General features: G+C 62.2%; 53 protein-coding genes, 4 tRNA genes and 3 pseudogenes (2 of these 60 only partly in view). 22 read left to right on the forward strand and 38 right to left on the reverse strand.

Annotated elements, in window-relative coordinates; genetic code table 11:
- A protein-coding gene (gene mksF / locus ACIPZH_RS06190; protein ID WP_400635560.1) for an Mks condensin complex protein MksF crosses the window boundary here: on the forward strand, nt 1-101 show its final stretch. It extends 2,731 nt beyond the left edge of the window; the window shows 101 of its 2,832 coding nt (coding positions 2,732-2,832); the start codon falls outside the window, past its left edge; its stop codon occupies nt 99-101.
- A 211-nt stretch (nt 102-312) separates the two neighbouring features.
- Here the strand turns inward: mksF and ACIPZH_RS06195 are convergent, their stop codons facing one another.
- From ACIPZH_RS06195 to rplU, 5 genes are all read right to left on the reverse strand, one after another.
- The gene (locus tag ACIPZH_RS06195; protein WP_267818821.1) at nt 313-774 is read right to left on the reverse strand and encodes a CreA family protein; all 462 of its coding nucleotides are present in this window, start codon (nt 772-774) and stop codon (nt 313-315) included.
- Complete coding sequence (gene proB, locus ACIPZH_RS06200) at nt 771-1,889, reverse strand: glutamate 5-kinase (RefSeq protein WP_241806291.1); 1,119 nt, start codon at nt 1,887-1,889, stop codon at nt 771-773. The genes ACIPZH_RS06195 and proB overlap by 4 nt, the downstream gene beginning before the upstream one ends.
- 87 nt (nt 1,890-1,976) lie before the next feature.
- Nucleotides 1,977-3,203 carry an Obg family GTPase CgtA gene (gene cgtA, locus ACIPZH_RS06205; RefSeq protein WP_241806290.1) on the reverse strand — a complete coding sequence of 409 codons (1,227 nt, stop codon included), beginning with the start codon at nt 3,201-3,203 and terminating at the stop codon, nt 1,977-1,979.
- A gap of 190 nt (nt 3,204-3,393) precedes the next feature.
- On the reverse strand, nt 3,394-3,651 hold the full coding sequence (rpmA, locus tag ACIPZH_RS06210; RefSeq protein ID WP_008092023.1) for a 50S ribosomal protein L27: 258 nt from the start codon (nt 3,649-3,651) through the stop codon (nt 3,394-3,396).
- 38 nt (nt 3,652-3,689) lie between these two features.
- A complete protein-coding gene (gene rplU, locus ACIPZH_RS06215; protein ID WP_008092021.1) occupies nt 3,690-4,004 on the reverse strand; it encodes a 50S ribosomal protein L21 in 315 nt (104 codons plus the stop codon).
- A gap of 245 nt (nt 4,005-4,249) precedes the next feature.
- On the opposite strand from rplU, the gene ACIPZH_RS06220 reads away from it, so the two are divergent.
- From ACIPZH_RS06220 to ACIPZH_RS06230, 3 genes are all read left to right on the forward strand, one after another.
- Complete coding sequence (locus tag ACIPZH_RS06220) at nt 4,250-5,218, forward strand: polyprenyl synthetase family protein (protein ID WP_241806289.1); 969 nt, start codon at nt 4,250-4,252, stop codon at nt 5,216-5,218.
- Nucleotides 5,219-5,378: 160 nt separating this feature from the next.
- A complete protein-coding gene (locus tag ACIPZH_RS06225) occupies nt 5,379-5,720 on the forward strand; it encodes a zinc ribbon domain-containing protein YjdM (protein WP_267818828.1) in 342 nt (113 codons plus the stop codon).
- Between the two features lie 83 nt (nt 5,721-5,803).
- Nucleotides 5,804-6,049, forward strand: coding sequence for a hypothetical protein (locus ACIPZH_RS06230; RefSeq protein WP_012316301.1), 246 nt, complete (start codon nt 5,804-5,806; stop codon nt 6,047-6,049).
- Nucleotides 6,050-6,173: 124 nt separating this feature from the next.
- Here ACIPZH_RS06230 and ACIPZH_RS06235 read toward each other — a convergent pair whose 3' ends face one another.
- The 5 genes from ACIPZH_RS06235 to ACIPZH_RS06255 form a co-directional block, all read right to left on the reverse strand.
- The gene (locus ACIPZH_RS06235; protein WP_241806287.1) at nt 6,174-6,791 is read right to left on the reverse strand and encodes an FKBP-type peptidyl-prolyl cis-trans isomerase; all 618 of its coding nucleotides are present in this window, start codon (nt 6,789-6,791) and stop codon (nt 6,174-6,176) included.
- An 85-nt stretch (nt 6,792-6,876) separates the two neighbouring features.
- Nucleotides 6,877-7,182: a DUF6482 family protein gene (locus ACIPZH_RS06240; protein ID WP_400625888.1), complete on the reverse strand. Its 306-nt coding sequence runs from the start codon at nt 7,180-7,182 to the stop codon at nt 6,877-6,879.
- A 144-nt stretch (nt 7,183-7,326) separates the two neighbouring features.
- Nucleotides 7,327-7,815 carry a TIGR00645 family protein gene (locus ACIPZH_RS06245; RefSeq protein WP_008092009.1) on the reverse strand — a complete coding sequence of 163 codons (489 nt, stop codon included), beginning with the start codon at nt 7,813-7,815 and terminating at the stop codon, nt 7,327-7,329.
- A gap of 240 nt (nt 7,816-8,055) precedes the next feature.
- On the reverse strand, nt 8,056-8,394 hold the full coding sequence (locus ACIPZH_RS06250; RefSeq protein ID WP_012316305.1) for a hypothetical protein: 339 nt from the start codon (nt 8,392-8,394) through the stop codon (nt 8,056-8,058).
- A gap of 163 nt (nt 8,395-8,557) precedes the next feature.
- The gene (locus ACIPZH_RS06255) at nt 8,558-10,996 is read right to left on the reverse strand and encodes a Lon protease family protein (protein WP_400635562.1); all 2,439 of its coding nucleotides are present in this window, start codon (nt 10,994-10,996) and stop codon (nt 8,558-8,560) included.
- 251 nt (nt 10,997-11,247) lie between these two features.
- Here ACIPZH_RS06255 and ACIPZH_RS06260 point away from each other — a divergent pair, with 251 nt between their 5' ends.
- From ACIPZH_RS06260 to ACIPZH_RS06270, 3 genes are all read left to right on the forward strand, one after another.
- Nucleotides 11,248-11,736 (forward strand): DUF3015 domain-containing protein, encoded by a 489-nt coding sequence (locus ACIPZH_RS06260; RefSeq protein WP_012316307.1) that lies wholly within the window; start codon nt 11,248-11,250, stop codon nt 11,734-11,736.
- A 75-nt stretch (nt 11,737-11,811) separates the two neighbouring features.
- Nucleotides 11,812-13,665, forward strand: coding sequence for a DUF4105 domain-containing protein (locus ACIPZH_RS06265; RefSeq protein WP_241806284.1), 1,854 nt, complete (start codon nt 11,812-11,814; stop codon nt 13,663-13,665).
- Between the two features lie 110 nt (nt 13,666-13,775).
- Nucleotides 13,776-14,273, forward strand: coding sequence for a GreA/GreB family elongation factor (locus tag ACIPZH_RS06270; protein WP_241806283.1), 498 nt, complete (start codon nt 13,776-13,778; stop codon nt 14,271-14,273).
- Between the two features lie 271 nt (nt 14,274-14,544).
- On the opposite strand, the gene gdhA is transcribed toward ACIPZH_RS06270, so the two are convergent.
- The 3 genes from gdhA to ACIPZH_RS06285 form a co-directional block, all read right to left on the reverse strand.
- Nucleotides 14,545-15,885 (reverse strand): NADP-specific glutamate dehydrogenase, encoded by a 1,341-nt coding sequence (gene gdhA, locus ACIPZH_RS06275; RefSeq protein ID WP_400625883.1) that lies wholly within the window; start codon nt 15,883-15,885, stop codon nt 14,545-14,547.
- Between the two features lie 241 nt (nt 15,886-16,126).
- A complete protein-coding gene (gene ettA, locus ACIPZH_RS06280; RefSeq protein WP_400635564.1) occupies nt 16,127-17,794 on the reverse strand; it encodes an energy-dependent translational throttle protein EttA in 1,668 nt (555 codons plus the stop codon).
- A gap of 314 nt (nt 17,795-18,108) precedes the next feature.
- The gene (locus ACIPZH_RS06285) at nt 18,109-18,525 is read right to left on the reverse strand and encodes a hypothetical protein (protein ID WP_241807181.1); all 417 of its coding nucleotides are present in this window, start codon (nt 18,523-18,525) and stop codon (nt 18,109-18,111) included.
- Nucleotides 18,526-18,783: 258 nt separating this feature from the next.
- Here ACIPZH_RS06285 and ACIPZH_RS06290 point away from each other — a divergent pair, with 258 nt between their 5' ends.
- The 3 genes from ACIPZH_RS06290 (at nt 18,784) to ACIPZH_RS06300 (ending at nt 25,178) form a co-directional block, all read left to right on the forward strand.
- Complete coding sequence (locus ACIPZH_RS06290; protein ID WP_400635566.1) at nt 18,784-22,614, forward strand: EAL domain-containing protein; 3,831 nt, start codon at nt 18,784-18,786, stop codon at nt 22,612-22,614.
- A gap of 243 nt (nt 22,615-22,857) precedes the next feature.
- Nucleotides 22,858-24,111, forward strand: coding sequence for a serine hydroxymethyltransferase (gene glyA / locus ACIPZH_RS06295; protein WP_012316314.1), 1,254 nt, complete (start codon nt 22,858-22,860; stop codon nt 24,109-24,111).
- A 113-nt stretch (nt 24,112-24,224) separates the two neighbouring features.
- Complete coding sequence (locus tag ACIPZH_RS06300; RefSeq protein ID WP_241807184.1) at nt 24,225-25,178, forward strand: arsenic resistance protein; 954 nt, start codon at nt 24,225-24,227, stop codon at nt 25,176-25,178.
- A 59-nt stretch (nt 25,179-25,237) separates the two neighbouring features.
- Here ACIPZH_RS06300 and ACIPZH_RS06305 read toward each other — a convergent pair whose 3' ends face one another.
- The 6 genes from ACIPZH_RS06305 to ACIPZH_RS06330 all read right to left on the reverse strand — a co-directional run bounded on the left by ACIPZH_RS06305 (nt 25,238) and on the right by ACIPZH_RS06330 (nt 31,103).
- Nucleotides 25,238-26,428, reverse strand: coding sequence for a multidrug effflux MFS transporter (locus ACIPZH_RS06305; RefSeq protein WP_400635569.1), 1,191 nt, complete (start codon nt 26,426-26,428; stop codon nt 25,238-25,240).
- Between the two features lie 49 nt (nt 26,429-26,477).
- The gene (locus ACIPZH_RS06310; protein WP_241807186.1) at nt 26,478-27,077 is read right to left on the reverse strand and encodes a thermostable hemolysin; all 600 of its coding nucleotides are present in this window, start codon (nt 27,075-27,077) and stop codon (nt 26,478-26,480) included.
- A gap of 16 nt (nt 27,078-27,093) precedes the next feature.
- Complete coding sequence (locus ACIPZH_RS06315; protein WP_400635571.1) at nt 27,094-28,575, reverse strand: AMP-binding protein; 1,482 nt, start codon at nt 28,573-28,575, stop codon at nt 27,094-27,096.
- Nucleotides 28,572-29,504: a TauD/TfdA family dioxygenase gene (locus tag ACIPZH_RS06320; protein ID WP_400635573.1), complete on the reverse strand. Its 933-nt coding sequence runs from the start codon at nt 29,502-29,504 to the stop codon at nt 28,572-28,574. Before ACIPZH_RS06320 ends, ACIPZH_RS06315 begins: the two co-directional genes overlap by 4 nt.
- 128 nt (nt 29,505-29,632) lie before the next feature.
- On the reverse strand, nt 29,633-30,571 hold the full coding sequence (locus ACIPZH_RS06325; RefSeq protein WP_400625860.1) for a LysR family transcriptional regulator: 939 nt from the start codon (nt 30,569-30,571) through the stop codon (nt 29,633-29,635).
- A gap of 25 nt (nt 30,572-30,596) precedes the next feature.
- Nucleotides 30,597-31,103, reverse strand: coding sequence for a MarR family winged helix-turn-helix transcriptional regulator (locus ACIPZH_RS06330; protein WP_241807190.1), 507 nt, complete (start codon nt 31,101-31,103; stop codon nt 30,597-30,599).
- Between the two features lie 125 nt (nt 31,104-31,228).
- Between ACIPZH_RS06330 and ACIPZH_RS06335 the strand changes: the two genes are divergently transcribed.
- Both ACIPZH_RS06335 and ACIPZH_RS06340 read left to right on the forward strand, forming a co-directional pair.
- Nucleotides 31,229-32,041 carry an alpha/beta fold hydrolase gene (locus ACIPZH_RS06335; protein ID WP_400635575.1) on the forward strand — a complete coding sequence of 271 codons (813 nt, stop codon included), beginning with the start codon at nt 31,229-31,231 and terminating at the stop codon, nt 32,039-32,041.
- The gene (locus ACIPZH_RS06340; protein ID WP_400635577.1) at nt 32,034-33,206 is read left to right on the forward strand and encodes an MFS transporter; all 1,173 of its coding nucleotides are present in this window, start codon (nt 32,034-32,036) and stop codon (nt 33,204-33,206) included. The genes ACIPZH_RS06335 and ACIPZH_RS06340 overlap by 8 nt, the downstream gene beginning before the upstream one ends.
- Before the next feature lie 167 nt (nt 33,207-33,373).
- Here ACIPZH_RS06340 and ACIPZH_RS06345 read toward each other — a convergent pair whose 3' ends face one another.
- Together ACIPZH_RS06345 and ACIPZH_RS06350 are read right to left on the reverse strand one after the other, a co-directional pair.
- On the reverse strand, nt 33,374-33,595 hold the full coding sequence (locus tag ACIPZH_RS06345) for a hypothetical protein (protein ID WP_241807193.1): 222 nt from the start codon (nt 33,593-33,595) through the stop codon (nt 33,374-33,376).
- A gap of 954 nt (nt 33,596-34,549) precedes the next feature.
- Nucleotides 34,550-35,128, reverse strand: coding sequence for a plasmid pRiA4b ORF-3 family protein (locus ACIPZH_RS06350; protein ID WP_400635580.1), 579 nt, complete (start codon nt 35,126-35,128; stop codon nt 34,550-34,552).
- Between the two features lie 200 nt (nt 35,129-35,328).
- Here ACIPZH_RS06350 and ACIPZH_RS06355 point away from each other — a divergent pair, with 200 nt between their 5' ends.
- Nucleotides 35,329-35,778 (forward strand): GNAT family N-acetyltransferase, encoded by a 450-nt coding sequence (locus ACIPZH_RS06355; protein ID WP_400635582.1) that lies wholly within the window; start codon nt 35,329-35,331, stop codon nt 35,776-35,778.
- A 60-nt stretch (nt 35,779-35,838) separates the two neighbouring features.
- Here ACIPZH_RS06355 and ACIPZH_RS06360 read toward each other — a convergent pair.
- From ACIPZH_RS06360 to ACIPZH_RS06385, 6 genes and pseudogenes are all read right to left on the reverse strand, one after another.
- Nucleotides 35,839-36,073: pseudogene (locus tag ACIPZH_RS06360) on the reverse strand (transposase); the annotation flags it as partial.
- Between the two features lie 125 nt (nt 36,074-36,198).
- Nucleotides 36,199-36,774, reverse strand: a pseudogene (locus ACIPZH_RS06365) (PIN domain-containing protein).
- Nucleotides 36,774-37,238, reverse strand: coding sequence for a helix-turn-helix domain-containing protein (locus ACIPZH_RS06370; protein ID WP_400635584.1), 465 nt, complete (start codon nt 37,236-37,238; stop codon nt 36,774-36,776). The pseudogene ACIPZH_RS06365 and the gene ACIPZH_RS06370 overlap by 1 nt, the downstream one beginning before the upstream one ends.
- A gap of 385 nt (nt 37,239-37,623) precedes the next feature.
- Nucleotides 37,624-37,884: pseudogene (locus ACIPZH_RS06375) on the reverse strand (phage integrase central domain-containing protein); the annotation flags it as partial.
- Between the two features lie 202 nt (nt 37,885-38,086).
- A tRNA-Thr gene (locus ACIPZH_RS06380) sits at nt 38,087-38,162 on the reverse strand.
- Nucleotides 38,163-38,232: 70 nt separating this feature from the next.
- On the reverse strand, nt 38,233-38,643 hold the full coding sequence (locus ACIPZH_RS06385) for a pilin (RefSeq protein WP_400630255.1): 411 nt from the start codon (nt 38,641-38,643) through the stop codon (nt 38,233-38,235).
- A 214-nt stretch (nt 38,644-38,857) separates the two neighbouring features.
- Between ACIPZH_RS06385 and ACIPZH_RS06390 the strand changes: the two genes are divergently transcribed.
- From ACIPZH_RS06390 to yacG, 4 genes are read left to right on the forward strand one after another with little or no spacing between them, the layout of a single operon-like run.
- Entirely contained in the window at nt 38,858-40,066 is a 1,209-nt protein-coding gene (locus ACIPZH_RS06390; protein WP_400635586.1) for a type II secretion system F family protein, read from the forward strand.
- A 2-nt stretch (nt 40,067-40,068) separates the two neighbouring features.
- Nucleotides 40,069-40,935: a prepilin peptidase gene (locus tag ACIPZH_RS06395; protein WP_400635588.1), complete on the forward strand. Its 867-nt coding sequence runs from the start codon at nt 40,069-40,071 to the stop codon at nt 40,933-40,935.
- Nucleotides 40,935-41,558: a dephospho-CoA kinase gene (gene coaE / locus ACIPZH_RS06400; protein ID WP_241807176.1), complete on the forward strand. Its 624-nt coding sequence runs from the start codon at nt 40,935-40,937 to the stop codon at nt 41,556-41,558. Before ACIPZH_RS06395 ends, coaE begins: the two co-directional genes overlap by 1 nt.
- Entirely contained in the window at nt 41,555-41,755 is a 201-nt protein-coding gene (gene yacG, locus ACIPZH_RS06405; protein WP_241807175.1) for a DNA gyrase inhibitor YacG, read from the forward strand. The genes coaE and yacG overlap by 4 nt, the downstream gene beginning before the upstream one ends.
- A gap of 36 nt (nt 41,756-41,791) precedes the next feature.
- On the opposite strand, the gene ACIPZH_RS06410 is transcribed toward yacG, so the two are convergent.
- Nucleotides 41,792-42,538, reverse strand: coding sequence for an energy-coupling factor ABC transporter permease (locus tag ACIPZH_RS06410; RefSeq protein WP_400635590.1), 747 nt, complete (start codon nt 42,536-42,538; stop codon nt 41,792-41,794).
- 34 nt (nt 42,539-42,572) lie between these two features.
- Between ACIPZH_RS06410 and ACIPZH_RS06415 the strand changes: the two genes are divergently transcribed.
- The 3 genes from ACIPZH_RS06415 to ACIPZH_RS06425 all read left to right on the forward strand — a co-directional run bounded on the left by ACIPZH_RS06415 (nt 42,573) and on the right by ACIPZH_RS06425 (nt 44,888).
- A complete protein-coding gene (locus ACIPZH_RS06415) occupies nt 42,573-43,202 on the forward strand; it encodes a DUF1780 domain-containing protein (RefSeq protein ID WP_012316343.1) in 630 nt (209 codons plus the stop codon).
- A gap of 132 nt (nt 43,203-43,334) precedes the next feature.
- Nucleotides 43,335-43,508, forward strand: coding sequence for a DUF3094 family protein (locus tag ACIPZH_RS06420; RefSeq protein ID WP_267818895.1), 174 nt, complete (start codon nt 43,335-43,337; stop codon nt 43,506-43,508).
- An 84-nt stretch (nt 43,509-43,592) separates the two neighbouring features.
- Nucleotides 43,593-44,888, forward strand: a complete 1,296-nt coding sequence (locus ACIPZH_RS06425) for an NAD(P)/FAD-dependent oxidoreductase (RefSeq protein ID WP_400635593.1) — start codon at nt 43,593-43,595, stop codon at nt 44,886-44,888.
- Between the two features lie 584 nt (nt 44,889-45,472).
- On the opposite strand, the gene ACIPZH_RS06430 is transcribed toward ACIPZH_RS06425, so the two are convergent.
- From ACIPZH_RS06430 to rluD, 6 genes are all read right to left on the reverse strand, one after another.
- Nucleotides 45,473-45,548, reverse strand: a tRNA-Lys gene (locus ACIPZH_RS06430).
- A 6-nt stretch (nt 45,549-45,554) separates the two neighbouring features.
- A tRNA-Pro gene (locus ACIPZH_RS06435) sits at nt 45,555-45,631 on the reverse strand.
- Nucleotides 45,632-45,635: 4 nt separating this feature from the next.
- A tRNA-Asn gene (locus tag ACIPZH_RS06440) sits at nt 45,636-45,711 on the reverse strand.
- A gap of 422 nt (nt 45,712-46,133) precedes the next feature.
- Entirely contained in the window at nt 46,134-48,698 is a 2,565-nt protein-coding gene (gene clpB / locus ACIPZH_RS06445) for an ATP-dependent chaperone ClpB (RefSeq protein ID WP_400635595.1), read from the reverse strand.
- 157 nt (nt 48,699-48,855) lie between these two features.
- Nucleotides 48,856-49,596 carry a peptidoglycan editing factor PgeF gene (gene pgeF / locus ACIPZH_RS06450; RefSeq protein WP_400635597.1) on the reverse strand — a complete coding sequence of 247 codons (741 nt, stop codon included), beginning with the start codon at nt 49,594-49,596 and terminating at the stop codon, nt 48,856-48,858.
- Nucleotides 49,593-50,555, reverse strand: coding sequence for a 23S rRNA pseudouridine(1911/1915/1917) synthase RluD (rluD, locus tag ACIPZH_RS06455; RefSeq protein WP_400630243.1), 963 nt, complete (start codon nt 50,553-50,555; stop codon nt 49,593-49,595). The genes pgeF and rluD overlap by 4 nt, the downstream gene beginning before the upstream one ends.
- A 147-nt stretch (nt 50,556-50,702) precedes the next feature.
- On the opposite strand from rluD, the gene ACIPZH_RS06460 reads away from it, so the two are divergent.
- Together ACIPZH_RS06460 and ACIPZH_RS06465 are read left to right on the forward strand one after the other, a co-directional pair.
- Nucleotides 50,703-51,722, forward strand: coding sequence for an outer membrane protein assembly factor BamD (locus ACIPZH_RS06460; protein WP_039602970.1), 1,020 nt, complete (start codon nt 50,703-50,705; stop codon nt 51,720-51,722).
- Nucleotides 51,723-51,815: 93 nt separating this feature from the next.
- Entirely contained in the window at nt 51,816-52,046 is a 231-nt protein-coding gene (locus ACIPZH_RS06465; protein WP_400635599.1) for a PP0621 family protein, read from the forward strand.
- Between the two features lie 99 nt (nt 52,047-52,145).
- Here the strand turns inward: ACIPZH_RS06465 and thiO are convergent, their stop codons facing one another.
- The 4 genes in view from thiO to ACIPZH_RS06485 are tightly spaced (at most 53 nt apart) and all read right to left on the reverse strand, a layout consistent with a single transcriptional unit that may run on beyond the window.
- Complete coding sequence (gene thiO / locus ACIPZH_RS06470) at nt 52,146-53,243, reverse strand: glycine oxidase ThiO (protein ID WP_400635601.1); 1,098 nt, start codon at nt 53,241-53,243, stop codon at nt 52,146-52,148.
- Between the two features lie 53 nt (nt 53,244-53,296).
- On the reverse strand, nt 53,297-53,686 hold the full coding sequence (locus tag ACIPZH_RS06475; protein WP_267818907.1) for a type IV pilin protein: 390 nt from the start codon (nt 53,684-53,686) through the stop codon (nt 53,297-53,299).
- Between the two features lies 1 nt (nt 53,687).
- Nucleotides 53,688-54,161 (reverse strand): hypothetical protein, encoded by a 474-nt coding sequence (locus ACIPZH_RS06480; RefSeq protein ID WP_241807166.1) that lies wholly within the window; start codon nt 54,159-54,161, stop codon nt 53,688-53,690.
- A protein-coding gene (locus ACIPZH_RS06485; RefSeq protein ID WP_400635604.1) for a PilW family protein crosses the window boundary here: on the reverse strand, nt 54,158-54,559 show its 3' portion. 246 nt of this gene lie beyond the right edge of the window; only the last 402 of its 648 coding nucleotides appear in the window; its start codon lies off the right edge, out of view — the gene reads right to left on this strand; the stop codon is at nt 54,158-54,160. Before ACIPZH_RS06485 ends, ACIPZH_RS06480 begins: the two co-directional genes overlap by 4 nt.

The raw sequence follows: 54,559 nt of genomic DNA on the forward strand, positions 1-54,559 counted from the left end.
CTAATGGCATCTATATCGACGAAGCGGACTGGAAGTACATCAGCCGTCGTGATGTGGAAAAGGCGATCGTGCGCGAGGATCAGGCCGAGGAGCTGGCCTGATTACTGTGTGACGGGGCCGCTTTGCGGCCCATCGCCGGCAAGCCGGCTCCCACAGGTATCGCGCCAACTGTTAGAAGTTGAGCAAGACAGTTGCTCCAACAGGGGTGTGGACTGCCACCAGGAAGCTGGATACCAGCTCAATGCCCGGGCCACTCCACCCTGTGGGAGCCGGCTTGCCGGCGATTGGAGGCCGAAGGCCTCCGCTGTTGCCTCAATGGGCCCAAGGCAGAATCGGAATCGCCGTCACCGCATTCTGCGGGCTGCCTTCGATCATGCGGTCGCTGTACACCAGGTACACCAGTGTATTGCGCTTCTTGTCCAGGAAGCGCACCACCTGCATGGTCTTGAACACCAGCGAGGTGCGTTCCTTGAACACCTCCTCGCCATCTTTCAACTCACCCTTGAAGTTGATCGGCCCCACCTGGCGGCAGGCAATCGACGCCTCGGCACGGTCCTCGGCCAAGCCCAGGCCACCCTTCACTCCACCCGTCTTGGCGCGCGACAGGTAGCAGGTCACACCTTCGACCTTGGGGTCATCGAAGGCCTCGACCACGATGCGATCGTTGGGCCCGACGAACTTGAACACCGTAGATACCTGGCCGATTTCCTCGGCCCCTGCCAGCACCGGCAGCGCCAGGGCCGCCACGGCAATCACGCGTTTGAGCATGTTCATACCAGCACCAGGTTGTCACGGTGGACCAGCTCCGGCTCGGCGCTGTAGCCAAGCAGGGACTCGATGGCATCGGACGATTGGCCGATGATTTTCTGTGCTTCCAGCGCGCTGTAGTTGGCAAGGCCACGGGCCACTTCCAGGCCGTCGGGGCCCACGCACACCACCATTTCGCCACGGCGGAAGCTGCCTTGGACGGTCTTCACACCTACCGGCAGCAAACTCTTGTTGGCCTGGCGCAGCGCCTGCACGGCACCGGCGTCCAGCACCAGAGTGCCGCGGGTTTGCAAGTGGCCAGCCAGCCACTGCTTGCGCGCAGCCAGCATGCCGCGCTCAGGCGACAGCAGGGTACCGAGGCGCTCGCCAGCCTTGAGCCGGTCAAGTACCCGTTCGATACGGCCACCGATGATGATGGTGTGGGCACCAGAACGGGCTGCCAGGCGTGCGGCGCGCAGCTTGGTCTGCATGCCGCCCCGGCCCAGGGCACCGCCGGTACCGCCGGCTACGGCGTCGAGCGCTGGGTCATCGGCACGGGCTTCGTAGATCAGCTGCGCCTCTGGATTGTTACGCGGGTCGGCGTCGAACATGCCGTCACGGTCAGTGAGGATCACCAGCAGGTCGGCTTCGACCAGGTTCGCCACCAACGCGGCCAAGGTATCGTTGTCGCCGAAGCGGATTTCGTCGGTAACCACGGTGTCGTTTTCGTTGATCACCGGCACCACGCCCAAGTCGACCAAGGTGCGCAAGGTGCTGCGGGCGTTGAGGTAACGCTTGCGGTCGGACAGGTCGTCGTGAGTCAGAAGGATCTGCGCGGTGTGCTTGCCGTGCTCGCCAAAGCTCGACTCCCACGCCTGCACCAGGCGCATCTGGCCGATCGAAGCGGCAGCCTGCAGCTCGTTCATCGCGCTCGGTCGTGCGGTCCAGCCCAGCTGGCTCATGCCGGCAGCCACGGCCCCAGAGGACACCAGCACCAACTCAACACCCGCCTCACGCAGGGCAACCATCTGCTCGACCCATACGGCCATGGCACCGCGGTCGAGGCCCTTGCCATCGGCCGTGAGCAATGCACTACCGATCTTCACGACCCAGCGCTTGGCGCCAGTCACCTTGCTTCGCATCTTCTCTTCCAACCTATGTCGAATCTGTAGATACCGTGGATACAAAAACGCCGCTCCAGAGAGCGGCGTTTAGTGTACTGCAACCGGTCAGTCGCGCACGTAAATGATTTCCGGGCCGTCTTCGTCGTCCTCGAAATCATCGTCCCACGCGTCATCGTCGCCGATGTCGTGCACGCTCTTGACGCCGGTACGACGCAAGGTACGGGCGTCGTCCAGGGCCTGCAGCTGGGCGCGGGCTTCGTCTTCGATGCGCTGGTCCAGGTCGGCCAGTTCCTCGGCGTAGGCCGGGTCGTTGGCCAGGCGATCGGCGCGGTCTTCGATGTAGCGCATCAGGTCGTGAGAGAGCTGCTCGGTGCCCTGCTTGGCGATGGCCGAGATCACGTAGACCGGGCCTTCCCACTGCAGACGCTCGACCACTTCCTTGACGCGCTCGTCGCGCTCGTCGTCCATCAGCATGTCGGCCTTGTTCAGCACCAACCAACGCTCACGGTCGGTGAGCGACGGGCTGAAGCGGGTCAGCTCGTTGATGATCACTTCGGCGGCGTCGGCCGGGCTGCTGCCGTCCAGCGGCGCCAGGTCGACCAGGTGCAGCAGCACGCGGGTACGCGCCAGGTGCTTGAGGAAGCGGATACCCAGGCCGGCACCGTCGGATGCGCCTTCGATCAGGCCGGGGATGTCGGCGATGACGAAGCTCTTCCAGCGGTCGACGCTGACCACGCCCAGGTTCGGTACCAGGGTGGTGAACGGGTAGTCGGCGACCTTCGGCTTGGCGGCCGACACCGAACGGATGAAGGTGCTCTTGCCGGCATTCGGCAGGCCCAGCAGGCCCACATCGGCCAGGACTTTCAGCTCCATCTTCAGGTCGCGCTGGTCGCCCGGCTTGCCTGGGGTGGTCTGGCGCGGCGCACGGTTGGTGCTGGATTTGAAACGGGTGTTGCCCAGGCCGTGCCAGCCGCCTTGGGCGACCATCAGCTTCTGGCCAGGGGTGACCAGGTCACCGATCACTTCCTGCGTGGAGGCGTCGATCACGGTGGTACCGACCGGCACACGCAGGAACAGGTCCTCGCCCTTCTTGCCGGTGCAATCGGTGCTGCCACCATTGGCGCCGCGCTGGGCTTCGTGGTGACGGGTATAGCGGTAGTCAACCAGGGTGTTGAGGTTTTCGTCGGCCACCATGTACACCGAGCCGCCATCGCCACCGTCACCCCCGTTGGGGCCACCGTTCTCGATGAACTTCTCGCGACGGAAGCTCATGCAACCGTTACCACCATCACCGGCCTTGACCCGGATGGATACTTCGTCAACAAACTTCATTCAAAAACCGCCTCTCGCCTTCCGACGAGCTGAATACTTAAAAAACCTGAGGCTCTTGCAAAAATGAGCGCGGCGGCCCCGTACGACCGAAGAAACCCACGCCGGCAGCCCATACAAACAGCTTTGCAAGAGGCTCACCACAAACGAAAAAGCCCCGTCGCATGACGGGGCTTCTGGAGCGACGTCGCGATTAAGCGGCGACGATGCTCACGTAACGGCGGTTGAACTCGCCTTTCTTCTCGAACTTGATCACGCCTTCGATCTTGGCGAACAGGGTGTGATCCTTGCCCATGCCAACGCCGTAGCCGGCGTGGAACTGGGTGCCGCGCTGACGGACGATGATGTTGCCGGCCTTGACGACCTGGCTGCCATACATCTTCACGCCAAGGCGTTTCGATTCTGAGTCGCGACCGTTACGAGTACTACCACCAGCCTTCTTGTGAGCCATGGTTCAATTCTCCAAATAAATTCAGGGGATCTGAGCGATTAAGCCTGGATACCGGTGATTTTGATCTCGGTGAACCACTGGCGGTGGCCCATACGCTTCATGTGGTGCTTACGGCGACGGAACTTGATGATGCGTACTTTATCGTGACGGCCTTGCGAAACGACTTCGGCAACAACTTTAGCGCCAGCGACGACTGGAGCGCCGATGGTGACTTCTTCACCGTTGGCAACCAGCAGAACGCGATCGAAAGTCACGGATTCGCCAGTGGCGATTTCCAGCTTTTCGATTTTGAGGAATTCACCTTCAGCGACTTTGTACTGCTTGCCGCCGGTAACGATTACTGCGTAAGACATGGGTATTTCTCCGATAATCCTGCTCACCCAGCGCTTTATATGATGAGTATTGGCTGGCATGGCTGCACAGGGCTGGAACGGCCCGGCGCAATTGCGTAAGGCAGGTGCTGCCCAGGAAGTTAGGGTGCGCGATTGTACGCAACCGTGGTTTTGCTTGCAAGTACCGGCCCCGCTCACCGGGCGGCGCGCCTTGACACACCGGGACCCGCGACCTAGCATGCCGCGCAACCTCACTGGAGCAGCCGATGCAACCCCAAACCTTCTACCGCGCGGTAGCTGACGATTTCAGCGCCGTCGACGAGATCATCAAGAAGCAGCTGACCTCGCGCGTGCCGCTGGTATCGAAGATCGGCGATTATATCACGTCGGCCGGTGGCAAGCGCTTGCGCCCGCTGCTGGTGCTGCTGTGCGGCAAGGCTCTGGGCCGCGAGGGCGACGACCTGCGCCTGCTCGCCGCAACCATCGAATTCCTGCACACAGCCACCCTGCTGCACGACGATGTAGTCGACATGTCCGGCATGCGCCGCGGCCGTTCCACCGCCAATGCCCTGTGGGGCAACGCACCGAGCGTGCTGGTGGGCGACTTCCTTTATTCGCGCTCGTTCGAAATGATGGTCGAGCTGGGCTCCATGCAGGTCATGCAGATCCTCTCCAAGTCCACCCGGGTGATCGCCGAAGGCGAAGTGCTGCAGCTGTCGCGCGTGCGCGATGCCAGCACCACCGAAGAAGTGTACATGGAGGTCATCCGGGGCAAGACCGCGATGCTGTTCGAGGCCTCGACCCACAGCGCCGCCGCGCTGGCCGGTGCCACCGACGAGCAGCGCGAGGCCCTGCGTACCTTCGGCGACCACCTGGGCGTGGCTTTCCAGCTGGTCGACGACCTGCTCGACTACAAAGGCGATTCGCAGACCCTGGGCAAGAACGTGGGCGACGACCTGGCCGAGGGCAAGCCAACCCTGCCGCTGATCTACACCATGCGCGAAGGCACGCCTGAGCAGGCTGCACTGGTGCGCAAGGCGATCCAGAAGGGTGGCCTGGAAGACCTGGAGCAGATCCGCGTGGCGGTCGAGGCTTCGGGCGCGCTGGACTACACCGCGCAGCTGGCTCGTGATTACGTGAAGCGGGCCATTGAGTGCCTGGAAGTGCTGCCGGCCAGCCAATACCGGGATGCACTGGTGGAGCTGAGTGAGTTTGCCGTAGCGCGCACGCACTAAGGTCGCGCCACCCTCTTCGCGGGCAAGCCCGCTCCGCAGGATCCACAGGGTTCTGCAGGAGCAGGCTTGCCCGCGAAGCATTTGTGCGGACAAAAACATTTCCCTGTTAAAACCTTATACAATATGGGCCTTTAACCGTCTGTCTGTTTAAGGAACCGAAGTGAGCACTTTGCCGCCCTGCCCTAAATGCAATTCCGAGTACACCTACGAGGATGGCACCCAGCTGATCTGCCCTGAATGCGCCCACGAGTGGTCGGCCACCGGCGAAGCCGATGCCGGCAGCGATGACGTGGTGAAAAAGGATGCAGTGGGCAATGTGCTGCAGGACGGCGACACCGTCACCGTGATCAAGGACCTCAAGGTCAAGGGTTCTTCCCTGGTGGTCAAGGTCGGTACCAAGGTCAAGAATATCCGCCTGTGCGACGGCGACCACGACATCGACTGCAAGATCGACGGCATTGGCGCCATGAAGCTGAAGTCGGAATTCGTGCGCAAGGTCTGATTACCTGAAAAACAGCCAATAGTCTCTTGCTATTTTGATAATAAGAATTATTCTCATTGGACCGTTACCCAAGGAGAATAGCCATGACTTATCTGATCGACGCTTGGCTGGACCGCCCCCACCCTTACCTGCGCATCCTGCATCGCGAAACCGGTGAAGTGTGCGCCGTGCTCGAAGAAGAGGCGCTCGACGAACTGCGTGACCAGGGTGACCTGGACATGAGCGGGTTGAATTCGAGTGAACCGGTGGTGCTCAAGGAGCTGGTGCGCAATTTGTTCCTGTTCTGTTATGCGCGGGCGTTGCGCCCGGTGGGAACAGACTGGAATTGAAGCCGGGAGCACCGGCCTCATCCCCGGCAAGCCGGCGCCAGGCGCAGTGCAAACCTCAGGCTCTGCGCGGCCCTGGTGGGAGCCGGCTTGCCGGCGAAAGGGCCGCGAAGCGGCCCCAGAGGCATTACAGAACGTCGAGCAGCTCGACGTCGAATACCAGCACGCTGTGCGGCGGGATGCTGCCGACGCCTTGGGCGCCGTAGGCCAGCTCGCTCGGCACATACAGGCGCCATTTGCTGCCTGCATTCATCAGTTGCAGGGCCTCGGTCCAGCCAGCGATCACGCCACCGACCGGGAATTCAGCCGGCTGGCCACGCTCGTAAGAGCTGTCGAACACAGTGCCGTCGATCAGCGTGCCGTGGTAGTGCGTACGCACGTTGCTTTCGCGGGTCGGCTTGGCGCCTTCGCCTGCGGTCAGCACTTCGAACTGAAGGCCCGAGGCAAGGGTGGTGATGCCTTCGCGCTTGGCGTTCTCGGCCAGGAATTCCTTACCGGAGGCAGCAGCAGCTTCCGCCTTGGCAGCAGCTTCTGCCTGCATCACTTCACGGATAACCTTGAAGCTGGCCGACAGGTCGGCTTCGCTGACGCGGCTGTCGGCACCGTTGAAGGCGTCGGTCAGGCCGGCCACGATGGCTTCCAGGTTGACGCCTGGTGGCGGATTGTCGCGCAGCTGGCCGCCCAGCTGACGGCCGATGCCGTAGCTGACGCGGGTTTCGTCGGTGGACAGGTTGAGTTCGGACATTGTCGTGCTCCACTGCAGGGCGCAGTGCAGCCGCGCCCTTGATGAAAAGGGCGAGCAGCCTAGCACACTGGGACGCTGCGAGCAGCTACCAGGCCGAACGCTGGGAAATGGGTACCTTGAGGTCTTCTTCGGGGTGCGAACCCATGCCGCACATTTCGTCCTGCACGGACCAGTGCACCAGGTTCATCGAGACCATCGGGATGGTTTGCAGCAACGTGCGGGCGTCTTCCACCGAGTGCACGCGCAGGCGTTCACCGCGGGTATCAGCCAAGGGGTGGGCATGGCCCTTGATACGGGCCTCGATCAGGTAATCACCACCTTCGATGGCAATCAGGTTCAATTCATCGACATGGCCGGCCCTGGCCTCGGTATTGAGCTGATGCAGGTTCATGGGAGCACCTCGCTGCTGCAACCCGGCATGAGTGCTCATTTTTTGTACAGGACCTGGGAATACACAAGGCATTACTGACGCCGCTCGTCAGTTGGGCCGCGCCGGCCCCAGCCCCGGCTAGCCGGCGCCGGGGCCTGCAAAGGTTCAGTGCTTGGTGAGTTTATCCAGGTAACCCATGCAGAAGGCGGACACCACGAAGGTCATGTGGATGATCACGTACCACATCAGGTAGTCGGTAGAGATGTTCTGCGCGTCCATGAACACCCGCAGCAGGTGGATGGAGGAAATGGCCACGATCGAGGCAGCGACCTTCATCTTCAGCGACGAAGAGTCCATCTTGCCCAGCCAGTTGAGCTTCTCCTTGCTGTCGTCGATGTCCAGTTGCGAGACGAAGTTCTCGTAGCCAGAGATCATCACCATGACCAGCAGGCCGCCCACCAGCGACATGTCGATCAGCGACAGGATCACCAGGATCAGGTCGGCTTCGCTCAAGGCGAATACGTTGGGCAGGACGTGAATGACTTCCTGGAAAAACTTCAGCGCCAAGGCCAACAGGCCAAGGGAAAGGCCGAAGTAGATAGGTGCGAGCAGCCAGCGCGAGGCATACATCGCGTTTTCGAGAATACGTTCCATGGAGGGTTGGGACTCGTCAGGTGACTGAAAAAGCGACGCCGAGTATAGCCAGCCGCCTGTTACAGCAAAAGCCCGGGGTCAAGCGGGCTGGGTGTAGGGCAAACGCAGCGGTGCATGGCACCGGCTTCACCGGTGATCGCCGGCAAGCCGGCTCCTACAACAGGGGCGTCAGTTGCTGGATAAGGCCGGCGCCATAGCTGTAGGCGCCGGCAAGCCGGCGATTGCCCCAGGAACAAGCGCTCAGGTTTCAGGGTGGAACTGATAGTCCCCCAGGTTGCGACAACGTTCACCGTTGATCCGGCGCAATTGCGCCTGCAAATGCAGGCACCAGATCTGAGGATCTTCGGCCACCTGGTACCCATGCAAGGTAAGGCTGTCGACAATGGCGTTGAGCACGGACTCGGCGACCAACGGCCCATGGAACGGTCCTTGGGCCTTGATGGCTGAGGGTTGCTCACCGGCCATGCCGGCAGCGAACAGCAAGGTCCACATGCCGTTATCACCGGCCAACGGGCGAATGCTGCATTCGATACGCGTCACCAGGCCCAGGCACTGGCGAGTAAGGCAGAGGTTGCGCATGGCCGCGTCCCCCTCCAATAAGCCGTGTTCAGCTCGAAACGTTCGGGCTGTTTCCATCCTGAACCCTGACGCCGTCCTAAGTTCCAGCATAGAAGAGCAACGCAAAAAGATGGAAAACCGGCGCTGAACGGTAGCACATGGCCGCCAGCGCCGATTTATTGACTCAGGCTGGCTTGGCCTGGGCAATCACCTCTTCCAGGCGTTCCTTTTCCGCCTTCTCGATATCCTCCTCACTGACCATCTCGGCGATCTCGCGCAAGCGCTCGACCACCCGAGCGTTGACGCTGCCTTCGGTGAACTGCCCCTGCTCGTCCAGCTCCCCGGCGTCCTCACCCACCAGCAGGCTCAGCGCCTCGTCAGCCTGGCTGACCGCATAGACGTGGAACACGCCATTCTCGACCGCCTGCAGCACACGCTCATCGAGCATCAGCGTGGCAACGTTGGCACGCGGGATGATCACCCCCTGCTCGCCCGTCAGGCCACGGGCCTCACACAGGCGGAAGAAGCCTTCGATCTTCTCGTTGACCCCACCCACTGCCTGCACTTCACCGAACTGGTTGATCGAGCCGGTGATCGCGAAGCACTGCTTGAGCGGGGTGCGCGACAATGCAGAGATCAGCGTGCACGCCTCGCCCAACGAGGCGCTGTCACCGTCCACATAACCGTAGGACTGCTCCAGGGCAATGCTCGCGGAAATCGCCAAGGGGAATTCCTGGGCGTAGCGGCTGCCCAGGTAACCGGTGAGGATCATGACCCCCTTGGAGTGGATCGGCTGGCCCAGGTTGACCTCGCGCTCGATGTCGACGATGCCGCTGCCGCCCGGGTAGACAGTGGCGGAAATGCGCGCCGGCATGCCGAAGGCCGAATCACCCACCTCCAGCACGGTCAGGCCGTTGCACTTGCCGATAGCGGCGCCTTCGGTGTCGATCAGGATGATGCCTGCCAGCATGTCGTCGAGCACCCGCTGCGAAACGCGCCCGGTGCGGGTGGCCTTGGCCTTGAGCGCACGCTCGATGTGCCCGGCATCGGTCATGTCGTCACTGGCCAGTTGGCGGATGAAGTCGGCCTCGCTGACCAACTGGAACAGGTCACCGATACGCGCCGACAGGCGCGACTGGTTTTCCGCCAGGCGCGCGCTGTAGGTGGCCAGGCGAGCCACCGCATCGCTGGTCAGCGGCGCCATGCCCTCCTCGTTGGTACGGGTGCGCAACAGCTGGGCGAACTGCTCGAGGTTTTCGTCGACCATCGGCATGTCTTCGTCGAAGTCCACCAGTACCCGGAACATCTCCTGGAAGTCCGGGTCATGGTCCTGCAAGGCGTAGTACAGCTGACGCGAACCGATGATCACCAGCTTGACGTTGAGCGGGATCATCTGCGGCTGCAGGCTGACGCTGGCGACGCGGCCCAGTTCACCGATCGGCGACTCCATCTTCAACTTGCGCGACTGCAGGGCGCGCTTGAGCGCATCCCAAACGAACGGCTCGCCGAGCATCTTCTCCGCTTCGAGAATCAGGAACCCACCGTTGGCGCGGTGCAGCGCGCCCGGGCGCAGCTGACGGTAGGAGGTGTACAGCGCCCCCTGGTCGGTGCTGTATTCGATCCGCCCGAACAGGTTGTCATAGGTCGGGTGCGGCTCGAACACCACCGGCGCACCACCGACGGCGTGATGGCCGACCACCAGGCTTGGGGCGTACTGCTCTTCGAGCAGCTTGCGCGCGACCGCGTCGGTCTTGCTGTCATCGACCAGTTGCTCGACCACGGTACGCAGCAGGTTCAGCTGCACCGATTGCAGGTAGGCGCACACCGCGGCGTTCTCGGCGTACTTTTCCGACAGCGGCGCCAGCAAAGGCTGCAAAGCCAAGGTAATGGTTTCTTCGTTGAGCTGGCGCAGGTGGTTGTTCGACTCGCGCTTCCACTGTGGCAGGCTGGCCAGCTCTTCGTTGAGGCGCTCCTCGAGGAAGGCGATGTCCTCGTGGAACTGCTCGCGGACTTCTTCCGGCAGCTGGGCGAACTCGGCTTCGTCCAGTGCCTTGCCGTCGGCCATCGGGGTGAAGGCGACATTGCTGGCGTCACGGTACAGGGCCACGTCCTTTTCCAGCGAGGCGCGCTCGATGACATCCAGGGCGCGGTCGTAGCGCTGGTTGAAGGCACGGTCGATGGCGCCCTTCTTCTGCTGATACGACGGGTGTTCGAATACCGCCGGGAACGTCGCCAGCAGGTTGTCGATCAGGCCGCCCATGTCGCTGATGAACGCGGCGGCGCTGCCCGACGGCAGCTCCAGTGCCCGCGGCTCGCGGGTGTCATCGAAGTGGTTGACGTAGACCCAATCGGCAGGGGTCTGTTGGCGCTTGCCCTCGGCCTTGAGGTAGCGCTTGACGAACGAGAAGCGCCCGGTACCGGGCTCGCCCATCACGTATACGTTGTAACCGGGGCGTGGCATGGCCACCCCAAACTGCAGGGCCTCGACAGCACGTTCCTGGCCCAGGACTCCGCGAAACGGTTCCAGATCGTCGGTATTGGCAAAGGCAAACTGCTCAGGAGAAAAACGCCTGGTCAAAGCTTCAGGCGCGAGACGCAGGCGCGCAGCGACAGGATCGGGCATTGGGTTTCCTTACTTCGGCGGGGCAGATACGCAGCATTCTGGCGCCGCCCGCGCGCGCCTTGCAAGGCTCAGCGGGACTTTATGTCGCAGTATCGATAAGCGACCCAAGCAAATTTTTCGCAATCAACGACGCAACCTTTAGATCGTGCCTAAACTCCAAGCTGCGCGGGTGGGTGAAAAGCTTTCCCGACCTGGCAACCGAGTTGCCAGCAACCCTGACCCTTGGTTAAGACAAATAGAGAACAAATGCTATGAAACGGATTCTTCTGGGTACTCTGTTCACCGTAGTCTCGCTCAATGCCATGGCCGAAGCGCCGGGCGGCCCGAACTGCGGCTGGGGCAACATGCTGTTCGAAGGCCAGCGCGGCACGCCGGCTCACTTCCTGGCCTCCACCACCAACGGTACATCCGGTAACGCTACCTTCGGCATGACCTCCGGCACCAACGGCTGCTCCACCAAGGCCTCGCTGACCTATGGCGGCAAGTCCTGGTTCGCCATGAATGGCATGATGAACGAACTGTCCGAAGACATGGCCATGGGCCAAGGCGAAGCACTCACCACCTACGCGGTGGTACTGGGTGTAGCGCCGGAAGACCGCGGTTACTTCAACTCGGTCACCCACCAGCACTTCAACCAGATCTTCAGCAGCGCCGACGTGAATGCTGAAACTGTCCACAGCAACACCCTGGCCGTTCTGAAGAACGACCCACGCCTGGCCAAGTACGCTACCGAGGCCTAAGCGCAGCTGCTCCCGCCCCCTCCCGGGGCGGGTTTTCGCCTTTTTATCGGCATCGTTAAGAAGTAGTTGCCCGACATGCTCAAACGCCTCGCTTACCTGGCGCTGTGTGCCTGCGCCCCTGTTCATGCCGCGCCTGCGCTGGATGAAGGCCGTCTCCAGCAATTGGCCAATACCCCTTACTGGATTGCCCTGGGCCACTACGAAACCGCCAAACTCGGCGGCTGGCGCAGCTATGTCGACGACCGCAAATTCTTCCTCGCCGAGGACGGCGCGCACCACCCGGACCAGGAACTGCGGGCCACGGTACAGGCGCTGTATGCCCCGGCCAGCCTGGGCGACAAGCATGCCCAATGTGTGTTCCCCGCCCGCACCCGCTGGCTGAAGGAGCAACTGGGCCTGCAAGGTTTGCCGCAGCCGGATTGCCAGGAGTTCAAGACCTGGTACGAATCGGTCGACCCGCACAGCGCGGCGCTGATCTTCCCGGCGGCCTACCTGAACAGCCCGTCGTCGATGTTCGGCCATACCCTGCTGCGCATCGACCAGTCCAATACCCGCAGCGACGACACCACGCTGCTGAGTTATGCCATCAACTTCGGCGCCTATATCGAAGGCAGCGACAACAGCATCCTGTATGCCTGGAAGGGCCTGATGGGCGGCTATCCCGGGCTTTTCGCCCTGATGCCCTATCAGGAAAAACTGTCCGAATACCGCAGCCTGGAAAACCGTGACCTGTGGGAGTACCAGTTGGACCTGACGCCGGAAGAAACCGGGCGCATGGTCGAGCATGTGTGGGAACTCAAGCAGGTCCAGTTCGATTATTTCTTCTTCGACGAAAACTGCTCCTACCGCCTGCTGGAACTGCTGCAGGTGGCGCGGCCGGGCCTGGACCTGACCTCGCAGTTCCCGCTGACCGCAATCCCCACCGACACGGTCAAGGCGGTGAAACAGTCGGGCATGGTCGCCAGCGAGACTTACCGGCCCTCGCGTGAGCGGGAACTGCTGGCCCGGGCCGAACCGCTGGGCCTGGATGAGAAACGCCAGGTGCTGGCCGTCAGTGCCGACACGGCGCAGCTGCAGAGCCCGGCCTTCACCGCCCTGCCCCGCGAGCGCCAGGCCCTGGTGCAGGACGCCGCTTACCGCCTGGAGCGTTATCGGGCCAACGGCCAGGAGCGCGACCCCGGCCAGGCACGGCGTAGCTTCGAGCTATTGCGGGCGATCAACCGCAACCCACCACCGCCGCTGCAGATCGAACGCCCCGGCCTGCCCGAGGACGGCCATGACTCCCGCACCTGGCAGCTTGGCGTCGGCACCCGGGAAGACCGCGCCTACGCCGAATACGGGCTGCGCATGGCGTATCACGACCTGAACGACAATGCCTACGGCTTCCCGCTTGGCGCGCAGATCGAAATCCTGCAACTCAAGGTGCGCCAGTACGAAGGCAACGACTGGCAGGTGCAACGCCTGGATCTGGCCACGATTCGCTCGCTGACCCCTCGCAACGAACTGCTCAAACCCTGGTCGTGGCAGGTCGCCGGTGGCCTGGAGCGGGTGCCGGGCAAACATGATGATGAAGTGCTGGTGAGCCATGTCAACGGCGGTGCCGGCGGCACCTGGCAATTGGCCGACGGGCTGCTGGGCTTCGCCTTGGGCACTGTGCGGGTCGAGCACCATAACGACTTCGCCCAGTTCATCGCCCCAGCGGCGGGGTTCAATGGCGGGCTGCTGTGGCGCAACGGGCTGGGCAACATGACACTGGAAGCCAAAGGCGATTACTTCACCAATGGCGAAGTGCGGCGCAGTGTGAGCCTGAACCAGCAGTGGGAGATCAGCCAGAACCTGGGGTTGAGACTGAGTGCTTCGCGGGCGTTCAGCCACTTGGCTACAGCCCAGAATGAGGTGATGCTGGAGCTGAAGTGGTACCACTACTGACTGCACTGGCCCCATCGCCGGCAAGCCGGCGATGGGGCCCTTGAGGCCAACACGAGGCCAACGTGAACCTACCAGCTCTCTGACGCTGTTTCGAGCAGAAGGAGGCCCCTATGAGCCGCGCATTCGTCAACGAAGACCAAGCCGCCGCCCAGGCCGACCAGCCGGTGGAACGGCACGTCAGCGACCAGCCCAACTACGTCACTGCCAGTGGCATGCGCCAGCTGCAGCAGCGCCTGGCCGAACTCAATGCCTTGCGTGCCGAACTGCAGGCCTTGGGCGAACAGGGTGACAAGCAACGCCTGGCAGACGCTGAGCGTGACTTGCGTTATTTCAGCGCCAGGGTGCAGAGCGCCCAGGTAGTACCCGCTGCTACCTCGACCAGCAAGGTGCAGATTGGCAGCCGGGTGCGCTTTGCCGATGAACAAGGGCAGGAACAGACCGTGCAACTGGTGGGAGAGGATGAAGCCGATGCCAGCCGAGGGCTGATCAATTGGGGGTCACCGCTGGGGCGGGCGTTGCTGGGCGCAGGGCCAGGGGATGAAGTGATGTGGCGGCGGCCGGCGGGGGATCAGGTGATCGAGGTGATGGATATTGTGACTGAGGCCTGAAACCAAGGGGCCGGTGCCCGGCCCATTCGCCGGCAAGCCGGCTCCCACAGGTATCGCGCCGCCCTTTAGAAGTTGGACAGAACAGTTGCTCCATGGATTGCGCCAGCTTTTAGAAGTTGGGCAAGACAGCTGCTCCATGGATTGCGCCAGCTTTTAGAAGTTGGGCAAGACGCGTGCTTCCACGGGTAAAGCGCAGGCCTGAAGAACTGCGCGGTCGAGGTGGGAGCCGGCTTGCCGGCGATGGGCTGCAACGCAGCCCCAGTCTTTCAAATCAGACCACGCCCTGGGCCAGCATGGCGTCAGCGACTTTGACGAAGCCGGCAATGTTGGCGCCCTTCACGTAGTTGACCGTGCCATCGGCCTCTTCACCGTAGTGCACGCAAGCATGGTGAATCGACTGCATGATGTGGTGCAGCTTGCTGTCCACTTCCCCGGCAGTCCACAGCAGGCGCATGGCGTTCTGCGACATCTCCAGGCCCGACACAGCCACACCGCCGGCGTTGGATGCCTTGCCCGGTGCGTACAGGATGCCCGCCTCCAGGAAGATATCCACAGCCTCCAGCGTGGTCGGCATGTTGGCACCTTCCGCCACGCAGATGCAGCCGTTGCGCAGCAGGGTGCGGGCGTCTTCGCTGCCCAGTTCGTTCTGCGTGGCACACGGCAGGGCGATGTCGCATGGCAGGCTCCATGGCGTCTGCCCTTTGCGGAACTCCAGGCCGAACTGATCGGCCAGTTCGCTGATGCGGCCACGCTTGACGTTTTTCAGCGCCATCACAGCCTCCCACTGGGCGTCGGTCAGCCCGGCTTCGGCGTACAAAGTGCCTTCGGAATCGGACAGCGAGATCACCTTGCCACCCAGGTCCATGACCTTGCGCGCGGCGTACTGGGCAACGTTACCGGAACCGGAAATCGCCACACGACGACCATCGATACGCAGGCCCTGACGCTTGAGCATTTCTTCGGCGAAGTAAACGCAGCCGTAGCCGGTGGCTTCAGGGCGAATCAGGCTGCCACCGTAGGTCATGCCCTTGCCGGTCAGCACCGACGTGAACTGGTTGGCCAGACGCTTGTATTGGCCGAACATGAAGCCGATTTCGCGGGCGCCCACACCGATGTCACCGGCGGGCACGTCCAGGTCGGCGCCGATATGCCGGTACAGCTCGCTCATGAAGGCCTGGCAGAAGCGCATCACTTCGGCGTCGCTCTTGCCCTTGGGGTCGAAGTCCGAGCCGCCCTTGCCGCCGCCCATGGGCAACGAGGTGAGGGAGTTCTTGAATACCTGCTCGAAGGCCAGGAACTTGAGCACACCCAGGTTGACCGAAGGGTGGAAACGCAGGCCGCCCTTGTAGGGGCCGATGGCGCTGCTCATCTGGATGCGGTAGCCGCGGTTGACCTGAACCTTGCCCTGGTCATCGACCCACGATACGCGGAACAACACCGCACGCTCAGGTTCGACCATGCGCTCGAGGATGCCGGCCTGCAGGTAGTGTGGGTTGGCTTCCAGGAACGGCCAGAGGCTGCGCAGCACTTCTTCCACCGCCTGGTGGAATTCAGGCTGGGCCGGGTCGCGCTGCTTCAGGCGCTCGAGGAAATGGTCGACAGATTCGATCATGGGCAGACATCTCACCAAGAGGGATTGGACTTATTGGTTTTTCTGGAATGTACCAAGAAGCAATTGCACTGGAACAGGGCAAAATGTCGTTTTTATGAAATTATTTGGTGCGTTTTATATAACTGTATACAAAGCATGTGGCTATACGGTGGAAAATCGCCCTTTTCGCGGCAATAGCACTGTATGCCAGGCACAAAAATGGGGCCGCTGAGGGCCCCATTTTTGTGCATCGGAAACCGGCTTACTGGGCCAGTTTCTTGTGCCGTACCCGGTGCGGCTGGGCAGCGGCGTCGCCCAGGCGCTTCTTGCGATCGGCTTCGTACTCGGTGTAGTTACCCTCGAAGAACACCACGTTCGAGTCGTCCTCGTACGCCAGGATGTGGGTAGCCACACGGTCGAGGAACCAACGGTCGTGGGAAATCACGATCGCGGCGCCCGGGAAGTCCAGCAGGGCTTCCTCCAGCGAACGCAGGGTCTCCACGTCCAGGTCGTTGGACGGTTCGTCGAGCAGCAGCACGTTGCCGCCCTCTTTCAAGGTAAGGGCCAGGTGCAAGCGGCCGCGCTCACCACCGGAGAGGTCCTTGACGAACTTCTGCTGGTCGCCGCCCTTGAAGTTGAAACGGCCAACGTAGGTACGCGACGGGATCTCGTAGTTGCCGATGCGGATCATGTCGGAACCATCGGAGACCTGCTGGAACACAGTCTTGGCACCGTCGAGGTCTTCGCGGCTCTGGTCCACACAGGCCAGCTGCACGGTTTCGCCGATCTCGATGCTGCCCGAGTCCGGCTGTTCCTTGCCCATCAGCATGCGGAACAGGGTCGACTTACCGGCACCGTTACCACCGATCACGCCGACGATGGCACCTTTAGGCATGGCGAACGACAGGTTGTCGATCAGCACGCGGTCGCCATAGCCTTTGGACACGTTCTTGAATTCGATGACCTTGTCGCCCAGGCGCGGGCCGGCCGGGATGTAGATCTCGTTGGTTTCGCTGCGCTTCTGGAATTCCTGCGACTGCATTTCTTCAAAGCGCTGCAGACGTGCCTTGGATTTGGACTGGCGGGCCTTGGCGCCTTTGCGCACCCACTCCAGTTCCTCTTTCATGGCCTTCTCGTGGGCGCTCTGCTGCTTGGATTCCTGCGCCAGACGGTCCGACTTGGCTTCCAGCCAGCCCGAGTAGTTGCCTTCGTACGGGATGCCGGCGCCGCGGTCCAGTTCGAGAATCCAGCCGGCGACGTTATCCAGGAAGTAACGGTCGTGGGTAATCGCTACCACGGTGCCTGGGAAGTCGTGCAGGAAGCGCTCCAGCCAGGCCACCGAGTCGGCGTCCAGGTGGTTGGTGGGTTCGTCGAGCAGCAGCATGTCGGGGGCCGACAGCAGCAGACGGCACAGGGCCACACGACGCTTCTCACCACCGGACAGGTGTTCGATGCGCGCATCCCAGGCCGGCAGGCGCAGGGCATCGGCGGCGACGTCGAGCTGGCGCTCGAGGTTGTGGCCGTCGGCAGCCTGCAGGATGGATTCGAGCTTGGCCTGCTCGGCGGCGAGCTTGTCGAAGTCGGCGTCAGGTTCGGCGTAGGCGGCGTAGACCTCGTCCAGGCGGGCCTGGGCGTCCTTGATCACGCTGACCGCTTCTTCGACCACTTCGCGTACGCTTTTGCTCGGGTCCAGCTGCGGCTCCTGGGGCAGGTAGCCGACGTTGATGTCGGGCATCGGACGGGCTTCGCCGTCGAATTCCTTGTCGACGCCCGCCATGATCCGCAGCAGGGTCGATTTACCCGCGCCGTTCAGGCCGAGTACGCCGATCTTGGCGCCCGGGAAGAACGACAGGGAAATGTTCTTGAGAATTTCCCGCTTCGGCGGCACGACCTTGCTCAGCCGATGCATGGTGTAGACGTATTGAGCCAAAACCAAGCCCTCTAATCAGATAGGTAAAGACATCGACGATTGCCCCGGCCAGGTGGCCAGGCGGATGTGTTTACAGGGTGTCATTTAACAAAGTCGACCATTCTACGCCAACGCGCGGCGTTGCACAGGGTGGTCGGATGGTGCGGCCCATCGCCGGCAAGCCGGCACACAGGGATAGCGTTGGCTTCTGGAAATGGCGTTAGACAGCTGCTCCCCAGGCGCCCCAAAGCCCCGAGGGCACACTTACCCCAGTGGGAGCTACCCCAGTGGGAGCCGGCTTGCCGGCGATAAGGCCGGCACTGACCACACAAAAATCAGACGTGACGCTGTTTGGCCTTGCCACGCGTGCCACGCGGCAGCCGGCAACGGTCGCCCTGCCCGGCCAGGCGCGCGGCCCAGGCGGATTTGACGCTGAAGCCACCGCTGCGAGCAGGCTGCTCGGCAACCTTGGCCGGCTGCACGGCAGGCTTGCTAGCCGGTGTTTTGCTGACGACCTTGGTGGCAGGCTTGGCCGCCGCCTCAATCTCAGCCGGTGCTGCAGCCGCCTTGGCGGTCTTGCGCAGCTCGGCCAGCGACGGCGCCTTGGTTTTCGAAGCCGAAGCCTCAGGTTTGACCAGCGAACGCTGGCACGACTTGCAGGATACATCCTCGGTCACGGCAGTGCTGACAAGGGTCTGACTGCTGCGCCCACAGGCGGAATCGAGGCCATTGGTGGAAAAGTGAGTAACCAAAACCGAACATCTCCGATGCGTTGTCATTGAAGCGGCCGGCATTCTCGCACAGCAAGCCGGGCATTGCCGAACGGGCAGGTGCCACCACGACCGTCGGCACCCGACAGCAGGACTGGCACTTTGCCATAATGACAGGCATGCTAGCCCGTTTCGGGTATACGGCCTTATAGTGCGCCACCACGGTCCGGTCGCCCAGGCACCGGTATCCACCGTGCATATCAACCCCTGCCGTCGCCAGCCCAATAGCAGGACCAGCGCTTGACCAATCTCAATCATCCGTCCTCGCCGCGCACCGTTACACCGGCCCCAGCCACTTCGGTGCGTGGCTCGGTCAAAGGTGCATTGGCCCTGCTGGCCCTGCTGCTGCTGGCGTTGCTGCTTTGGCAAATGTTCTCGCAGTTCCGCCACACCCAGGCCGAACAGCGCCAGCAGCACCTGGACGCAAGCGTCGAACTGGCAGACCATCTGGGCCTGAACATGGCGCTCAAGGCCCAGCAGGCGCTGAATGTGGTGCAGCCGTATGCCAAAGCGCCGACGCCTGCCGCCCTGCCCAGCCTGCTCGACACGCTGCGCGAGCGCCTGCCAAACCTGCGCGACCTGGCCTGGCTGGACCACAGCGGGCGGCTACTGAGCGACAGCCTGGCCGGCAGCCCCGACCATGCGCAGATTGACGAGCTGTTCGCGCTGAACCAGGGCCGACCTTATTTCTTCGCCAACTCGGCGGACAACCGCACCGTCTACCTGCTGTTGCGCCAGGCCGCCGAGCAGGGTCGCGGCTACTGGCTGCTGCGCCTGTCCAACGATTTTTACCGCACCCTGACCCAGCACCTGGACGGCCCCGGGCAACCTCTGTGGCTGCTGGAGAACAGCCGCAGCGGCGAGGTGCTGGAACGCCACGCGCCAGCACAGACCAGCGACCAGCCCCTGCAAAGCGTGATGCTGGTGTTCATCGACAACAGTGTCTGGCAGCTGCGTGGCCTGTTCGATGCAGGCCTTGCCCAGCAGAAACTGTTGCCGGCACTGCTGGGCAAGTGCCTGCTGGCGCTGTTCTGTGCCCTGCTGCCGGTGCTGGCACTGATCAATATGCGCCGCCGTCAGCGCGCCTTGCAGGATGACCGCCGGCGCTACCAGGAAATTTTCGAGGGCACCGGCGTAGCCCTGTGCGTGCTCGACCTCTCCAGCTTGCCCGGCCAGCTTGACCGTTACCACCTGCGCAACCTCGCCGCGCTCAAGCAGAGCCTGGCGCTGGACGCCAGCCTGCGCCGCTCGCTGCTGCAGGAGCTGAAGATCACCGAAATCAATCAGGTGGCGCGCCACCTGCTCAACGTCGACTCCCACGAAGGGGCCTGGCAACGGTTGATCGAGGGCAGCGGCGACGGCCGTGCCAGCGTCGGCATGCAGCTGATCGATGCGCTGATCGCACAGCGCCCGCTGCTCGAACTCGAAGTGCGCCTGCCCGCCCCGCTGGGGGGTGAGCTGCACCTGTGGCTGATGGCGCGGCTGCCGGAACAGCGCCGTGACTACCAGGCGGTGATCCTGAGCATCAGCGACATCACCAGCCGCAAGCAGGTGGAGCTGTCGCTGCTGGAGCGCGAAAGCTTCTGGTCGGACGTGGTGCGTACCGTGCCCGACCAGTTGTACGTGCAGGACATACTCAGCCAACGGATGATCTTCAGCAACCGCCACCTCGGCGAGACCTTGGGCTACGACCGCACCGAGCTGGCGCAGATGGGCGAACGGTTCTGGGAGCTGCTGCTGCATCCTGAAGATGCGGCGCACTACCAGGCGCTGCGCCAGCAGCAACGCGACAACGGCCACGGCCAGTCGCTGCATTGCCAATTGCGCTTCCGCCACCGCGACGGCGGTTGGCGCTGCTACGACATCCGTGAACAAGTGCTGACCCGCGACAGCGATGGCCAGGTTACCCGCATCATTGGTGTGGGCAAGGACGTCACCGTGCAGATCGAGGCCAGCCAGTCGCTACGCGACAGCGAGCAGCGCTACCGCATGCTCGCCGAAAGCATCAGCGACGTGATCTTCTCCACCGACAGCAAACTGCAGCTCAACTACGTCAGCCCATCGGTGCAGGCAGTGCTGGGCTACAACACCGACTGGATCTTTGAAAACGGCTGGCAGTCCATCGTCGCCAACCCGTCCCAGCTCACCGGCATCTACAGCCTGATGGAACGGGTCAGCAAGGCCATGGGCGACCGGGAACAGTTGGCGCATCTGCGCCAGCACCTGCCCAACCAGCTGTTCTTGTTCGACTGCCTGCGCGCCGATGGCCGCAAGATCCCCATCGAGCTGCGCCTGGTGCTGGTGTGGGACGACCGCGAGCGCTTCGAGGGTGTGCTGGGCGTGGGCCGCGACATCAGCCAGCAACGCCGGGCGGAAAAAGACCTGCGCATGGCCGCCACGGTGTTCGAACACTCAACCTCGGCCATCCTCATCACCGACCCGGCCGGCTACATCGTGCAGGCCAACGAAGCGTTCAGCCGGGTCAGCGGGTATTCGGTCAGCGATGTGCTCGACCAACTGCCCAGCATGCTGACGGTCGACGACCAGCAGGAGGGCCACCTGCGCTACGTCCTCAAACAGCTGCACCAACGCGGCAGCTGGGAAGGCGAAGTGTGGCTCAAGCGCCGCAGTGGCGAGCACTACCCGGCCTGGGTCGGTATAACCGCGGTGCTCGATGACGAAGGCGACCTGGCCAGCTACGTGTGCTTCTTCACTGACATCAGCGAGCGCAAGGCCAGCGAACAGCGCATTCATCGCCTGGCCTACTACGACGCCCTGACCCACCTGCCCAACCGCACGCTGTTCCAGGACCGCCTGCACACCGCCCTGCAACAAGCTGAGCGGCAGAAATCGTGGGTGGTACTGATGTTCCTCGACCTGGACCGCTTCAAGCCGATCAACGACTCCCTGGGCCACGCTGCGGGCGATCGCATGCTCAAGGACATGGCCCTGCGCCTGCTCGCCTGCGTCGACGATGACGACACCGTGGCGCGCATGGGCGGTGATGAATTCACCCTGCTGCTGCAATCGCGCGCCACCCGCGAAACGGCGCTCAACCGCGCCATCCATGTGGCCGAGAACATCCTCGCCAGCCTGGTGCGGCCGTTCGTGCTCGAAGGGCGCGAGTTCTTCGTCACCGCCAGTATCGGCATCGCCCTCAGCCCGCAGGACGGCGGCGAACTGAGCCAACTGATGAAGAACGCCGACACCGCCATGTACCACGCCAAAGAGCGCGGTAAGAACAACTTCCAGTTCTACCAGGCAGAGATGAACGCCAGCGCCCTGGAGCGCCTGGAGCTGGAAAGCGACCTGCGCCATGCCCTGGAGCAGAACGAGTTCATCCTCTACTACCAGCCGCAGTTCAGCGGCGATGGCAAGCGCCTGACCGGTGCCGAGGCACTGCTGCGCTGGCGGCACCCGACGCGCGGCCTGGTGCCGCCGGGCGACTTCATCCCGGTGATCGAGGAGCTGGGGCTGGTGGTGGATGTCGGCGACTGGGTGCTGCGCGAGGCCAGCCGCCAGCTCAAGGCCTGGCACAAGGCCAAGGTGCGCGTGCCGAAGGTCTCGGTGAACATCTCGGCCCGGCAGTTCTCCGACGGCCAACTGGGCAAGCGCATCGCCACCATCCTCGATGAAACCGGCCTGCCGCCTGCGTGCCTGGAGCTGGAGCTGACCGAAAGCATCCTGATGCGCGATGTGAACGAAGCGATGCAGATACTCGACAGCCTGAAGGTACTGGGCCTGAGCATTGCGGTGGACGACTTCGGTACCGGCTACTCGTCGCTCAACTACCTCAAGCAGTTCCCCATCGACGTGCTGAAGATCGACCGCACCTTCGTCGACGGCCTGCCCGAGGGCGAGCAGGACGCGCAGATCGCCCGGGCGATCATCGCCATGGCGCACAGCCTTAACCTGGCAGTGATCGCCGAGGGCGTCGAGACCCACGAGCAGCTGGAGTTCCTGCGTGAGCATGGCTGTGACGAGGTGCAGGGCTACCTGTTCGGGCGGCCGATGCCGGCCAGCCAGTTCGAGGCGCAGTTCAGCAACGAGACGCTGTTCATGTTCCAGTGAGGGTTGCCGGCACCGGCCTCATCGCCGGCAAGCAGGCCCCTGCAGGGAACGGGCAGCGGAACCGCCGCAACGCGGCCCCGAAAAGCGGACCCCAAGGTCAACTCCCGCCCGCATCCAGCCCAGGCAGGGCGCGGGATGCAACATGAAAGCCATTGGTCCGCGACTTGATGCCACTTCATATGCCAGGCGCGAATCAATCGGTTAGAATGCCCCCCCAATTCAGCCCGATCCTTGAGGACCGTTATGTTCAGCCGTGATTTGACCATTGCCAAGTACGACGCCGAGCTCTTCGAAGCCATGCAGCAAGAAGCTCTGCGCCAGGAAGAGCATATCGAGCTGATCGCTTCGGAAAACTACACCAGCCCAGCCGTCATGGAAGCCCAGGGTTCGGTCCTGACCAACAAGTACGCCGAAGGCTACCCGGGCAAGCGTTACTACGGTGGTTGCGAGTACGTCGACGTGGTCGAGCAACTGGCCATCGACCGCGCCAAGGAGCTGTTCGGCGCCGACTACGCCAACGTTCAGCCGCACGCCGGCTCCCAGGCCAACGCCGCTGTCTACCTGGCCCTGCTGTCGGCCGGTGACACCATCCTGGGCATGAGCCTGGCCCACGGTGGCCACCTGACCCACGGTGCCTCGGTAAGCTCCTCGGGCAAGCTGTACAACGCCATCCAGTACGGCATCGACGCCAACGGCCTGATCGACTACGACGAAGTCGAGCGCCTGGCCGTCGAGCACAAGCCGAAAATGATCGTTGCCGGTTTCTCGGCCTACTCGCAGGTCCTGGACTTCCCGCGCTTCCGCGCCATCGCCGACAAAGTAGGTGCCTACCTGTTCGTCGACATGGCCCACGTTGCCGGCCTGGTTGCCGCTGGCGTGTACCCGAACCCGGTGCCGTTCGCCGACGTGGTCACCACCACCACCCACAAGACCCTGCGCGGCCCGCGTGGCGGCCTGATCCTGGCCCGTGCCAACGCCGACATCGAGAAGAAGCTGAACTCCGCCGTCTTCCCGGGCGCCCAGGGCGGCCCGCTGGAGCACGTCATCGCGGCCAAGGCCATCTGCTTCAAGGAAGCCCTGCAGCCTGAGTTCAAGGCTTACCAGCAGCAAGTGGTGAAGAACGCCCAGGCCATGGCCAGTGTGTTCATCGAGCGTGGTTTCGACGTCGTTTCCGGCGGCACCCAGAACCACCTGTTCCTGCTGTCGCTGATCAAGCAGGAAATCTCCGGTAAGGATGCTGACGCTGCCCTGGGCAAAGCCTTCATCACCGTCAACAAGAACTCGGTCCCTAACGACCCACGTTCCCCGTTCGTGACCTCGGGCCTGCGTTTCGGCACCCCAGCCGTCACCACCCGCGGCTTCAAAGAAGCCGAGTGTAAAGAACTGGCCGGCTGGATCTGCGACATCCTCGCAGACCTGAACAACGACGCCGTCATCGACGCCGTACGTGAAAAGGTCAAGGCCATCTGCAAGAAGCTGCCGGTGTACGGCAACTGACTGGCAGTAGCCTGATGTGAAAAAGCCCGGCCCTCGTGCCGGGCTTTTTCATGCCTGGCAAGCTTTACCCTTGCAAGCCAACCTCACACCACCGCGAACGCCAGGACGCCGCCTTGACCAGAGAGCAACTCGAAACCCATCAAATCGCGCTGTATTTCGCTGCCGTACTCGCCGCCGCGGCCTTCGGCCTGCTGGCCACCGACACCGCGCGCCACCTGCAAGCACTGGTCACCCCGGCCATTGCCGTGCTGATGTACGCGATGTTCCTGCAAATCCCCTTCCTGGACCTGCGCCAAGGCCTGGGCAACCGTCGCTTCATGGCCGCGCTGCTGCTGGCCAACTTCATCCTCGTGCCGTTATTGGTGTGGGCCGCCACCCGAGGCCTGGGCGAGCACCCGGCCATCCTCATCGGCGCCCTGCTGGTGCTGCTTACGCCCTGCATCGACTACGTGGTGGTGTTCACCCACATCGGCAAAGGCGACTCACGCCTCACCCTCGCCGCCACCCCCTTGTTGTTACTGGTGCAACTGCTGTTGTTGCCGGTGTACCTGGCGGTGATGCTGGGCGACAGCAGCGACGTGGCGATTTCCATCACGCCATTCGTGGAGGCGTTCGCGCTGCTGATCGTGCTGCCGCTGATCCTGGCGGTGCTCACCTCGGCCGGAGCACGCCAGTCACGTAGCGTTTCGGTGTGGAATGACGCCTGGGCGTGGATGCCGGTGCCGGCGATGGCACTGGTGCTGGTGGCTGTGATCGGCTCGCAGATCGCCGTGGTGGTGCGCGATTTCGACCGCCTGCTGCCGGTGATCCCGGTGTACATCGGCTTCATGGTGCTGGCCCCGGTACTGGGGTTTGCCTCGGCGCGGCTGCTGCGTTTGCCGGTGGCCGAGGCCCGCTCGGTGACGTTCAGCAGCGCCACGCGCAATTCGCTGGTGGTGTTGCCGCTGGCGCTCGCATTGCCCGAAGACATGCGCACGCTGGCGGCCGCGGCGGTGATCACGCAAACATTGATCGAGCTGATCAGTGAGTTGATTTACGTAAGGGCGGTCCCCGCCCTGATCCGCTGACAGCGCATGGCGGGGCGTTGCACCACCCCGCCAGCCAACCCACCCGGCACTGCGTGGCTTCAGGCCACCGACGCCTGCTGTTGCATCCGCACACTCAGCATGCCCGACAGCGATACCAGCCACAGCACCAGGAACACGCCGGCGATGGCCAGGTTGGATGCCAGCGGCAAGGCACTGACGATGCCCGAGGCAAGGGAGCCGAACACCAGCATCAAGCAGCCCTGCAAGCTTGCCGCCACCCCTGCCCGGTCCGGGAACAGGGACATGGAACGGGCCATGGCATTGGAGAAGATGAAACCCTGGCCAAATGCGACCAGCATGATGCCACCCAGGATACTCACCAGGTTCAAACCGCCCGGCATCGCCGCGATCACCACCACACCGAGCAGGAACAGCGCCATCCCGGCCCACATCAAGGCATGCGCATTGACGTGACGGACCAGCGCGCGGTTGACCAAGGTCCCCACCAGGTAGCAACTGCCTACGGCAAGCGCCGTGGTGCCAAAGTACTGAGCGCTGTGCCCGAGGCGCTCCTGGACGATGTGCGGCCCGAACACGTTCCACAGCAAGAAGGCAGAGAAACTGGAACCGAGCACGATGACCGATGAACGAAAGCGACTGTCGGCCAGGATGCAGCGGTAGCCTGCGATGGTCTGCAGTGCACTGCGCCTGCCCGTCACCCCCAGCGACTCCTTGAGCCCCGCCAGCACGAAGGCCAGCACGATCACCGCGTATACCGCATAGAGCACGAAGTTGTAGCGCCATCCCAGATGCACTTCGATCAGCCCACCCACGTAGGGCGCGATGACCGGGCCCAGGCCAAAGGCCAGGCTCAGGTAGATGATCGCCACATAGAAACGAGGCCCCTTGACGACGTCCACCAGCAAAGCCCGCGCGACCACCTGGCAAGCGCCGATAGCGAACCCTTGCAGCGCTCGGGCCAGCAGCAGCATTTCTATCGAGCTGGCAACCGTTGCCAGCACGCTGCCGCCGAGGAACACCAAAAGGCCCAACTGAACCGCCGGCTTGCGCCCGCGGGCATCGGCCATGACCCCGAAGAACAGCTGGCCGATCGCATAGAACAGGAGCGTGATGGTGATGGTGTTCTGCATCAATGCAGGGCTGGCCGACAGTTCCCGGCCGATGGAAGGAATGCTGGGCGCATACAGGTCGATGGCGATGCCGCCAACGCTGTTGATCAGCGGCGCCAGGAACACAATGAAATTCTCGTAACGCTTGGTCGCGTTCATGTTTACCTCCAGCACACCGGGCACAGTGATGCCCGGCATGGTGATCAGGTCAGGCAGATGCCTGATTGGCGAAATGGGGATGGGCGAGGCCGGGTGCAGGTGCACTCATCCAGATGCTGGGCGATGACAAACGCGACACCACCACCCGCGGCCTGTGGTCGTAATAGGAGCCCCAATTGACGCCTGGGTCCCTTACCCGCCCCCTGTCCGCACCGCCCAGGTCGTCGAGGTTGTCGACGATCGGCGCCAGCAACTGGCGCACCTGTTCGGTAGCGGTCAGCACCACCAGGCCGAAGTTGCGCAGCGCCAAGGTCTTGATGACATTGTTGAGCAGGTATTTGCCTGCACCGCTGCCACTGCGAAATGAAGCGAAGGCGCCCACTTCGGCGATACGGGCGCGGTCCAGCCCATAACGCTCATCCAGCCCCTGATCCAGGTAGTACTCACTGAAGAGCTTGCCGGAATCACCGTAACTGATGCCGGCACAGGCATAGCCTGGTGCGCCACCGTTGGGGTCGGTCAGGCATACGAACAGATCGGGCTCAGGTTCTGGCGTTGCCTGGTAGTGCTTGAGGTAGTGCGCCCGCACCGCCTCTTGCAGGCATCGGTAACCGGGCCGGCCTTTATAGAAATTACGCACGATGTACATGCTGGCTCCCTCGTACTCAGGCGTACAGCTGGTCGATGAAGCGGGCTTCGATTTCCGCACGCCGCGGGCGCCCGGTCACGGTGTAGAACTGCTCGCGGAACAGGGCGATATCCTCGATGACGCGCACCTGGCGAACCCGGGCGAAATCGGCAAGGCGATGTTCCAGGCGCGCCATTTCGCTGCGTACGCGCTCCGCACCCGCAGCACTGAGCACGATGGCGCAGGGCTCGTCCCTGCCCTCCCCCATGACGATCATGTCGTCCACCAGCGGGCTCTCCTTGTAGACGTTCTCCACCCATTCCGGCGAGATGTTGCGCGCCGTGGAAAGGATGATCACGTGTTTCTTGCGCCCGGTGATGTAGAGGTAACCGTCGCGAAATTCGGCGATATCACCGGTATGCAAGTAGCCGTCGGACAGGTCGCAGGCGGTATCGTCAGCGTTGTAGTACCCCGCGCACAGGGTGGGCGTGCGCACCAGTAGTTCGCCATCGACCAGCTTGGGTTCGATACCGTCGAGCAGCTTGCCGGCCGAGCCAATGCGCCGCTCGGCGGGCGAGTTCAGCGAGATGATCGATGAGTTCTCGCTCAGGCCATACGCCTCGAACACCTGCACGCCGCGCGCGTCCAGCGCCTCCAGCACTGTGGCCGGAATCTTCGCGCCGCCGGTGATGATGTGCGGCCGTTGCGGGCCGAACAGCTGCTCGACCGTGCAATGCTCAAGCAGCCCATTGGCTTCCTCAAGCAACTTGGGCGGCAGGTACAGGAAGTTGGGCTGGTTGGGTGCGATCAGCTCCAGGTACTGCCGGGCATTGCCGCTCGCCGCGCCATATTCGGTCACGCCCTCGGGCATCAACGTCAGTGAACCGCCCGACAGAATCGGGATGAACACGCCGAGCACCTGCTCGATCAACAAGCTCATCGGCACGATCGAGAAGTAGTGCAGCGGTTGCTGTGGCAGGCGCTTCATGACGTTGTCCACCAGCAGCCCCACGGCCTCGTCGCGAATCATCACCCCCTTGGGTTTGGAGGTGGTGCCGGAGGTATGGATGATCGAAACGATGCCCTCCGGGATCAACTCATCCTCGTTGCGCCACTCCTCGCCGATGGCCTGGTTCATCAGCTGGCCAGGAATGAAGCAGGCCTTGCCCGGCAGGATGCCGTGCAGCCGGCTGGCAGTTCGCTCGTCGCTGACGAACACCGCGGCAGCCTTGCCCAGCAGGCTGCCGATCTGGTCGTCGGAGAACTCGATAGGCACCGGCAACAGCACTGCACCGACTTTCTGAATCGCCAGCAGCGTATAGACCCACTCGTAGCATGAGCGCATGGCGATACCGAAGACCTTGCGTTCACAGCGCCCCACTCGCCCTTCAAGGGCACTGGCCAGGCGCATCACATCGCGTCGCAGTTCGTGCAGCGTATGGGTGCGGCCATTCATTTCACGGATGACGATGCGGTCGGGCGTTGCCGCCAGGTAGTCCTGCATTTTTTTGCTGATCATTGGCTGGTCCCTGCAATGCGGTAGCTCTGAGCGCCGAAAATGCGCCGCGAAGTGTCTTCCAGTCGGCGGCGGCCGTGCATGACGCGAGTGTTGTCGATCACCACGATGTCGCCTTTCTGCCAGAAGTGGCTGTAGGTATTGCGTTCGGTCACTTCCTTGATTTCATCCCAGATGTCCAGGGCGATATCTTCGCCATCAGCCCAGGTAATACGCGGCGGTTCGTAATTGACGCTAGGGCCCAGCATCGAATTGCAGAAGGCCTTGCGCCCGCTGAAGCAACTGGTTTCGACAGCAGAAATAACCAACTCTGACGCAATAAGGTTTTGATCGATGCGCCGGTAAGTTTGCCCCGCTACTTGGTCGTTGACCTGCTGCAGGTGGTCATCCGTAATAGCCTCCAGCGGTAACTGAAGTTCGATGCTGAGGAAGCGTTTGACGTTCTGCCATGGAATACGCCGGGCATAACGAATATCGCGCTGTTCAAATAACTTTCTGGTTTTAGCCGACAAGTCGAACAACACCCGTTGGCCATCGCACAGGGTAGTTTGCGACCCGACCGAAGCCGCTTCCAGGCAATAGAACCACTGCAGATCAGGGTTGAACGGCAGGTTGCCATTCTCGCGGTGCAGGCCCATCTCGTGCACACCCGCTTCGATTTCCGCGGTGTTGGAGGTGGCTGCCTTGCGTGCCGGGTCAAAGGTGACGCGCGACGAGTGTGCGCTGACAAACTCATTGAAGTCTGCAAGGGTATCTGCAAAATCGCGGTAGATGACCGCACCGCTGTGGGCCAGGTCTTCGTAAAGCGTTGCACCCTTGATACCGTCGCTGACCCGCATATCACGGTCAACAGCAACTACACATTCAAAACCGTAACAGGGGGTCGGCTGCCGGTAATAAGGGAACACCCAGGGTTGAACTTGCGCCAACATGACTCATTCCTCCGTGAACTGTGGGGTCAGGTAGACATCCGCTACCCGATGACCACACAGTAAGTGAAATGAGCACGCTGCTGGTTTTAAGAAATCTAAAGGCGTTGCGAAAATTTAAATAGGCCGTGTCACCGTTCCGTCAACAAGGCTTCGGCCACGTGCTCGACCAACGCGCGCAGGCTGGAAATATCCTTGCTGTCACTGCGATCGCGCGCCCAGATCATGTCCAGCGTAAAACTGGGAAAGCCCAGCGGCGGTTGGCAAACTTTTACTTGCGGGGCGATGCGCAGGTGCGGCAACAAGCGCGCCGGCAATGCCAAGGTGCAAGGCACGGCGGCAACGATGTTCACGCAGGCCTGATAGCCGTTGGCGCGCACCAGCACGTTGCGTGAACGGCCGACTTTATCCAACCAGCTGTCGACCATGTTCTTTTCCGAGATCCATGGCGTAGGGAACACATGGGGCGATGCACAGAACTCATCGAGGTTCATGGCCCCCTCGTTGGCCAGCGTGTTCTGGCTGGTCAGGCACACGAAGTCGTCATTGAGCACCGGCTGCCATTGCAACTCGGGGTGCATCTGGTGGTAGCCCGGGCCAAAACCGATGGCGATGTCGATTTCGCCGGATATCAGCCGGTCCACTGGCAAGTCGCGGCTCAGGCGGTCCAGGTGCAGCGAGGTATTGCCGTGGTTGCGGGACAACACCGCCAAGGCCTGGGGCAGGAATGACAACTCGAAATATTCCGGGGCGCAGAGCCTCCAGATCTTGCGCACCGCCTGCGGCGAAACCGTGCTGTCGTCTTCCGCGCAGCGGTTGACCGACTCGACCACCACACGCAGGTAGGGCGCGATTTTCTCGGCCTTGGTGGTGGGCAGCAACACGCCCTGGGAAGAAGAAAACAGCGTGTCATCGAAGCAGCCACGCAGGCGCTTGAGGCAATAACTGACGGTAGGCTGGCTGACGCTCATCAGCTCGGCGGTGCGCTTGGCGCTGCGTAGCTCGAGCAGGTTGAGAAACACCACGATGTCTTGCAGATCCAACTGCTTGAGGTAGTTGCTGTGCAGCATGAAAATTCCTCCTGAATTTTCCGGTTCATTGGCTGGGCGCCCCTTCGCCAGGCAGGCACGCGAGCACCTGCTTCAACAGCTGCGCAAAACCTGCGCGCTGCTTGGCACTCAAAGGGGCCAGCACCAGCTCCTGAATCTCAGTATGTGTAAGCAGAGCCTTCTCGATCAACACCTTACCTGCCGCCGTCAGCGCCACCTGGTAGCTGCGCTTGTCGTGGTCGTCGGCAACGCGCTCGACCATGCCGGCGCTTTCCAGCCGGGCCAGCCGGTTGGTCATCGCCCCGGATGTGATCAACAAAGAGCGGTACAGCTCGGTTGGCGTCAGGCGGTATGGCGCCCCTGCCCTGCGTAGTGTCGCCAGCACATCGAACTCGCCTTCCTTGAAGCCGAACTGTGCCAACGCTTCGGCACGCATGCGCTCCAGGTGCTTCTGGATGCGCGCCATGCGCCCGAAAATCTCCATGGATGTGACGTCCACCGAGGGCATCGCCTGCGCCCACTGCGCGACGACGAAATCCACATGATCGTTCATAGCTGTCCTTCACCGGGCAATTGATCAACTGTTAACCCGTGCAAACTCCTGAACTCCGACGCCTTTAAACTATCTTAACGTTAAGCTATCTTGCTGACGATACGACTGAAGGATCAGGAGAGCACATGGCATTTTTCGTACACGGACCGCATCGGCACTATTACTACGACTCAGGCGCCGGCAGCCCAGTGCTGCTGCTGCACGGCCTGGGCAACAGCGGGCGCGCCTGGGGGCCCCAAGCCAGTGCACTGCTCAGCCTGGGCCACCGCGTTATCGTATCCGACCTGCTGGGCCACGGCGCGTCCAGCGAAGCGCCAGAAGGTATCACGGCCCATGCCCAGGCACTGGAAATGCTGGCCCTGCTCGACCACCTGGGGCTGGAAAGTACCCACCTGGTCGGCCTTTCTCTGGGCGGCATGGTGGCACTGGAAATGGCCTGCCATGCACCTGAGGCCGTACAGCAACTGGTGGTCGCCGGCACATTCGCCAGCATGAACAGCCCGTATCGCCAAGGGCTGCTGAACGAGTGGGCCGCAAACCTTGCGCAGGCGGACGGCTGCCTGAAGCGTTTCAAGGCCACTTGGCCGGTGTTGGTGGGCGCTGATTATGCCGCCTCGGCCGACGGCCAATGCCTCTACCAGGCTTGGCACGCCCAGGCCGCTCAACTGTCAGCGCAAAGCCAGATCCGCTGGTGCAATGGCATGAAGCGTTACGACCTGCGCGATCAATTACCAGCCATTCAAGCAGCGACCCTGGTACTTGCCGCCGAAGGCGACCTGATCAGCCCACGCTCGGAAGCCGAAGACATCACCCAACGCATCGCCCATGCCCGCCAGATCACCCTGCCGGGTGACGGCCACGTGTTCAACATCCCGTACGCCCAGGCCTTCAACCAGGCGCTATGCACCTTCCTGCAGGAGCCACTTCAACATGCGTGATATGCCAAGCAAAGCGTGCATAGGCCTACTGGCCATGCTGATCGGCTTGAACCTACGCCCCATCATGGCGGCCATCGGCCCCTTGCTCGGCACCCTGCAACACGACCTGGGCCTGAGCAACGCCCAAGGCGGCCTGCTGACCACCCTGCCCGTGATGATGATGGGGTTGTTCGCGCTGTCCGGCCCCTGGCTGCTGCGCCTGGTGGGTGAAGTGCGGGGTGTGGCGATGGGTATTACGCTGATCGTCATCAGCTGCGCCGCACGGGCCTATATCACCTCCGCCACGGCGCTGATCGCAACAGCCGCGTTGGGCGGGGTCGGCATTGCAGTCATCCAGGCATTGATGCCCGCGTTCATCAAGCGCAGCCACCCGCAAAGCGCAGGCATGCTGATGGGGCTGTTCACCACCGGCATCATGGGCGGCGCCGCGCTGGCCGCTGCCTTTGCGGCACCGGGTGCCAGCACCTTCGGCTGGCAACTGACGCTGGGGGTTGCGGCTTTGCCGGCGCTGGTCGGCTTGATCGCCTGGTTGCTCGCCGCCGGCAGCGACCCCGGCAGCCACAGCGATGCCACCTTGCCGTACCGCAGCGGGCGGGCCTGGTTGCTGTTGTTGTTCTTCGGCATTGGCACGGGCGCCTACACCCTGGTGCTGGCCTGGCTGCCGCCGTTTTATGTGGAACTGGGCTGGACGGCCACCCAGGCGGGTTACCTGCTTGGCGCCCTCACCGTCACCGAAGTCATCGCCGGCCTGCTGGTTTCAGCCCTCATTCACCGCTACCCAGACCGCAGGCAACCACTGACCGTGGTGATACTGCTATTGCTTGCCGGCCTGGCCTGCCTGATGCTCGCCCCTGTGCAACTGGCCGTGTTGGCCACCCTGTGCCTGGGGCTTGGCATCGGTGCCTTGTTCCCGCTGTCGCTCATCGTCACCCTTGACCACACCCACTCGCCAACCCAAGCGGGCGCCCTGCTGGCGTTCGTGCAGGGCGGCGGCTACCTGATCGCAGCAAGCATGCCACTGGTTGCCGGCATTGTCCGTGACCAGCTCAGTTCGTTGCACTGGGCCTGGGGGATTATGGCCATCGGTGCCGTGTTATTGCTGGGGTTGAGCACGCTGCTGAGGCCCAAGGGCGTGCAGTTGCCGGGGGCGGCCCACAAAGCGTGAGCGGGGTGAGGTTTCAATCGGAGGGGCGGGCTGTGTGAGCGGGCCTCCGGTACAAACCGGAGACCGCGTTCGCGTTGCAAGGCAGGGCTTACAGGCTACAACGACTGATCGGGGGTGCCTGGACTTGCCCTGTTACGGGAGGCACAGACAGCCCTTGATCTGCCCTGCTAGCTGGCTTCGCCTTGCATAAGGCTCACTTTCGAACACTGCTCACTGGCCAGCTGGCTGATGATCCGGATCGCCTGGTGGATACCTGCGGTGTTTCGGAAGCTCAGGTGCGGGTTGTGTTCGCACTCGAGCATCTCGTCATGCTGCACCAGGGCTTCGCCGAGCAGCTCGAGGGTCCAGGCGTAGCTCTGGATTGTGGACAAGCGTTCCTGGTCAGTCATGGGGCACCTGCTTGGGTGTGCTGTGCGGACGTGACGGGTCGTAGATGGGGTAGAAACGGTGGGGTTCGGGAGCCGGCGAAGGGCGACGGCGGCGGAGAACGGATGCGAGGATCCTGGATAGGCTTAGGGTAAGCATGCATGGGACTCCAAGTTTTCAGTTGGAGCTGTCACGATCCTTCCTACGGGATTGGGTGGCAGCTGTGTATGGGGTAGGAATACCGGGAAACTTGGAAACCCGGCCAGGCCGAAGCCTGCCCACACACAGCCGCCATGACACAGCACGGCTGGCACAAAAAAAGCGCCAGCTGCGGTGCAGGGGGCGCCTAGTGCGTGCGCCAAGTTTACCAACGGGTTCCTACGCCCTGTCACGAAATTTTCCGCGACAGGAGAAATTTATCTCCGTAACCATAGAAGGGCAAGGTTGGATACTGTGGGAAAAGTCATCGATTCTCGTAGGAAGCGATCAAAAACTGGCAGTTGCAGTTAAATACGGTTTGTGTGGAAGCTGTATCAAGTTGGCGAACCAATGAGAAGGCACCCGGTAGACCCGAGGATCTCCCACGCACGGCGGCGGTTACACGAGACGCTAGAACACGTCGGTTGGCCGACTGGTGCCCACCACCAGTTGTAGTGATGCGAGGATCCTGGATAGGCTTAGGGTAAGCATGCATGAGGTCCTTTTCGGTTAGAACACCACGCTGACCGTCGCCAAACGGTTAGGGTGGCAGCTGTACGCAGGTTGGCGAACCGAGGAAAAGGAACCCGGCAGACCCGAGGGTCTCCCACGCACAGCCGCCATGACATGAAACGGCGCCCCAAAAAGCAAATGCAGTGGGTCTTCACTGATTGCCGTGGAAGTGGCGAATTTGGGAGTGCGTGCCGAGGCCCTTTGAGGCGCCCCGTAGATATGCGCCGCGCCGGCGATTGCGCGAGAATCCGCACTGCCCGGGACTTTCAGACCCTGATTACCTTCAACCAACTATTAGTAATTTCACAGTCAAAAGCCGCCGGGTCGAAGATATCCCCATGCCATTCCATCATGGCCTCATGATCTGGATGATTGGGGTCTGCCATGGCTTGAAGAAACTCGGCATAACCTGGCGCACCGCCCACATCTTCCGGCGGACAGGCATTGGCACCATCGACGCAATACGGCACCTGCGGACAGGCGATGGCGGGCAGCGTTTTCTCGACTTTGATCCGGTGATCCCAGCCGTCCCCGAAGTCATACACATAGCGGAAACTCTTCTTCCCGCACAGCGCTCTGACCAAAGTTTTGCGGGCTTGCGGCTTTACCGGCGGGCCCCAACCATCGGGGTCGGGTATGCCGTAACTCTCACCGGCAATTTCAAACTCATGCAGATGCCCTCCCTCCCATCCCATCGCGGCCTGGATCACCGAATGCAATCTGCCCAAGGTGATGTTTTCCGGCACCGCCACGCGGCGCCAGATACCTGGCTCGACATATTTCAATTCAATGTGCAGCAACAACAGGTTTGCTGCAGGTTTGAGTGAGCGAACAGCTTTGACCATGAGGGCGGCCACCTCGCAGTGTGGATAGGGTGAAAGAAACGCTCCAAGGGGGCAGTTTATCGAACCGATTGATCGGGTGTGCGGCGATGTGCTTCAAGGTATGGTTAAAAAGGTTTCGCGGCTTGTCAGGGATGGGTGAGCGACTCGGGAGGCTCAGTGTGATGGGCTAAGCTGTGATCCTCTAGGATTGAGGTCTCAGTATGCAATGCCACGTTCGTCCGGCCACCAGCAGAGATGCAGCAGCGATTAGCCGTGTAGTTCTAGCCGCCCTGCGTGAGTCAAATTCCCAAGACTACGCGCCCGATGTGATCGCTCAGGTTGAGCGCAATTTTGCTCCTGAGGTCGTCACCGCGCAACTTGCTACGCGCAGGGTATTCGTAGCCCTGCTGGGCGAAAAAATCATCGGCACTGCTGGGCTCGATGGTGATGTCGTCAGAAGTGTTTTCGTCGATCCAGCTCACCAAAAAGGCGGGATTGGTCGGCATTTGATGGATGTCATTCATGCAACCGCTGCCCACGCCGGCATTGTGGCTGTACGTGTGCCATCGTCGATTACAGCTGAAGGGTTCTATACCGCGTTGGGGTATCAGAAAATCCGCGACGAGTTTCATGGGGCGGAACGCACCATCGTTATGGAAAAACGGCTCTAGGCTCTGTACGCAGAGAGGTGGCAAGCAGCGCGCGCAAGCCAGTGAGACCATGGCGGCGGCAAAGTCACCTTCAAACGGGCGCTCAAGCAAATCGTGAACGCGCTCATTGATCTCCCCAGCCAGCTGAGATACCAGGCTTTGAGGGATGCCGGTCATGCTCATGACCTTGACTAGCCCGCCCACCGAGCGTGTAGAAAAGCCTTGGATGTAGGCCTCTCTGAAGACCCACCGGCATCGTTTTCTCAGCAGTGCGTCGGGGCTCAAGGAAACCAGAAGAATAGCTGCCCTGGCGCAGGCCTTCGACAGACTGGCGACCGGCCTTTCATCGTGTCGCGCAGCCTGCGGCCCTCTGATTGCCACTCCTGAGAGTATAAGATGCGGGGTTCGCATGAGACCGAGTGAATCTCGGCCCAAGCAGGATCAAATCAACAGCTCGTAGCGGGAAAGGTGCTTGACGATTTCTGGGAGACGTTGCTTAAGCAGGGTATCCAGTAGCTCGCGAGGCGTGTACCTAGGATTTTTCAAAGAGGCGCGCTGCTTTTGGACTGCCTCGAGCACGGCTGCTTGGTCTAGGTCCCAGATGTCAGAAAGAAAGACATCGGGATGCAAAGCCTCGATCTCAAAGCGCATCAGGATCTCAGCGGGGAAATCCTTGAGATTGTATGTGACGATGACCGATGCACCGCATTTGATTGCAGCGGCCAAGACGTGCCGATCATCTTCGTCAGGAAGGTCAAGCCCTTGTATCAACGGCTCGTAGTCGTTCACAAGACAATCAGGTACTGCCCGGTTCATGGCTTCAACAGTACGATCAAGCTGAGCTTTTGTCAGGTCAGCACGATTTTTCAGCACATTTCGCGTCCACTCATCATGGATCTGCCCGGAGCAGCGCGCACGCTACGCGCCGGTCAAGGCCAGGTGCATCAGCAAATCACCCAGAGGTGCTGGATACAGCACACAGGCGTCATAGATAACAGTGAACGGTGAATGCCTCATTAATAGCCCATATTAAGCGCTTGGGCTTGTGCAGCCAGTTCTTCCATGGCGGCTTGGCTCGCTCTGTCACGGTCGGCTTTGTAGGCCATGATATCGGTGAACTTGATGCGACGGTGGCTGCCGGTTTTTGTGTGTGGAATCTGACCCTCGTCCAGCAGCTTGACAAGATGCGGACGCGAGACGTTGAGCATGTCGGCGCCTTCTTGAGTAGTCAGTTCTGCGTGGATCGGCACCACCTTCACGGTGTTGCCTAAGGCCAGTTCGTTAAGTATGTCCCCGAGCAGTCTAAGAGCGAACGTTGGTAGCTCAACGGCTTGGCGTTGCTGGGCTTCATCAACCAGTTCAATACGCTGAGTATCCAGCTTCGTCGAAACGAAAGCAGCAATCTGGCGGCTTGATTCAATAGCCGCGGCGATCGCTTTCTCATCTGGAAGGATGCTTCGAGCGAGATCGGCGGTGGTCATGATGTATCTCCACAAGCGATTTGAAATTCCTGGCGTCACATACGGCAGGTAGAGATTTTATAATCGCAATAAACGAAAATTGCAACAAACGAAATAAACGAAACGCAGCGATGTGCTGGCCTAAGCATAGCCGTGAGCTAGTGACCGGTCGCCCACAGCCCCTCGGCCGGTACTCCCGCTGAGACTGAAAAGCAAGTGCCCGCTCCGAAGCGGTCTCCAAGAAATAAAGGGATACACAGATCCTGGGCGCCCCACTAGGCCAAGGCGCTACTCGATGACCATCGTCGGACTTGCTCAAGGGCTACACGATGGGACCATGCTTACCGCACTGCGGTATGACGACCTCCGCCGACCCGAAAGGAAGCTGCTCTACTGCAGATCAGCGCTAGTCAGGAGCGTGGCGGTTTTCACCATCTGCGCATCCGAGAGGGAGGGAGGGGGCTGAACGACCTGCCCTTGCACCAGGTCGCGGCACGGTCGAACTGTGTCGAAACGTAGGCGTCTGACGTGCTCCACCGATATCAGAGATAGGGTTGTACTCAGCACGGCCAGTGGCGATCGCGAGACGATAGACCTCTTGGCAGCGTTGCCTGACCTTGCGCAGCTTCTCCAGAGCACCCCGCGACTCGATGCGACGAAAAACCTGTAGCCACTGCGGTGTCGGTCAGGGGAGCAGTAGTACGACCATAACGCTAAACCGCCTTATCGAACCGACTTTATCCAAAACGTTACCCCTAAATCGGCTGGCAGCTGTCGGATTCCCACGGAACGCCATAACGAAAAAACCCGCCAGAAGGCGGGTTTTACGAGGTTTCAGAGATTTTGGTAGCCTTCGCTGGAACCTGAAGTGGTGCCGGAGACAGGAATCGAACCTGCGACCTTCGCGTTACGAGTGCGCTGCTCTACCGACTGAGCTACACCGGCGTGTAGCGCAACGTACCACTGCCGCAGCCGTTACGCAAACGCCTGTTTCGCCTGGCTTATTCCCCTACCCTCAGGCCCCTTTGCAGCCACTGGGCGCCAGGTCTTCCTCGATGTTGGTGGTGCAGCGCCAGCCGGTAGCCGAACGCGTCAGGGTGAGGGCTTTGCCCACCACGTTGGCCGGGGCATCCACCAGAGTGCAGACGATGCTCGCGCTGCCGTCGGCAGCTTTGCCGGCGGCGGTGATCGCGCAATGGGCAGTGGCGGGCTGGCCGCCCAGTGCGGCTGCATCGGCCACATCCTTTCCTTCATTCAAGCGCAGGTCCATCGCTGCCTTCAGCGCGCTGATCTCCAGCAAACCGGCAGCCGCTTTGGTGCGTGACTGGTGGTTGGTGTACATCGGGATGGCGATGGTCGCCAGGATGCCGATGATCGCGACGACGATCATCAGTTCGATCAGGGTGATACCGCGTTGCCCTTTCATGAACGGATTCCTTTTTGATACGCGTGTTCGTTGAGGTCAGGCTCGACCCGGCTGGCAGCGGCGCAGTAGGCCTGAACAGACACCTTTTGTCACCCCTGCCTGCCGGGGCGTCACCTTCGCTGAACTACTCTAGTGAGCATCGCCAATGCGCGCCCCTTCATGGACACGGCAAGCTGTTTCCAGGCTTGTCGCTCGGGCAGAAAAGGACCTTTGCATGAACCATTCAACACAGCTGTACGCCTGGCAGGGCACCGATGCCAATGGCGCGGCAGTGCGCGGGCAGATGGCTGGGCGCAGCCCGGCCTATGTGCGGGCCGGGCTGCAGCGCCAGGGCATTCGCGTTGCCAGTTTACGGCCCGCTGGCGGGCTGGCATGGCGCTGGCCTGAACGTCGGGTGAAAAGCGACCCGGCGGGTTTCAGCCGGCAGTTGGCTACGTTGCTGAAGGCGGGTGTGCCGCTGCTGCAGGCCTTTGCGGTGATGGGCCGCAGTGGGTGCGGCGCGGGGCAGGCGGCGTTGCTGGAGCGTTTGCAACAGGATGTGGCGGCGGGCTTGGGGCTGGCGGACGCGTTGCAGCGCCACCCGCAGTGGTTCGACGGGCTGTACTGCAACCTGGTACGGGTGGGTGAGCAATCCGGCACGCTCGACCGGCAGCTCGAGCAACTGGCGGGCATGCTGGAGCAGCGCCAGGCACTGCTCAAACGGGTGCGTAAAGCGATGCTGTATCCCCTGCTGCTGTTGCTCACGGGCTTGGGCGTGTCGGCGGTGCTGTTGCTGGAGGTGATTCCGCGCTTTGAAAGCCTGTTTAGCGGCTTTGATGCTGGGCTGCCGGCGTTCACGCAATGGGTCATCGACTTTTCCACAGGGCTGGGCCGCCATGGGCCGCTGCTGTTGATAACCCTGCTTGGGGTGATGTTGGGTGTGCGCCAGCTGTATCGGCGCCATGCGCCAGCGCGCCTGTGGATAGCTCGCTCTGTGCTGCGCCTGCCGGTGTTCGGTCGGCTGCTGGGGCAAGCGGCGCTGGCCCGTTTCGCGCGCAGCCTGGCCACGGCGTATGCCGCTGGGGTTCCGCTGTTGGATGGCCTGGCCACCGTGGCCAGGGCCTGTGGCGGCGAGCTGCACGAGCGGGCCGTTTTACGGCTGCGCCAGGGCATGGCCAATGGGCAAGGGCTGCATCAGGCGATGGCGGCTGAGCCGTTATTCCCGCCGCTGCTGGTACAGCTTACGGCCATCGGTGAGTCGAGCGGCACCTTGGACCAGATGCTGGAAAAAGCCGCCAGCCTTTACGAGGACCAGGTCAGCCAGGCGCTGGACCAGTTGACCAGCCTGCTGGAGCCAGCCATCGTGCTGATCCTGGGCCTGCTGGTCGGTGGCCTGGTGGTGGCGATGTACCTGCCGATCTTCCAGTTGGGTAGTTTGATCTGAACATGACTTTATGGACGTTACTGGCCGAACATCCGGCGTATTTCTACACCGTGGCGGCTGTGCTTGGCCTGTTGGTCGGCAGCTTCATCAATGTGGTGGCGTACAGGCTGCCGATCATGCTGGAGCGCCAATGGCAGCGTGAAGCGCAGGAGGCGCTGGGGCTGCCGAGCGATGAGCACGAGCGCTTCGACCTGTGCCTGCCCGCCTCACGTTGCCCGCACTGTGGGCACGCGATTCGTGCCTGGGAAAATATTCCAGTGCTCAGTTACCTAGCCTTGCGCGGGCGCTGTTCTGCGTGCAAACAGCCTATCGGCTTACGGTACCCGCTGGTGGAGCTGGCCTGCGCCTGGCTGTCGCTGGCGGTGGCCTGGCATTCCGGTGCCGGGCTGCAAGCACTGGCCTTGCTGGCCTTTACCTGGAGCCTGCTGGCGCTGAGCCTTATCGACCACGACAAGCAGATCCTGCCGGATGTGGTAGTGCTGCCAACGCTGTGGCTGGGGCTGATCGTCAACGTTTTCGCTACCGTGGTGCCATTGCCTGACGCCATCTGGGGCGCGGTGGCCGGTTATCTCAGCCTGTGGGTGGTGTATTGGCTGTTCAAGCTGATCACCGGCAAGGAAGGCATGGGTTACGGCGACTTCAAGCTGCTGGCGCTGATCGGGGCCTGGGGCGGCTGGCAGGCAGTGCCGTTGACCTTGATGTTGTCGTCGCTGGTCGGGGCGGTGGTGGGGGTGTGCATGCTGCGCCTGCGTAGCCATTCGATGGGCACGGCGATACCTTTTGGTCCTTATCTGGCCATTGCGGGGTGGATTGCCGTGCTCTGGGGTGATGAAATATACGCCTCATACCTGCAACTGCTTGGATTCTGATGACCACTGCGCCGTTCACCCCCTGGATTCTCGGCCTCACCGGCGGCATTGGCAGCGGCAAAAGTGCCGCCGCCGAGCGCTTCGTCGAGCTTGGTGTGCACCTGGTCGATGCTGATCAGGCAGCGCGCTGGGTCGTGGAGCCTGGCCGCCCGGCCCTGGCCAGCATCGTCGAGCGCTTTGGCCCGGGCGTGCTGCTGGAGGACGGCCAGCTCGACCGCACAGCGTTGCGCCAGGTGATATTCGCCGACCCGGCCCAGCGCAAGTGGCTTGAACAGCTGCTGCACCCGCTGATCGGGCAGGAAATATTCAGCTACCTGGCCAAGGCTGAGTCGCCGTATGCGGTGTATGTGTCGCCGCTGCTGATCGAGTCTGGCCAGTTTCAGAAAACCCAGCGCGTACTGGTTATCGATGCACCGCAAGCGCTGCAGGTTGCACGCACCTTGCAGCGCGACAACACCAGCCCCGAGCAGGTGCAGGCCATTCTCAAGGCTCAGATGGCCCGCGAAGAGCGTTTGCGCCATGCCGATGATGTGGTGGTCAACGACAGTGACCTTGCCGCGCTGCATGCGCAGATCGACCATCTGCACCACTTTTACCTGACTTTACGAGGAGGCCAGCCATGAGCCAGCCATTGACCGTCGATTGCCCTACCTGTGGCGCACCTGTGGAATGGGACGCGAAAAACGCGTTCCGGCCGTTCTGTTCTGACCGCTGCAAGTTGATCGACCTGGGTGCCTGGGCGGCTGAAGAGCACAAGATCGCGGGGTCGCAAGAGGCCGAGGATGAGTTGTATTCGGGGGACCTGGAGCCACGGCACTAAGGCGCTGCACCGGGGCGGGCCGAGCGGGGCAAGTGATCACCGCTCATCGTCCTTCCACGGTGCCTGCAGGTACCGCGTGCGGTTGAACGTCTCCAGCCATTCCGGGCAGAACACCACCAGCGCACTGATCACCATGCCGTTGATGAAGGCCTCCGGGAACATCATCAGCCACAGGTAACCGACAAAGTCGCTGAGCCACTCTGGCATGGCGAACCGCCCGTCCAGCCACAGCAAGCCCAACCCGGCCAGCAGGCACACCAGCACCGTCAGTGCTGCGGGAAAAAACCCTGAGCAGAAGATATAAACGAAAAGGTTACGCGGCTGCGCCCGCTCGACCAGAATGGCGCACACTTCGGTGACCAGCACCGGCAGGCCGATCAGCAGCAGGCCGTTGACCCCAAGCGCGGCGAGGTCCTGGCGCCCCAGCGCCAACAAGCCGAGCTGGGCCAGAAACCCGCCGAGCACCGCCAGCGGCCAGTCCAGCAACAAGGTCACGGCGGTCATGCCGATGAAGTGGTACGACACACCGGTGTCGAAGTCGCGCCTGACCAGCCATAGTGCGAACAGGCAGAACACCGTACCGAACAGCAGGTGCTGCCGGCGGCTGTCGGCGAACAGTTCCAGCCAGCGGGTGCGGCTGGCTGCCCACAGCAGTATGGGGACGAACCCTACCCAACCGAGCGTGAGGCTGGTGCTGGACAAGACGTGCGCGCTGATCACTTGACGAATGCCCCTGTCGAGCCTGTGGACATACCTGAGTCTACACCCATTCAAAAACAGCATCTTATCGTCATGGTTTAGCGTCTAAGCTGTGAGCATGGATGACTCAGACTACCTGCGCCTGCTTACCATCCAGGCCGAACAAGCCAATGCCTTCCTTTCCAATGCTCGCAAATGGGAGCGGGAGCGGTGGGTATGCCAGCGCCTGCTGCAGGGGCTGAACATCCCCTATCGCAGTGAAGATTTCACCCCGGCCGGCCAGGAGCCGCCCGATGTGTTGTTCCGCGATGCGTCGTTCGAGGTGTTTTTCGTGCTTGACGAGGGCCGCCGGCTCAATGATGAGTGGCGCGAAGAGCTGCAGCGCAGGCGCAGCGCCTTTTCACTGGCCCAGCTGGTACGGCGCGAGGCGCGGCCCAGGCGTATCGCGGCCACCGAGCTGCTGGCGCGGCTGGCACCCACCTTGCGCAAAAAGGCCCACAACTATCGCGAACGCGGGCTGGACCTGAGCGAGCTGGACATCATCGCTTTCGCCAGCCTCAAGCGTGAAGTACTCGACCTCAACACCCACTTCCCGCCCCCCACCGAGTACCTGCGCCAGGGGTGGCGCTCGCTGTCGCTGGTGGGGCCGACCTTCGCCCGTGTGCTGTTCGCCCACCCGGACGCCCCAGACTTTCTGCGCGGCAACCTGGGGCGCAGCATTGTGTTCGACGTGGGCATCAGTCTTTGATCCAGTGCCGAGACTCTTTGCGATGGCGTACACTCGGCGCCAGGGATAGAAAGCTTTATCATTTGTCTCAAGTACTTGCCGGAACGCTGTAGCGTTCGGGCAGTCACATACGTCTACCTGACGAGGCCCACCATGACCAGCCGACTGAATCCGGAAGATCAGCGTCGTGTCGATGAGTATCTGCGAGCCCCTCAGCACCAAGTCGAGCGCAAGCCATTCCGGCCGTGGCTGCTCCTTGTGCTGGTGGTGGCCGTGACCATCGGGCTGGGCCTCCTCAGCCGCCTGTTGAGTGGACTGGTGCTATGAGCTGCCTCGCGCTCGCCCTCCCCTCATACAGTTTGCGGCCGGCCCTTTGGGCCAAGAATTCCGTAAACCTTATGAGATATCCCCATGACTCATCGCATCGTGATTGTCGGCGGCGGCGCCGGCGGCCTGGAACTGGCGACCCGCCTGGGTAAAACCCTCGGCAAGCGTAAACAGGCCGATATCACCCTGGTCGACGCCAACCTCACGCACATCTGGAAGCCGCTGCTACACGAAGTGGCCGCCGGCTCGCTCAACTCCTCGGAAGACGAACTGAACTACGTGGCCCAGGCCAAGTGGAACCACTTCAACTTCCAGTTGGGGCGCATGAGCGGCCTGGACCGTGAAGGCAAGCAGATCCAACTGGCCGCCACCTTGGATGAAGAGGGCCGCGAGCTGGTGCCTGCACGCACCTTGCGCTATGACACCTTGGTCATTGCCGTGGGCAGCAACACCAACGACTTCGGTACCTTGGGCGCGGCGCAGCACTGCCTGTTCCTGGATACCCGCAAGCAGGCCGAGCGTTTCCACCAGCAACTGCTCAACCACTACCTGCGTGCCCATGCCGGTGACCAGGCCAGTGAGAAGATCAGCGTGGCGATCGTCGGCGCCGGTGCTACCGGTGTGGAGCTGGCGGCCGAACTGCACCACGCCGCGCATGAGCTGGCAGCTTATGGTTTGGACCGTATCCAACCCAAGGACATGCACATCACCGTGATCGAGGCGGGCCCGCGCGTACTGCCGGCGCTGCCAGAGCGCATCAGCGTGCCGGTGCACAAAACCCTGGAAAAGCTCGGCGTTACAGTGATGACCAACGCTGCCGTCAGCGAAGTGACCGCCGATGGCCTGAAGACCGCCAGCGGCGAAGTGATCCAAGCCAGCCTCAAGGTGTGGGCGGCCGGTATTCGTGCGCCGGGTTTCCTCAAGGATATCGACGGTCTGGAAACCAACCGTATCAACCAGCTGGTGGTGCGCCCTACCCTGCAAACCACGCGCGACGATGACATCTTCGCCTTCGGTGACTGTGCAGCCTGCCCACAACCGGGCAGCGACCGCAATGTACCGCCACGCGCCCAGGCGGCGCACCAGCAGGCTGAAATGCTGGCCAAGAGCCTGAAAGCGCGCCTGGAGAACAAGCCGCTGCCGACGTACAGCTACAAGGATTACGGGTCGCTGGTATCGCTGTCGCGCTTCTCGGCGGTGGGGAACCTGATGGGCAACCTGATGGGGAGCGTGAAGCTGGAGGGGTGGCTGGCGCGGATGTTCTATGTGTCGCTGTACCGCATGCACCAGATGGCGCTGTATGGGTTCTTCCGCACGGCGATGATGATGCTGGGTAGCAAGATTGGGCGGGGCACTGAGCCGCGACTGAAGCTGCACTGACCTGCCTGGTAGAGGCTTGAGGTTCAGGTTGTCTCTACTGGCCTCATCGCCGGCAAGCCGGCTCCCACAGGGATTGCGCCAGCCTTTAGAAGTTGAGCAAGACAGTTGCTTCCACAGGGGTCGCGCCAGCCTTGAGAAGTTGAGCAAGGCAGTTGCTTCCACAGGGGGCGCGCCAGCCTTGAGAAATTGAGCAAGGCAGTTGCTTCAACAGGTACAACGCAGGCCTGAAGAACTGCGCGGTCGGGGTGGGAGCCGGCTTGCCGGCGATGGGCTGCGCAGCAGCCCCCATAGCGGACCTGTAACAGCCCGAGCGCGCTCGACGGGACCCGCGAGCATCTGGGTCCGCTTTGCGGACCATCGCCGGCAAGCCGGCTCCCACCTGGATCGCGCCAGCCTTAGAAGTTGAGCAAGACAGTCGCTGTCGCAGGATGGACTGCCCAAGGACGTTGGATTGATGTCCAACTTCTTGGGGAGGTTCATGACGAATGAATACGGGAGATTTGCACCAGGCGGTGCATTTTTTTGCGCTGGATAAAACCGAGGCAAAAGAAAAAGGGCATCTCAGTCGAGATGCCCTTTTTACATGGTGGGTCGTGTAGGATTCGAACCTACGACCAATTGGTTAAAAGCCAACTGCTCTACCAACTGAGCTAACGACCCTGAAAATGGTCGGGGTGAGGGGATTCGAACTCCTGACATCCTGCTCCCAAAGCAGGCGCGCTACCGGACTGCGCTACACCCCGAGATTGGCTCCGCGACCTGGACTCGAACCAGGGACCCAATGATTAACAGTCATTTGCTCTACCGACTGAGCTATCGCGGAACTGAACTTCGGTACATCTTTACAGCTTCGAAGTCTGTGTTAGCTTCGATCTCTTTGGCTATCCGCTTTCGCGTTGTCGCTGCTGAGGCCGGCTATTCTACATTCTTCGTTTTGCTTGTCAACCACTTTTTTTCATTCAACTTACTGATTTCTAAGTTGTTTTGCGGTCACCGGTGTTGCTTGTGATTCGCTTAGTGCCTGACAACGCGGCGTATATTAGGGGCACTCTTATTTCTGTGCAAGCACTTTTTTCAAAAATTTCAGCAAGTTATGAAAAAAACTGGCGAGGCCCCGGTTTTGCGGGGTTTGGCCGGGCATCCTGGCCGGCAGGCTGCCTTGCACAGGGCTTCCCGATGGCTGGGCAAAGGCAGCAGCTATAAAAAAGCCCCGCAGGTGCGGGGCTGGTTTTTGTAGCGAAAGGATCAGGCAAACACGATTTCTTCGCCTTCCACCTTGGCAGTGATCGCCGAACCCGGCATGAATTTGCCGGCCAGGATCATTTGCGCCAGCGGGTTCTCGATCCAGCGCTGGATCGCTCGCTTCAGCGGCCGCGCGCCATACACCGGGTCGTACCCTACCGCGATCAGCTTGTCCAACGCCTCCGGGCTCAGGCTCAGGGCCAGCTCGCGCTCGCTCAGGCGGCTGCGCAGGCGGCCAAGCTGGATCTCGGTGATACCGGCGATCTGCTCGCGGCCCAACGGCTCGAACACCACCACTTCGTCGATCCGGTTGACGAACTCCGGACGGAAGTGCGCACCCACCGCATCCATCACTGCTGCACGCTGCGCTTCGCGGTCACCGGCCAGCTCTTGGATCTGCGCCGAGCCCAGGTTGGAGGTCATCACGATCACCGTGTTGCGGAAGTCCACCGTACGGCCATGGCTGTCAGTCAGGCGGCCATCCTCGAGCACCTGCAGCAGCACGTTGAACACATCCGGGTGAGCCTTCTCCACTTCATCCAGCAGCACCACCGAGTAGGGCTTGCGCCGTACCGCTTCGGTCAGGTAACCGCCCTCTTCATAACCTACGTAGCCTGGTGGGGCGCCGATCAGGCGAGCCACGGAATGTTTCTCCATGAACTCGGACATGTCGATCCGCACCATGGCCTCTTCGGTGTCGAACAGGAATTCGGCCAGGGCCTTGCACAGCTCGGTCTTGCCCACGCCGGTCGGGCCGAGGAACATGAACGAACCACTTGGCCGGTTCGGGTCGGAGAGCCCGGCACGCGAGCGGCGCACGGCGTTGGCCACGGCGGTCACCGCCTCGTTCTGGCCGATCACGCGCTGGTGCAGCAGGTCTTCCATTTTCAGCAGTTTTTCGCGCTCGCCTTCGAGCATCTTGGCCACCGGGATGCCGGTCCATTTGGACACCACTTCGGCAATTTCTTCCTCGGTCACCTTGTTACGCAGCAGCTGGTTTTCGGTCTTGCCGTGCTGGTCGACCATCTGCAGGCTGCGCTCCAGGTCCGGGATCACCCCGTACTGCAGTTCGGCCATGCGGTTCAGGTCGCCTTTGCGACGGGCCGCTTCCAGTTCCTGGCGGGCTTGCTCGATCTTTTGCTGAATCTGCGCCGAGCCCTGCACTTCTGCCTTCTCCGACGCCCAGATCTCTTCCAGGTCGGAATACTCACGCTCCAGGCGCTCGATTTCCTCGGTCAGCTTCTCCAGGCGTTTTTTGGCGGCTTCGTCTTCCTCTTTCTTCAGCGCCTGGGATTCCACCTTCAGCTGGATCAGGCGACGGTCGAGGCGGTCGAGCACCTCCGGCTTGGAGTCGATCTCCATACGGATACGGCTGGCCGCTTCGTCGATCAGGTCGATGGCCTTGTCCGGCAGCTGGCGGTCGGTGATGTAGCGGTGGCTGAGCTTGGCCGCAGCAATGATCGCGCCGTCGGTGATGGCCACCTTGTGGTGCACTTCATAGCGCTCTTTGAGGCCACGCAGAATGGCGATGGTGTCTTCCTCGCTCGGCTCTTCTACCAATACCTTCTGGAAGCGTCGCTCAAGGGCTGCGTCCTTCTCGATGAACTGGCGGTATTCGTTGAGCGTGGTGGCACCGACGCAATGCAGTTCGCCACGCGCCAGCGCCGGCTTGAGCATATTGCCTGCGTCCATGGCGCCTTCGCCTTTACCGGCGCCGACCATGGTGTGCAGCTCGTCGATGAACAGGATGATCTGGCCTTCCTGCTTGGACAGCTCGTTGAGCAATGACTTGAGGCGCTCCTCGAACTCACCGCGGTACTTGGCACCGGCGATCAGCGCGCCCATGTCCAGCGCCAGCAGGCGTTTGCCCTTCAGGCCGTCGGGCACTTCACCGTTGATGATGCGCTGGGCCAGGCCTTCGGCGATGGCAGTCTTGCCCACGCCGGGTTCGCCGATCAGCACGGGGTTGTTCTTGGTACGGCGCTGCAGCACCTGCACGGTGCGGCGGATCTCGTCGTCACGGCCAATGACCGGGTCCAGCTTGCCCTCCTCGGCACGCTTGGTCAGGTCGACGGTGTACTTGTCCAGCGCCTGGCGCGATTCTTCGGCATTGGCGTCATTCACCGCCGCGCCGCCGCGCAGGTTGTTGATGGCGTTTTCCAGGGCCTTCTTGCTCACACCCTGGCCGAGCAGCAGCTTGCCGAGCTTGCTGTTCTCATCCATGGCGGCGAGCAGCACCAGCTCGCTGGAAATGAACTGGTCGCCCTTCTGCTGGGCCAGGCGGTCGGCCTGGTTGAGCAGGCGCGCCAAGTCCTGCGACATGTTCACATCGCCGGTGGGGTTCTGGATTTTCGGCAGCTGGTCGAGTTCTTTTACCAGTGTCTGGCGAAGGTTGTTGATGTCGAAGCCAACCTGCATCAGCAGTGGCTTGATCGAACCACCTTGCTGCTCGATCAACGCCTGCAACAGGTGCAGGGGTTCGATGGCAGGGTGGTCCATGCCAACGGCCAGGGACTGGGCATCGGATATCGCTAATTGAAGCTTGCTGGTCAAACGGTCTATTCGCATGGGGATACCTTCCTGATAAGGGCAGGTCGGAGCGATGGACAGCGCCTTTGATGAAGAAACCTGCCTGAGATGACCTTATAGATAAGGGTGATTCTGGAAGATTCAAGCGTAGCGGGGTTGACTAAAGTCAGCCTTATGGATTAACGGTGCCAGCCGATCAGTGCGGGGCCAGCCAGACCAGCGAAGCGAATCGCCCGCCCTGCGAGGTGCGGCGATACGAGAAGAACCGTGCATCACTGACGGTGCACAGGCCACCACCATAGACGGCAGTAACGCCGCGCGCCGCCAGGCGAATGCGCGCCAGTGCATAGATGTCGGCCATCAGCTTGCCCGGCCGCTCACCCTCGACAAAAGCCTTGGCAGCCTCTGGGTGCACGGCGGTGAAGGCATCCCGCACCTCCAGGCCCACTTCGAATGCTTGCGGGCCGATGGCAGGCCCCAGCCACACCAGCACCTCTTCAGGCGGCAATGCCAGGCGCTCCAGCGTGGCTTCCAGCACGCCACCGGCCAGCCCGCGCCAGCCGGCATGCGCGGCAGCCACACGGGTGCCTGCGCGGTCGCAGAACAGCACGGGCAGGCAGTCGGCGGTCATTACGGTGCAGGCAATGCCTGGCTGGTCGGTCCAGCTGGCGTCGGCTTCGGCGACCACCGAGGGGTCGGCATCCGCCACGGCCAGGCCGTGCACCTGCTTGAGCCAGGCGGGCTGAATGACGAATTCGTCGCTCAGGCGGCGGCGGTTCTCGGCGACCGCAAGGGGGTCGTCACCCACGTGATCACCGAGGTTGAAAGATGCGTAGGGCGGCAAGCTGACGCCGCCCTGGCGGGTCGTGACACAGGCGCGAACCGTGGCCGGTGCGGGCCAGTCGGGGAACAGCAGCGCCTGCGCCAGGCCACTCATCCGATAAACGCCTCGCGGTCCTGATTCAGCAGCGACAGCAACCAGACGAAATCATCCGGCAGCTCCGACGCCCACTCCATGCGCTCACCGGTAGTGGGGTGGTCCAGCGCCAGGAAGCGTGCGTGCAGGGCCTGGCGCGGGAAGGTCTTGACCGCCTCGACCATGGTCGGGCTGGCTGCCGGCGGGATGCGGAAGCGGCCGCCGTAGGTCTGGTCGCCGACCAGCGGGAAACCAACATGGGCCATGTGCACACGGATCTGGTGAGTACGGCCGGTTTCCAGCTTGACCCGCACGTGGGTGTGCGAACGGAAGCGCTTGAGCACACGGTAGTGGCTGACCGCCGGCTTGCCGCCTTCGGTCACCGCCATGCGCTGGCGTGCGCCACCGTGACGGCCGATCGGGGCGTTGATCTTGCCGCCGGCAGTCACCACGCCGATCACGATGCACTCGTAGATCCGGCTGACCGTACGGCTTTGCAGCTGCTCGACCAGCTTGGTCTGCGCCTGCAAGGTCTTGGCCACGACCATCAGGCCGGTGGTGTCTTTGTCCAGGCGATGGACGATGCCAGCGCGCGGTACGTTGACGATATCCGGCACATGGTGCAGCAAGGCGTTGAGCAATGTGCCACTGGCGTGCCCGGCAGCCGGGTGCACGACCAGCCCGGCCGGCTTGTTGATCACCATGATCTGGTCGTCTTCGTAGACGATGTCCAGCTTGATGTCTTCGGCGATCCACTCGCCCTGGGCCTCTTGCTCGGCCTCAAGTGCAAGCACAGAGCCACCATGGACGGTGTCTCGAGGGCGCACGACGGCGCCATCGACCGTCAGGCGGCCCTCTTTGATCCACGAAGTAAGCCGCGAACGCGAGTACTCGGCGAACAATTGGGCGGCGACCTGGTCGAGGCGTTGACCGCCCAGTTCGGACGGTACCTCTGCGCTAAGTTGAATGATCTCGGACATGCTCGATTCGGCGGGCGCACAGCCTTTGGTTTCGGCTGCGAGCTTGTGGTTAAATACGGCTTCTTTTGTCCCGGGGTTGGCCGGGGCGCTCATCATAACAGGACGGCACCGCCCAAGACAGCGGCCGTCAAAGGGACGCAAGCCGCTATGCAAGTGAAACACCTGCTGCTGATCGCCATCCTCGGGCTTACCGCGGCCTGTTCCTCTAATAAAGAGGTCATTGACGAGAACCTCAGCGAGGCCGAGCTGTATCAGCAGGCCCAGGCTGATCTGGACAACTCCAGCTACAACAGCGCCGTGAACAAGCTCAAGGCCCTGGAGTCGCGCTACCCGTTCGGCCGTTACGCCGACCAGGCGCAGCTCGAGCTGATCTACGCCAACTACAAGAACTCAGAGCCCGAGGCTGCCAAGTCGGCTGCCGAGCGCTTCATCCGCCTGCACCCGCAGCACCCGAACGTCGACTACGCCTACTACCTCAAAGGCCTGACCTCGTTCGACCAGGACCGCGGCCTGGTGGCGCGCTTCCTGCCGCTGGACATGACCAAACGTGACCCGGGTGCCGCCCGCGACTCGTACAACGAGTTCGCCCAGCTGACCAGCCGCTTCCCCAACAGCCGCTACGCCCCGGACGCCAAGCAGCGCATGATCTACCTGCGCAACCTGCTGGCGTCTTATGAAATCCATGTGGCCGACTACTACCTGAGCCGCCAGGCTTACGTGGCAGCCGCCAACCGCGGCCGCTACGTGGTGGAAAACTTCCAGGAAACCCCATCGGTCGGCGACGGCCTGGCCGTGATGGTCGAGGCGTACCAGAAGATGCACTTGGACGAACTGGCCGCCACCAGCCTGGAAACCCTCAAGCTCAACTACCCTGACCACCCGAGCCTGGTCGATGGCGAGTTCCAGCCCAAGCAGACCGAGTCTGACGGCCGCGGCTGGCTGTCCAAGGCCACCTTGGGCCTGATCGAGACCGACGCCCCGCTGCCACCGGGTGAAACCCGCGCCAACCAGGACGTGGTCCGCCAGTTCCAGGATGCCCGCTCCGAGATGCCGCAGGACCTGCTGCCCAAAGATGAAAACGGCGACCCGATCCTGCCGGAGGGGCCGAAGGAAGCCGAGAAAGACCGTTCCTGGTTCAGCTACATGACCTTTGGTCTGTTCGACTGATCCAACGGGGTACGAGAAAGGGAGACTGAGGTCTCCCTTTTTTATTGGCCGCGCCCTAGACTATCGCCTCAATCAATAGACAAGCTGGACACCATGGTTCGCCTACTTTTCTGGATCGCCCTGATCGCCGCCGCGTTCTGGCTGTGGCGCAAATTCAAGATCAGCCAGCAGTCGCCGTCCGAGCCGAAACTCGACGACCCGCTGAAGATGGTGCGCTGCGCCCACTGCGGCGTACACCTGCCCAATGACCGGGCGCTGCAGCAAGGCAGCCAGTGGTATTGCAGCCAGGCGCACCTTCAGCAGGGGCCAAGCCAGCGAGATTGAGCCAGTACCGCCCACAGGCACTACGTAGCATCCAAAACAGGTGCACAACCTGTGGGGTCGGCTTGCCGGCGATTGGGCCGCCCAGCGGCCCAGGCGATATCAGCCCAGACGCCCGGCCGGGGCATAAGGCGACGGGTCAATGATAGGCTCGCCCCCCGTCAGCAAATCAGTGAACAACTGGCACGATGCCGGCGCCAGCACCAACCCATTGCGGTAATGCCCGCAGTTCAACCACAACCCGTCATGCCCCGGCACCTGGCCGATATACGGAATGCCTTCAGGCGACCCCGGCCGCAGCCCGGCCCAGTGCGCCACCACCGTGGCATCGGCAAGCTCCGGCAACAGTTCCACCGCCGAAGCCTTGAGGCTCACCAGTGCCTCCTCGGTCGGGGTCTTGTCGTACCCGGCATGCTCCAGCGTGCTGCCCACCAGAATGTGCCCGTCACGGCGCGGGATCGCATAGCGCCCCTTGGCCAGCACCATGCTCGGCAAGAAGTCCGCAGCGCACTTGAACAGGATCATCTGGCCCTTCACCGGCTCCACCGGCAGTTCAAGCCCCAGCGTGCGCAGCAGGTCGCCGCTCCAGGCGCCCGCGCTGAGCACGACATCATCGGCCTGCAGCACGCCGTCTGCCGTCTGCACGCCAGTCACGCGCTCACCGTCGCGAACAAAGCCGGTGATCTGGCAGTGCTCGCGCAAGGTCACGTTGGGCAGTGCCAGCAGCGCCGCCTTCAGGGCCTTGACCAACCGGGGGTTGCGTACGTTGGCCACCCCTGCCATGTAGATGGCGCGCTTGAAGCCTGGGCCCAGTACGGGGACCGCGTCGTAGGCCGCCGAGATATCCACAGGGCTGAGCGGCCGCTGCTCGCGCGCCGCCCAGGCCAGCGCCTCGGCCTCGTCGTCCAGGTCAAGCCAGTACAAGCCGGTGGTGTGGACTTGCGGGTCGATACCGGTGCTGGAGAACAGGTGTTCCCCCAGCTGTGGATAAAAGTCCTGCGACCAGTGCGCCAGCGCGGTGACTGCCTGGCTGTAGCGCCAAGGGTAAAGCGGCGAGACGATGCCGCCGCCCGCCCAAGACGATTCACGCCCGACCTCGGCCTGATCACATACCACTACCTGGCCGACCTTCGCAGCCAGGTTGAACGCCGTCAGCAGGCCGATCACCCCGCCGCCGACCACCACTACTTGCTTGTTCATCTGTCGATCCAACACCTGAAGTAAAACCGCGATGCACGGGCATCATTCAACCTTCAGCTTCCCCAGCAGCGCGCAATGGCCACGGTGCCACCCGGATTGCTCTGTACACCTGCCTGGTCGAGCTGAAAATCACCGCAGCGGTCATCGGCCATCAAACCATGCGGCAGCCGCCGTGCACGCAGCGTGAAGGTATCGCTGCCACGTTCGGCATGCAGGCTGTAATGGCGGTTGCCAACGGGCAGTACCGGTTCGCCCTCGGCGTACTGGCCGGTGCGTACACGGTGGTGTTCCAGGCGCAGGGCAGCGTCATGCAGCAGGCCAACCACTTCGCTGCGTGCGGCTCGCCTGAGCTGGTCGCTGTAACTGGGGTAGGCAATGGCTGCCAGAATGCCGGTGACAGCCACGACAATCAACAGTTCGATCAGGCTCAGGCCTTGCTGCATGTCAGTCTCCCTTCAGTCTCTGCCGCCACAGAATCCGCTGCGGCGCCTGTGTTTGAGCCGCTGGCACGGCATACACCGCCTCCAGCACTTGCCTGGCCGCGAGTTGCCGGCTGACTGCGGTCACTCGGTAAAGCGTGACGGGCTCATCCCCCGGCCGATGCGCGGCCAGGGTTGTCTGGCCAAGGTTCTGCAGTTGGAAGTAACCGCTCTGGCTGGCTTGCCATTGCCCCAGCAAGTCATGCGCGCGCGGGGGTGGCAGGCACGCCTGGCACAACCCAGGGGGCGCGCGCTGCAGTTCGGCCTCTGCGACCAGCAGCGTGGCTTCGGCCTGATCGAGTGCCTGCAAACCCTCGCGCAGGTAGCCGGCCATGCGCGCTTCCACCAGGGCATCGCGCAACGCCGAAGCCGTCAGCAGGCCAAGCAAAAGGCTGAACACCAGCGCCAGCAGCAGGACCATGCCACGCTGGCGCTTCATGGCCGGGCAACCGGGTTGCGGACCGCCACACTCATGCCGTAACGCTGTTCGATGCCCAGATCAGGATCGAACAAGGTCAGTTGCACATCCACCCGCTGCCCCTCGGCGGTGTCGGCAGACTCAATGTGCAGTTCACGCACGTGGTCGACCAATGGCTGAGGGTTGTTGCGCCGCACGAACCTCAGCGTGCCGTCGTGGAGTTGGTAGTGGTGCCGGCTGATAGGAAAGGCCAACGGCAAGCTCGTGCTGTTCGCACGCCCCTTCTGCACCTCGGCGTTCTTGACGCAATCGGTGAGCAAGGTCCAGTCCGGAACCCCGGGGAGCCCTGGCAGTTCCGCCACTACCAGGCTCAGGCTTGCCGGGCCAACCCGCACAGGCCGCGCAAAAGCATCCCGCGC

The sequence above is a fragment of the Pseudomonas sp. NPDC089758 genome (assembly GCF_044748705.1).
Classification (GTDB): domain Bacteria; phylum Pseudomonadota; class Gammaproteobacteria; order Pseudomonadales; family Pseudomonadaceae; genus Aquipseudomonas; species Aquipseudomonas putida_X.

What these genes read in the sequence shown, in the direction of transcription:
- ACIPZH_RS06220 (WP_241806289.1), top strand. Translation starts at nt 4,250, where the DNA reads ATGCAACCCCAAACCTTCTACCGCGCGGTAGCTGACGATTTCAGCGCC.
- ACIPZH_RS06395 (WP_400635588.1), top strand. Translation starts at nt 40,069, where the DNA reads ATGACTTTATGGACGTTACTGGCCGAACATCCGGCGTATTTCTACACC.
- ACIPZH_RS06340 (WP_400635577.1), top strand. Translation starts at nt 32,034, where the DNA reads ATGCGTGATATGCCAAGCAAAGCGTGCATAGGCCTACTGGCCATGCTG.
- ACIPZH_RS06325 (WP_400625860.1), bottom strand. Translation starts at nt 30,571, where the DNA reads ATGCTGCACAGCAACTACCTCAAGCAGTTGGATCTGCAAGACATCGTG.
- thiO (WP_400635601.1), bottom strand. Translation starts at nt 53,243, where the DNA reads ATGAACAAGCAAGTAGTGGTGGTCGGCGGCGGGGTGATCGGCCTGCTG.
- gdhA (WP_400625883.1), bottom strand. Translation starts at nt 15,885, where the DNA reads ATGATCGAATCTGTCGACCATTTCCTCGAGCGCCTGAAGCAGCGCGAC.
- ACIPZH_RS06370 (WP_400635584.1), bottom strand. Translation starts at nt 37,238, where the DNA reads ATGACCACCGCCGATCTCGCTCGAAGCATCCTTCCAGATGAGAAAGCG.
- rpmA (WP_008092023.1), bottom strand. Translation starts at nt 3,651, where the DNA reads ATGGCTCACAAGAAGGCTGGTGGTAGTACTCGTAACGGTCGCGACTCA.
- yacG (WP_241807175.1), top strand. Translation starts at nt 41,555, where the DNA reads ATGAGCCAGCCATTGACCGTCGATTGCCCTACCTGTGGCGCACCTGTG.
- ACIPZH_RS06460 (WP_039602970.1), top strand. Translation starts at nt 50,703, where the DNA reads ATGCAAGTGAAACACCTGCTGCTGATCGCCATCCTCGGGCTTACCGCG.
- pgeF (WP_400635597.1), bottom strand. Translation starts at nt 49,596, where the DNA reads ATGAGTGGCCTGGCGCAGGCGCTGCTGTTCCCCGACTGGCCCGCACCG.
- ACIPZH_RS06255 (WP_400635562.1), bottom strand. Translation starts at nt 10,996, where the DNA reads ATGCCCGATCCTGTCGCTGCGCGCCTGCGTCTCGCGCCTGAAGCTTTG.
- ACIPZH_RS06475 (WP_267818907.1), bottom strand. Translation starts at nt 53,686, where the DNA reads ATGCAGCAAGGCCTGAGCCTGATCGAACTGTTGATTGTCGTGGCTGTC.
- ACIPZH_RS06315 (WP_400635571.1), bottom strand. Translation starts at nt 28,575, where the DNA reads ATGATCAGCAAAAAAATGCAGGACTACCTGGCGGCAACGCCCGACCGC.
- ACIPZH_RS06330 (WP_241807190.1), bottom strand. Translation starts at nt 31,103, where the DNA reads ATGAACGATCATGTGGATTTCGTCGTCGCGCAGTGGGCGCAGGCGATG.
- ACIPZH_RS06235 (WP_241806287.1), bottom strand. Translation starts at nt 6,791, where the DNA reads ATGTCCGAACTCAACCTGTCCACCGACGAAACCCGCGTCAGCTACGGC.
- ACIPZH_RS06240 (WP_400625888.1), bottom strand. Translation starts at nt 7,182, where the DNA reads ATGAACCTGCATCAGCTCAATACCGAGGCCAGGGCCGGCCATGTCGAT.
- ACIPZH_RS06385 (WP_400630255.1), bottom strand. Translation starts at nt 38,643, where the DNA reads ATGAAAGGGCAACGCGGTATCACCCTGATCGAACTGATGATCGTCGTC.
- ACIPZH_RS06390 (WP_400635586.1), top strand. Translation starts at nt 38,858, where the DNA reads ATGAACCATTCAACACAGCTGTACGCCTGGCAGGGCACCGATGCCAAT.
- ACIPZH_RS06345 (WP_241807193.1), bottom strand. Translation starts at nt 33,595, where the DNA reads ATGACTGACCAGGAACGCTTGTCCACAATCCAGAGCTACGCCTGGACC.
- ACIPZH_RS06265 (WP_241806284.1), top strand. Translation starts at nt 11,812, where the DNA reads ATGCTCAAACGCCTCGCTTACCTGGCGCTGTGTGCCTGCGCCCCTGTT.
- cgtA (WP_241806290.1), bottom strand. Translation starts at nt 3,203, where the DNA reads ATGAAGTTTGTTGACGAAGTATCCATCCGGGTCAAGGCCGGTGATGGT.
- rplU (WP_008092021.1), bottom strand. Translation starts at nt 4,004, where the DNA reads ATGTCTTACGCAGTAATCGTTACCGGCGGCAAGCAGTACAAAGTCGCT.
- ACIPZH_RS06350 (WP_400635580.1), bottom strand. Translation starts at nt 35,128, where the DNA reads ATGGTCAAAGCTGTTCGCTCACTCAAACCTGCAGCAAACCTGTTGTTG.
- glyA (WP_012316314.1), top strand. Translation starts at nt 22,858, where the DNA reads ATGTTCAGCCGTGATTTGACCATTGCCAAGTACGACGCCGAGCTCTTC.
- ACIPZH_RS06305 (WP_400635569.1), bottom strand. Translation starts at nt 26,428, where the DNA reads ATGAACGCGACCAAGCGTTACGAGAATTTCATTGTGTTCCTGGCGCCG.
- ACIPZH_RS06320 (WP_400635573.1), bottom strand. Translation starts at nt 29,504, where the DNA reads ATGTTGGCGCAAGTTCAACCCTGGGTGTTCCCTTATTACCGGCAGCCG.
- ACIPZH_RS06245 (WP_008092009.1), bottom strand. Translation starts at nt 7,815, where the DNA reads ATGGAACGTATTCTCGAAAACGCGATGTATGCCTCGCGCTGGCTGCTC.
- ACIPZH_RS06415 (WP_012316343.1), top strand. Translation starts at nt 42,573, where the DNA reads ATGGATGACTCAGACTACCTGCGCCTGCTTACCATCCAGGCCGAACAA.
- ACIPZH_RS06420 (WP_267818895.1), top strand. Translation starts at nt 43,335, where the DNA reads ATGACCAGCCGACTGAATCCGGAAGATCAGCGTCGTGTCGATGAGTAT.
- ACIPZH_RS06480 (WP_241807166.1), bottom strand. Translation starts at nt 54,161, where the DNA reads ATGAAGCGCCAGCGTGGCATGGTCCTGCTGCTGGCGCTGGTGTTCAGC.
- ACIPZH_RS06230 (WP_012316301.1), top strand. Translation starts at nt 5,804, where the DNA reads ATGACTTATCTGATCGACGCTTGGCTGGACCGCCCCCACCCTTACCTG.
- ACIPZH_RS06465 (WP_400635599.1), top strand. Translation starts at nt 51,816, where the DNA reads ATGGTTCGCCTACTTTTCTGGATCGCCCTGATCGCCGCCGCGTTCTGG.
- proB (WP_241806291.1), bottom strand. Translation starts at nt 1,889, where the DNA reads ATGCGAAGCAAGGTGACTGGCGCCAAGCGCTGGGTCGTGAAGATCGGT.
- coaE (WP_241807176.1), top strand. Translation starts at nt 40,935, where the DNA reads ATGACCACTGCGCCGTTCACCCCCTGGATTCTCGGCCTCACCGGCGGC.
- ACIPZH_RS06260 (WP_012316307.1), top strand. Translation starts at nt 11,248, where the DNA reads ATGAAACGGATTCTTCTGGGTACTCTGTTCACCGTAGTCTCGCTCAAT.
- ACIPZH_RS06355 (WP_400635582.1), top strand. Translation starts at nt 35,329, where the DNA reads ATGCAATGCCACGTTCGTCCGGCCACCAGCAGAGATGCAGCAGCGATT.
- ACIPZH_RS06425 (WP_400635593.1), top strand. Translation starts at nt 43,593, where the DNA reads ATGACTCATCGCATCGTGATTGTCGGCGGCGGCGCCGGCGGCCTGGAA.
- ACIPZH_RS06335 (WP_400635575.1), top strand. Translation starts at nt 31,229, where the DNA reads ATGGCATTTTTCGTACACGGACCGCATCGGCACTATTACTACGACTCA.
- rluD (WP_400630243.1), bottom strand. Translation starts at nt 50,555, where the DNA reads ATGTCCGAGATCATTCAACTTAGCGCAGAGGTACCGTCCGAACTGGGC.
- clpB (WP_400635595.1), bottom strand. Translation starts at nt 48,698, where the DNA reads ATGCGAATAGACCGTTTGACCAGCAAGCTTCAATTAGCGATATCCGAT.
- ACIPZH_RS06270 (WP_241806283.1), top strand. Translation starts at nt 13,776, where the DNA reads ATGAGCCGCGCATTCGTCAACGAAGACCAAGCCGCCGCCCAGGCCGAC.
- ACIPZH_RS06250 (WP_012316305.1), bottom strand. Translation starts at nt 8,394, where the DNA reads ATGCGCAACCTCTGCCTTACTCGCCAGTGCCTGGGCCTGGTGACGCGT.
- ACIPZH_RS06410 (WP_400635590.1), bottom strand. Translation starts at nt 42,538, where the DNA reads ATGCTGTTTTTGAATGGGTGTAGACTCAGGTATGTCCACAGGCTCGAC.
- ACIPZH_RS06310 (WP_241807186.1), bottom strand. Translation starts at nt 27,077, where the DNA reads ATGTACATCGTGCGTAATTTCTATAAAGGCCGGCCCGGTTACCGATGC.
- ACIPZH_RS06195 (WP_267818821.1), bottom strand. Translation starts at nt 774, where the DNA reads ATGAACATGCTCAAACGCGTGATTGCCGTGGCGGCCCTGGCGCTGCCG.